The organism is Maricaulis sp. (genome assembly GCF_048270095.1).
GTDB lineage: Bacteria > Pseudomonadota > Alphaproteobacteria > Caulobacterales > Maricaulaceae > Maricaulis.
The window spans coordinates 1-57,257 of the sequence record NZ_JBLWTL010000005.1; the positions used below are offsets into that span (position 1 = coordinate 1).

48 protein-coding genes are annotated in these 57,257 nt (G+C 62.9%); 18 read left to right on the forward strand and 30 right to left on the reverse strand.

What is annotated here, in order from left to right; translation table 11 throughout:
* Positions 1-240: 240 nt before the first annotated feature.
* The 10 genes from ACN0YJ_RS04545 to cysG form a co-directional block, all read right to left on the reverse strand.
* Positions 241-771: a D-glycero-alpha-D-manno-heptose-1,7-bisphosphate 7-phosphatase gene (locus tag ACN0YJ_RS04545; protein ID WP_417495470.1), complete on the reverse strand. Its 531-nt coding sequence runs from the start codon at positions 769-771 to the stop codon at positions 241-243.
* Complete coding sequence (rfaE1, locus tag ACN0YJ_RS04550) at positions 758-2,218, reverse strand: D-glycero-beta-D-manno-heptose-7-phosphate kinase (protein WP_417478284.1); 1,461 nt, start codon at positions 2,216-2,218, stop codon at positions 758-760. The genes ACN0YJ_RS04545 and rfaE1 overlap by 14 nt, the downstream gene beginning before the upstream one ends.
* Positions 2,219-2,302: 84 nt before the next feature.
* Entirely contained in the window at positions 2,303-3,448 is a 1,146-nt protein-coding gene (locus ACN0YJ_RS04555; RefSeq protein WP_417478285.1) for a trans-sulfuration enzyme family protein, read from the reverse strand.
* 1 nt (position 3,449) lies between these two features.
* On the reverse strand, positions 3,450-4,388 hold the full coding sequence (gene metX, locus ACN0YJ_RS04560) for a homoserine O-succinyltransferase MetX (protein WP_417478286.1): 939 nt from the start codon (positions 4,386-4,388) through the stop codon (positions 3,450-3,452).
* 178 nt (positions 4,389-4,566) lie between these two features.
* A complete protein-coding gene (locus tag ACN0YJ_RS04565) occupies positions 4,567-5,409 on the reverse strand; it encodes a ferredoxin--NADP reductase (protein ID WP_417478287.1) in 843 nt (280 codons plus the stop codon).
* 38 nt (positions 5,410-5,447) lie between these two features.
* Positions 5,448-6,470 (reverse strand): cysteine synthase A, encoded by a 1,023-nt coding sequence (locus tag ACN0YJ_RS04570; protein ID WP_417495471.1) that lies wholly within the window; start codon positions 6,468-6,470, stop codon positions 5,448-5,450.
* A gap of 2 nt (positions 6,471-6,472) precedes the next feature.
* Positions 6,473-7,594 carry a phosphoadenylyl-sulfate reductase gene (locus tag ACN0YJ_RS04575; protein ID WP_417478289.1) on the reverse strand — a complete coding sequence of 374 codons (1,122 nt, stop codon included), beginning with the start codon at positions 7,592-7,594 and terminating at the stop codon, positions 6,473-6,475.
* A complete protein-coding gene (locus tag ACN0YJ_RS04580; protein WP_417478290.1) occupies positions 7,581-9,218 on the reverse strand; it encodes a nitrite/sulfite reductase in 1,638 nt (545 codons plus the stop codon). Before ACN0YJ_RS04580 ends, ACN0YJ_RS04575 begins: the two co-directional genes overlap by 14 nt.
* Entirely contained in the window at positions 9,218-9,511 is a 294-nt protein-coding gene (locus ACN0YJ_RS04585) for a DUF2849 domain-containing protein (protein ID WP_417495472.1), read from the reverse strand. The genes ACN0YJ_RS04580 and ACN0YJ_RS04585 overlap by 1 nt, the downstream gene beginning before the upstream one ends.
* Positions 9,508-10,893: a siroheme synthase CysG gene (cysG, locus tag ACN0YJ_RS04590; RefSeq protein ID WP_417478292.1), complete on the reverse strand. Its 1,386-nt coding sequence runs from the start codon at positions 10,891-10,893 to the stop codon at positions 9,508-9,510. The genes ACN0YJ_RS04585 and cysG overlap by 4 nt, the downstream gene beginning before the upstream one ends.
* A 115-nt stretch (positions 10,894-11,008) precedes the next feature.
* Between cysG and gcvA the strand changes: the two genes are divergently transcribed.
* The gene (gene gcvA / locus ACN0YJ_RS04595) at positions 11,009-11,944 is read left to right on the forward strand and encodes a transcriptional regulator GcvA (RefSeq protein WP_417495473.1); all 936 of its coding nucleotides are present in this window, start codon (positions 11,009-11,011) and stop codon (positions 11,942-11,944) included.
* 195 nt (positions 11,945-12,139) lie between these two features.
* Positions 12,140-13,012 carry a hypothetical protein gene (locus ACN0YJ_RS04600; protein WP_417478294.1) on the forward strand — a complete coding sequence of 291 codons (873 nt, stop codon included), beginning with the start codon at positions 12,140-12,142 and terminating at the stop codon, positions 13,010-13,012.
* A 630-nt stretch (positions 13,013-13,642) separates the two neighbouring features.
* Here the strand turns inward: ACN0YJ_RS04600 and ACN0YJ_RS04605 are convergent.
* Both ACN0YJ_RS04605 and ACN0YJ_RS04610 read right to left on the reverse strand, forming a co-directional pair.
* Positions 13,643-14,350 carry a gamma-glutamyl-gamma-aminobutyrate hydrolase family protein gene (locus ACN0YJ_RS04605; protein ID WP_417495474.1) on the reverse strand — a complete coding sequence of 236 codons (708 nt, stop codon included), beginning with the start codon at positions 14,348-14,350 and terminating at the stop codon, positions 13,643-13,645.
* A complete protein-coding gene (locus tag ACN0YJ_RS04610) occupies positions 14,350-15,630 on the reverse strand; it encodes an ATP-grasp domain-containing protein (protein ID WP_417495475.1) in 1,281 nt (426 codons plus the stop codon). Before ACN0YJ_RS04610 ends, ACN0YJ_RS04605 begins: the two co-directional genes overlap by 1 nt.
* A gap of 288 nt (positions 15,631-15,918) precedes the next feature.
* Here ACN0YJ_RS04610 and ACN0YJ_RS04615 point away from each other — a divergent pair, with 288 nt between their 5' ends.
* From ACN0YJ_RS04615 to ACN0YJ_RS04630, 4 genes are read left to right on the forward strand one after another with little or no spacing between them, the layout of a single operon-like run.
* Positions 15,919-17,715: an FAD-dependent oxidoreductase gene (locus tag ACN0YJ_RS04615; RefSeq protein ID WP_417495476.1), complete on the forward strand. Its 1,797-nt coding sequence runs from the start codon at positions 15,919-15,921 to the stop codon at positions 17,713-17,715.
* Complete coding sequence (locus ACN0YJ_RS04620; RefSeq protein ID WP_417495477.1) at positions 17,712-19,541, forward strand: 2-oxoacid:acceptor oxidoreductase subunit alpha; 1,830 nt, start codon at positions 17,712-17,714, stop codon at positions 19,539-19,541. Before ACN0YJ_RS04615 ends, ACN0YJ_RS04620 begins: the two co-directional genes overlap by 4 nt.
* A gap of 1 nt (position 19,542) precedes the next feature.
* Complete coding sequence (locus ACN0YJ_RS04625; protein ID WP_417495478.1) at positions 19,543-20,595, forward strand: 2-oxoacid:ferredoxin oxidoreductase subunit beta; 1,053 nt, start codon at positions 19,543-19,545, stop codon at positions 20,593-20,595.
* A gap of 12 nt (positions 20,596-20,607) precedes the next feature.
* Positions 20,608-20,973 (forward strand): hypothetical protein, encoded by a 366-nt coding sequence (locus ACN0YJ_RS04630; protein ID WP_143024067.1) that lies wholly within the window; start codon positions 20,608-20,610, stop codon positions 20,971-20,973.
* 937 nt (positions 20,974-21,910) lie between these two features.
* On the opposite strand, the gene ACN0YJ_RS04635 is transcribed toward ACN0YJ_RS04630, so the two are convergent.
* Both ACN0YJ_RS04635 and ACN0YJ_RS04640 read right to left on the reverse strand, forming a co-directional pair.
* Positions 21,911-22,546: a peroxiredoxin gene (locus ACN0YJ_RS04635; protein ID WP_417484689.1), complete on the reverse strand. Its 636-nt coding sequence runs from the start codon at positions 22,544-22,546 to the stop codon at positions 21,911-21,913.
* Between the two features lie 156 nt (positions 22,547-22,702).
* Complete coding sequence (locus ACN0YJ_RS04640; protein WP_417495479.1) at positions 22,703-23,602, reverse strand: LysR family transcriptional regulator; 900 nt, start codon at positions 23,600-23,602, stop codon at positions 22,703-22,705.
* A 118-nt stretch (positions 23,603-23,720) separates the two neighbouring features.
* Here ACN0YJ_RS04640 and ACN0YJ_RS04645 point away from each other — a divergent pair, with 118 nt between their 5' ends.
* Both ACN0YJ_RS04645 and ACN0YJ_RS04650 read left to right on the forward strand, forming a co-directional pair.
* A complete protein-coding gene (locus ACN0YJ_RS04645) occupies positions 23,721-24,368 on the forward strand; it encodes a class I SAM-dependent methyltransferase (RefSeq protein WP_417489541.1) in 648 nt (215 codons plus the stop codon).
* A gap of 75 nt (positions 24,369-24,443) precedes the next feature.
* Positions 24,444-26,360, forward strand: a complete 1,917-nt coding sequence (locus ACN0YJ_RS04650; RefSeq protein WP_417495480.1) for an ABC transporter transmembrane domain-containing protein — start codon at positions 24,444-24,446, stop codon at positions 26,358-26,360.
* Here ACN0YJ_RS04650 and ACN0YJ_RS04655 read toward each other — a convergent pair.
* The 7 genes from ACN0YJ_RS04655 to ACN0YJ_RS04685 all read right to left on the reverse strand — a co-directional run bounded on the left by ACN0YJ_RS04655 (position 26,357) and on the right by ACN0YJ_RS04685 (position 34,492).
* Complete coding sequence (locus ACN0YJ_RS04655; RefSeq protein WP_417495481.1) at positions 26,357-28,027, reverse strand: formate--tetrahydrofolate ligase; 1,671 nt, start codon at positions 28,025-28,027, stop codon at positions 26,357-26,359. The two genes, ACN0YJ_RS04650 and ACN0YJ_RS04655, sit on opposite strands and share 4 nt — an antisense overlap.
* 25 nt (positions 28,028-28,052) lie before the next feature.
* On the reverse strand, positions 28,053-28,268 hold the full coding sequence (locus ACN0YJ_RS04660; protein ID WP_417478303.1) for a formate dehydrogenase subunit delta: 216 nt from the start codon (positions 28,266-28,268) through the stop codon (positions 28,053-28,055).
* Complete coding sequence (gene fdhD / locus ACN0YJ_RS04665; RefSeq protein WP_417495482.1) at positions 28,261-29,037, reverse strand: formate dehydrogenase accessory sulfurtransferase FdhD; 777 nt, start codon at positions 29,035-29,037, stop codon at positions 28,261-28,263. The genes ACN0YJ_RS04660 and fdhD overlap by 8 nt, the downstream gene beginning before the upstream one ends.
* Before the next feature lie 30 nt (positions 29,038-29,067).
* Entirely contained in the window at positions 29,068-31,905 is a 2,838-nt protein-coding gene (fdhF, locus tag ACN0YJ_RS04670) for a formate dehydrogenase subunit alpha (RefSeq protein WP_417495483.1), read from the reverse strand.
* Positions 31,906-31,909: 4 nt separating this feature from the next.
* A complete protein-coding gene (locus ACN0YJ_RS04675) occupies positions 31,910-33,475 on the reverse strand; it encodes a formate dehydrogenase beta subunit (RefSeq protein ID WP_417478337.1) in 1,566 nt (521 codons plus the stop codon).
* Positions 33,468-33,902, reverse strand: coding sequence for an NAD(P)H-dependent oxidoreductase subunit E (locus tag ACN0YJ_RS04680; protein WP_417495484.1), 435 nt, complete (start codon positions 33,900-33,902; stop codon positions 33,468-33,470). The genes ACN0YJ_RS04675 and ACN0YJ_RS04680 overlap by 8 nt, the downstream gene beginning before the upstream one ends.
* A 461-nt stretch (positions 33,903-34,363) precedes the next feature.
* Positions 34,364-34,492, reverse strand: coding sequence for a hypothetical protein (locus tag ACN0YJ_RS04685; RefSeq protein ID WP_417478307.1), 129 nt, complete (start codon positions 34,490-34,492; stop codon positions 34,364-34,366).
* 110 nt (positions 34,493-34,602) lie between these two features.
* Here ACN0YJ_RS04685 and ACN0YJ_RS04690 point away from each other — a divergent pair, with 110 nt between their 5' ends.
* A complete protein-coding gene (locus ACN0YJ_RS04690) occupies positions 34,603-35,208 on the forward strand; it encodes a helix-turn-helix domain-containing protein (RefSeq protein ID WP_417478338.1) in 606 nt (201 codons plus the stop codon).
* A gap of 70 nt (positions 35,209-35,278) precedes the next feature.
* On the opposite strand, the gene ACN0YJ_RS04695 is transcribed toward ACN0YJ_RS04690, so the two are convergent.
* A complete protein-coding gene (locus tag ACN0YJ_RS04695; RefSeq protein WP_417495485.1) occupies positions 35,279-36,970 on the reverse strand; it encodes a M28 family metallopeptidase in 1,692 nt (563 codons plus the stop codon).
* 262 nt (positions 36,971-37,232) lie between these two features.
* Here ACN0YJ_RS04695 and ACN0YJ_RS04700 point away from each other — a divergent pair, with 262 nt between their 5' ends.
* The 3 genes from ACN0YJ_RS04700 (at position 37,233) to ACN0YJ_RS04710 (ending at position 40,237) form a co-directional block, all read left to right on the forward strand.
* Positions 37,233-38,885, forward strand: a complete 1,653-nt coding sequence (locus tag ACN0YJ_RS04700) for a spinster family MFS transporter (protein WP_417495486.1) — start codon at positions 37,233-37,235, stop codon at positions 38,883-38,885.
* On the forward strand, positions 38,885-39,754 hold the full coding sequence (locus ACN0YJ_RS04705) for an alpha/beta fold hydrolase (protein WP_417495487.1): 870 nt from the start codon (positions 38,885-38,887) through the stop codon (positions 39,752-39,754). Before ACN0YJ_RS04700 ends, ACN0YJ_RS04705 begins: the two co-directional genes overlap by 1 nt.
* A 120-nt stretch (positions 39,755-39,874) precedes the next feature.
* A complete protein-coding gene (locus ACN0YJ_RS04710; protein WP_417495488.1) occupies positions 39,875-40,237 on the forward strand; it encodes a hypothetical protein in 363 nt (120 codons plus the stop codon).
* An 88-nt stretch (positions 40,238-40,325) separates the two neighbouring features.
* Here ACN0YJ_RS04710 and ACN0YJ_RS04715 read toward each other — a convergent pair whose 3' ends face one another.
* Together ACN0YJ_RS04715 and kdsB are read right to left on the reverse strand one after the other, a co-directional pair.
* Positions 40,326-40,973, reverse strand: coding sequence for a histidine phosphatase family protein (locus tag ACN0YJ_RS04715; RefSeq protein WP_417495489.1), 648 nt, complete (start codon positions 40,971-40,973; stop codon positions 40,326-40,328).
* The gene (gene kdsB, locus ACN0YJ_RS04720) at positions 40,970-41,752 is read right to left on the reverse strand and encodes a 3-deoxy-manno-octulosonate cytidylyltransferase (protein ID WP_417495490.1); all 783 of its coding nucleotides are present in this window, start codon (positions 41,750-41,752) and stop codon (positions 40,970-40,972) included. The genes ACN0YJ_RS04715 and kdsB overlap by 4 nt, the downstream gene beginning before the upstream one ends.
* Positions 41,753-41,995: 243 nt before the next feature.
* On the opposite strand from kdsB, the gene ACN0YJ_RS04725 reads away from it, so the two are divergent.
* From ACN0YJ_RS04725 to argC, 3 genes are read left to right on the forward strand one after another with little or no spacing between them, the layout of a single operon-like run.
* Positions 41,996-43,006 (forward strand): N-acetylornithine carbamoyltransferase, encoded by a 1,011-nt coding sequence (locus tag ACN0YJ_RS04725; protein ID WP_417489551.1) that lies wholly within the window; start codon positions 41,996-41,998, stop codon positions 43,004-43,006.
* The gene (locus ACN0YJ_RS04730; RefSeq protein ID WP_417478315.1) at positions 43,003-44,331 is read left to right on the forward strand and encodes an acetylglutamate kinase; all 1,329 of its coding nucleotides are present in this window, start codon (positions 43,003-43,005) and stop codon (positions 44,329-44,331) included. Before ACN0YJ_RS04725 ends, ACN0YJ_RS04730 begins: the two co-directional genes overlap by 4 nt.
* On the forward strand, positions 44,328-45,257 hold the full coding sequence (argC, locus tag ACN0YJ_RS04735) for an N-acetyl-gamma-glutamyl-phosphate reductase (RefSeq protein WP_417495491.1): 930 nt from the start codon (positions 44,328-44,330) through the stop codon (positions 45,255-45,257). The genes ACN0YJ_RS04730 and argC overlap by 4 nt, the downstream gene beginning before the upstream one ends.
* On the opposite strand, the gene ACN0YJ_RS04740 is transcribed toward argC, so the two are convergent.
* A complete protein-coding gene (locus ACN0YJ_RS04740) occupies positions 45,258-46,814 on the reverse strand; it encodes an ArnT family glycosyltransferase (RefSeq protein ID WP_417495492.1) in 1,557 nt (518 codons plus the stop codon).
* Between the two features lie 326 nt (positions 46,815-47,140).
* On the opposite strand from ACN0YJ_RS04740, the gene ACN0YJ_RS04745 reads away from it, so the two are divergent.
* The 3 genes from ACN0YJ_RS04745 (at position 47,141) to aguB (ending at position 52,370) form a co-directional block, all read left to right on the forward strand.
* The gene (locus ACN0YJ_RS04745) at positions 47,141-50,344 is read left to right on the forward strand and encodes a TonB-dependent receptor (protein WP_417495493.1); all 3,204 of its coding nucleotides are present in this window, start codon (positions 47,141-47,143) and stop codon (positions 50,342-50,344) included.
* A 140-nt stretch (positions 50,345-50,484) separates the two neighbouring features.
* Positions 50,485-51,501, forward strand: coding sequence for an agmatine deiminase family protein (locus tag ACN0YJ_RS04750; protein WP_417478319.1), 1,017 nt, complete (start codon positions 50,485-50,487; stop codon positions 51,499-51,501).
* Positions 51,502-51,506: 5 nt separating this feature from the next.
* Complete coding sequence (gene aguB / locus ACN0YJ_RS04755) at positions 51,507-52,370, forward strand: N-carbamoylputrescine amidase (RefSeq protein WP_417495494.1); 864 nt, start codon at positions 51,507-51,509, stop codon at positions 52,368-52,370.
* Here the strand turns inward: aguB and ACN0YJ_RS04760 are convergent.
* From ACN0YJ_RS04760 to ACN0YJ_RS04780, 5 genes are all read right to left on the reverse strand, one after another.
* Positions 52,331-52,555 (reverse strand): hypothetical protein, encoded by a 225-nt coding sequence (locus ACN0YJ_RS04760; protein ID WP_417478321.1) that lies wholly within the window; start codon positions 52,553-52,555, stop codon positions 52,331-52,333. The two genes, aguB and ACN0YJ_RS04760, sit on opposite strands and share 40 nt — an antisense overlap.
* A gap of 83 nt (positions 52,556-52,638) precedes the next feature.
* A complete protein-coding gene (locus ACN0YJ_RS04765) occupies positions 52,639-53,280 on the reverse strand; it encodes a MarC family protein (protein ID WP_417478322.1) in 642 nt (213 codons plus the stop codon).
* Positions 53,281-53,411: 131 nt separating this feature from the next.
* Complete coding sequence (locus ACN0YJ_RS04770; RefSeq protein WP_417495495.1) at positions 53,412-53,876, reverse strand: hypothetical protein; 465 nt, start codon at positions 53,874-53,876, stop codon at positions 53,412-53,414.
* Positions 53,877-54,663: 787 nt separating this feature from the next.
* Positions 54,664-55,257: a hypothetical protein gene (locus ACN0YJ_RS04775; protein WP_417478324.1), complete on the reverse strand. Its 594-nt coding sequence runs from the start codon at positions 55,255-55,257 to the stop codon at positions 54,664-54,666.
* A 754-nt stretch (positions 55,258-56,011) separates the two neighbouring features.
* Positions 56,012-57,007, reverse strand: coding sequence for a hypothetical protein (locus ACN0YJ_RS04780; protein ID WP_417478325.1), 996 nt, complete (start codon positions 57,005-57,007; stop codon positions 56,012-56,014).
* Positions 57,008-57,257: the final 250 nt, after the last annotated feature.

The following is a 57,257-nucleotide window of genomic DNA, read 5'->3' on the forward strand; positions in this document are numbered from 1 at the left end:
CGTGGCCACCGGAGCGGAAGGCGGCATAAAGCTCGACCGTTACTCCACTCCGGTTTCGAGGCGGGGGCCGCAAGGCGGCCGAGTAAATCTCCACGTGTGGGACGTCACGGATGCCCCCCAAAATTACTCAAAACCCGGCATTCGCCGGCGTCCCACACACCTCCCACCAAGAGGTGACCTGCTCAAACCTCCAGCCGCTCGCGGCGTGGAGATTTTCGTGCGGGCGGTGACGGAGATGCGCTATCTTTCGGCGAGAATAATCGCCGCCGCCTCGACCAGATCCCGCGCTGTGAAATGTTCCGCCGGTGAGGCCAGCCGGTCCGCCGTGATCAGGATGCCGCGTGCGCCGACCGCGTCGGCCAGGCCGGTATCGCTGGTCTTGTCGCCGATCACCCAGGCCTGGTCGAGCGGCAGGCCGGTGGCTGCTGCGACTTCCCGCGCCAGACCCGGCGCGGGCTTGCGGCAATCGCAACCCTCATCGGGAGTATGCGGGCACAGGGCGATATGGGCGATCGCGATCCCATGGGCGCCGAGCATTGCGAGGAGATGGTCATTGACGGTGTCGGCCTGCTCACGATCAAACATGCCGCGTCCAATGCCCGACTGGTTGGTGACGATGGCGAGAACGGCGCCGGCATCGCGCAATGCGATCAAGCCGTCGAGGGCGCCGGGCAGGAATTCCAGGCCGGCCGGGTCGCCGAGATAATGCCGGTCGATATTGATGGTGCCGTCGCGGTCGAGCAGGACGAGAAAGGGCTCAGGCATCGGCATGGCGGCCGGCGCGGCCGATCGCGGCGGTCGTCGAATGACCGTCGAGCAAGGGGGCCAGGACGACATTGCCGCCGCGTGCTGTCACGACATCGCCGCCCACCACCGCGTCGACGCTGTAATCGGCGCCCTTGACCAGCACGTCGGGCTGGATCGCGGTGATCGCTTCAAGCGGCGTGTCCTCGTCAAACACCACGACCAGATCGACATCGCGCAGCGCCGCCATCACGACAGCGCGGGCATGTTCATTCTGGACCGGGCGATCAGGGCCTTTGAGGCGTTTGACCGAGGCGTCCGAATTGATCGCCACGATCAGCTTGTCGCCCTGGGCCCGGGCAAAGGCGAGCAGGCTGACATGGCCGGGATGGAGAAGGTCGAAACAACCATTGGTGAAGACGCAGCGCTGGCCGCTCGCCTGCCAGTCACGGCAGGCCTTGGCGGCGCCAGTGAGGTCGGCGATCTTGCCGCTTGCGGTATTGCCGGCATGCAGGCTGCGATGGAGTTCGGCGGCGCTGACCGTGGCCGTGCCGACCTTGCCGACGACAATCCCGGCCGCGCGATTGGCCAGTTCGGCGGCGATCTCGATTGGCGCCTTGCAGGCCAGCGCCAGCGCCAGCGCCGCAACGACGGTATCGCCGGCGCCGGAGACATCGAACACTTCGCGCGCCGCGGTCGGCATGTGATGGATGACACCATCGGCGGCGCGCACCGTCATGCCCTGCGGACCGCGCGTGATAACGACGACGGGGCATCCGGTCTGCCCGGCGATCAGGGCGGCGGCCTCGCCCGCGCCGGCATCGCTCTGGCAGGACAGGCCGGTTGCTTCCTCGGCTTCCTTGGCATTGGGGGTGAGGACGGTGGCACCGCGATAACGCGCGAGATCGCGCGATTTCGGATCGGTGATCACCGGCAGGCCACGGGCGTGGGCCAGGGCGGCGGCACGTGCGATCGTGGCGCGCGACAGGACACCCTTGCCATAATCGGACAGGATCAGCGCGGCCGCGTCCTCCAGTTCGCGCTCGAGATGCGCAAACAGGGCTTCAGTGCTGGCCTCGGGCAGATCGACAATATCCTCCTCATCGACCCGCAACATTTGCTGGTTCTTGGCGATGAACCGGTTCTTGACCGCGGTGCGGGCGATATCGGTTCTGGCCAGGTGCGCGGTGAGCCCGGCTGTATCGTCAGCGGCGGCGATCAGGGCCAGGCCGGCGCTGTCATCACCGATGGCACCGATCAGGGCCGCACGGCCACCGAGGCTGGCGATATTGCGCGCCACATTGCCGGCCCCACCGACCATTTCCTCGACCCGTTGGGCGAGAAAGACCGGGGCCGGGGCTTCAGGCGAGATGCGATTGCAATCACCGAAGGTATAGCGGTCGAGCATGACATCGCCGAACACGACCAGCTTCACACCGGCAAAGGCATCAATCCATTCATTGCGTCTCGACATCAGGACCCCATGCCCGCATTGCGGATCGTCAAACTCGTTGGAGTCCAAGGTATAAGGCGAGGCGTGACCGAGTGAAAGGCCCGGCTACGGGACGAGTGCGGCGTCGAGATCGGCGATCAGCTCGGCCGGCGCTTCCAGGCCGATCGAGAGCCGGATCAGGCTGTCGGAAATACCGGCGTCCTGGCGGGCCTGAGGTGTCATCGCGGCATGGGTCATCAGGGCCGGGATATTGGCCAGGCTCTCCACCCCGCCCAGCGACTGGGCCAGGGTAAAGAGTTTGAGCCGTTGCACGACATCGCGTGCGTCGGCGACCGAGCCTGCCAGCTGGATCGAGATCAATTGCCCGAACCCGTCCTGCTGCCGCCGGGCCAGTTCATGGCCGGGATGGCCGGGCAGTCCGGGGAAGTCGACCGCGGCGATGCGCGGATCAGCCTCAAGCCAGGTGGCAATCACGGTAGCGGTCTCGCACTGGGCTTTCGCCCGCAGGGCCAGGGTGCGCAAACCGCGCAGGGCCAGATAGCTGTCAAAGGCGGCGGCGCCCACCCCGGCGCAATTGCTCCACCAGACGAGATTGGCCAGCTTGTCGGCATCGGCGACACAGACGACGCCGCCAACCATGTCGGAATGGCCATTGAGCAGCTTGGTCACCGATTGCACGGAATAATCGGCGCCCCAGTCCAGCGGCCGCTGCAAGGCCGGCGACAGCACGGTATTATCGACCGCCAGTTCGGCGCCAGCCTCATGGGCAAGGTCGGCCAGGGCGCGCAGATCGGAGATCCGCAGGCGCGGATTGGACGGCGTTTCCACCAGCAGCAGGGCTGCCGGCTCGGTCAGGGCATGGGCGACGGCCTCGAGGTCTGTTGTGTCGGTATAGACCGGGATCAGCCGCCCGCCGCGGCCGCGTGCATCGAGCAGACGGCGGGTGCCGCCATAGGCGTCATGCGAGCAGATGACGCGGGCACCGAAAGGCAGATCGTGTAGCAGGAGGTCAATGGCCGCCATGCCGGAACAGGTGACGACGCCGCCGGCGGCGTGTTCCAGCTCGGCGATGGCGGCGGCCAGGGTTGAGCGTCCCGGATTGCCGGTGCGGGCATAATCAAACGCCGGCTGCACGGCCGGGTCCTCGCGCCGATAGGCGGTCGAGAGCGAGAGGGGCGGGATGACCGCATTCCATGTGGCGTCGGTATTGAGGCCGGCGCGTATGGCGGCGGTGCGTGGGTCACGGGCCATGTCAGCCTCCGAGAAAGCGGGTGATGGCAGCCGAGATCGCGGCGTCTTCCTTCAGGAAGGCGTCATGGCCGTAGAGCGAGTGAATGCGCTGCAGCGTGCCCATCGGCGTCGCACGCGCCGCTTCGGCGATTTGCTCGGGCGGTACCAGCTGGTCCTCGACTACAGCGAGATAGGTGACCGGACATTCCAGCCGGCCGGGGTCGACGCAGTGCTCGTCCATCGAACGCGACAGGGCGAGGAAGCGTTGCGGTGTCACCCGGGCCGCGAATTCACAGCCGCGGGCCTCAAGATAGGCGACCACGCCATTGGCGTCGCGGCAATCGGGCTCGGGGTCGTAGAAACGGGATTCCAGCTCGATCGGCGTGCGGTAGGTGGTCATGGCCAGGCGGCGGGCCAGGTCGAGACCGGCGCGGCCATCGCCATATTGCAGGGCCAGCTCGACCGTGTCGCGCTGGATCGAACGCCACGCCCTGGCCATCGCCGAAGCCCGGTGGCAGGCGCTGATGACCAGAAGCCTTTCGATCCGTTCCGGTGCCCGCACCGCCAGCGCCAGTCCGATCATGCCGCCATAGGAGGCGCCGACAATGGAGAAGGTCTTTATCCCTGCGGCGTCGGCCAATGCGAGAATGGCAACTGCCTGGTCGTGCGTGGTCGGGAAGGGGGCGAGCTGGTCAGCGATAAAGTCGAAGGAGAGGATGCGAAGTTGATCAGTGTCGAGCGCACAGCCCGGACCTGCCTGGGCCGCCCACCAGCCGGTCTCATGCCCGTTCGAGGCTACGGTCTGGTCCGAGGAGATCCCGCCGAGGACGAGACAGACGGGCGCGCTGTCGGGTCCGGTCAGGCGGCCGCTGACACGCACGGGCGCGCCATCGGCGCCACGAATTGTGGCGGAGATATCGTGGACGGGCGTGTCCACAGGGCGTTCAAGGGTGATCGGCATGCTGGATTCCGCTGGCGGAATAAAGCGGGCGCCGAATGGGGGTCGAACGGGCGCGAGGAAGATCCGGGGGGAGAAACCCCAACGCCCATTCGATCCGCTTTAGCCGCATTTATTCCGCGCCCGCAAGCTGAACATCAAATCGGCGCGACTTCACATATAAAGATATGTTTATGTGATGTCAATCCGCGGAGACAAACGCCTTCTCGATCACGAAATCGGCCGGAGCGGCATTCGAACCTTCGATGAAACTGGCGTCGAGGCAGATCTGTTTGACGTCCTTCAAGAGCCCTTCCGAGCCACAGATCATCACGCGGTCCACGGCGGGATCCAGGGCAGGCACGCCGAGGCGGGTCGCCAGTTCACCGGAGCGGATCATGTCGGTGACGCGGCCTTTGACCGGGCCGTCATCGCGGGTCACCGAGGTGAAGTGGACGAGTTTCTCGCGCGCCATCTCGCCGATCAGCTCGTCCTGCCGGGTTGCTGCAACCAGTTCCTCGCCATAGGTGAGCTCGTCGAGCTGGCGGCAGGTGTGCGTGAGGATGACCTCGTCGAACTTCTCATAGGTTTCCGGATCGCGGATCAGGCTGGCAAAGGGGGCGATGCCGGTGCCGGTCGAGATCATGTAGAGGCGTTTGCCGGGCTTGAGCGCGTCGAGCACCAGAGTGCCGGTCGGCTTGCGGCCGAGCAGGACTTCATCGCCCGGCTGGATATGCTGAAGGCGTGAGGTCAGCGGACCGTCGGCGACCTTGATCGAATAGAAGTCGAGCGCTTCATCCCAGAACGGGCTGGCGATGGAATAGGCGCGCAGCAGCGGTTTGCCATCTGCCTTGGGCAGGCCGATCATGACGAATTCACCGGAGCGGAAACGAAAGGCGGCCGGCCGCGTCAGGCGGAAGGAAAACAGCCGGTCGGTGTAATGCTTGACCTCCAGCACCGTCTCGACCGTGAAGGGGCCGGGCTTGGCGGAGATGGCATTCTTTGCCGGAGCGGGTGTGGCAGGCACGGGTGCGGTCATCGTCATCGTCTTTATCGCAATTTCATGTCGGGGGCGTGCCGGCGTCAGGCCGTGGCAGGCGAGGTTTCGGTATCGGTCCAGGGCGGAATCGGCAAGCCCCGGCTGGCGAGGAATTCCGGGTTGAACAGTTTGCCGGCATAGCGCGCACCGACATCGCACAACATGGTGACGATGGTCTTGCCCGGGCCGAGATCACGCGCCAGGCGCATCGCACCGGCGATGTTTACCCCGGCCGAACCGCCCAGTGACAGGCCTTCATGGCGCACCAGGTCATAGAGGATGGGCAGCATTTCCGCGTCCTCGATCCGGTAGGCATGGTCGATTTTCAAGCCTTCCAGATTGCCGGTGATGCGGTTGACGCCAATACCCTCGGTGATCGAGGAGCCTTCGCCGCGCAGCTCGCCTTGAGTGTAATAGCTGTACAGCGCTGCGCCGGCCGGATCGGCCACGCCGATCGCGATCTCCGGCTTGAAGGCCCGCAGGCTGGCGGCGGTGCCAGCCAGCGTGCCGCCGGTACCGGCCGCGCAGATGAAGCCGTCAATGCCGCCGCCGGTCTGTTGCCAGATCTCTGGTCCCGTCGATTTCTCGTGGGCCCGGCGATTGGCGAGATTGTCGAACTGGTTGGCCCAGATCGCGCCGGCCGGATTGCTCGCATTGAGCTCTTCGGCGAGGCGGCGGGAATAGTGGACGAAATGATTGGGGCTCGAGAACGGTGCGGCATCGACCTCGATCAGGCGGGCGCCGAAGGACCGGATCGCCTGCTTCTTCTCATCGCTCTGGGTGCGCGGCATCACGATGATCACCGGATAGCCGAGCGCACCGCCAACCAGGGCCAGGCCGATACCGGTATTGCCGGCCGTACCTTCGACAATTGTGCCGCCGGGCTTGAGCGTGCCGTCAGCCTCGGCTTCACGCACGATATTGAAGGCGGCGCGATCCTTCACTGAACCACCGGGATTGAGAAACTCGGCCTTGCCGAGAATCTCGCAGCCGGTGGCGTCCGATGGACCGTCCAGCCGGATCAGCGGTGTCGAGCCAATCAGATCGAGGATATGCGAATAGGCCATGGTTATTTTCTCTCTGGTCGAACCGCAGCGCCCTGCGCCGGTGCGTGGATGCCGCATTCTGTCTTGTCCTGGCCGGGCCAGCGCCCAGCGCGCAATCCGCCGCCGCCATAGGCCGGAGCCGTGCAGGTCCAGCATCCAATCGAGCTATACCCCATATCGGCCAATGGGTGACGCGGCAAATCATGCGTCTGGAAATAGGCCTGGATCTGCTCTGCCGACCAATTGGCCAGCGGGTTTACCCGAAGGCCGTCGGCGACCCGTTCGACCACGGGCAGCGCCGTCCGCGCGCCGCCATGAAACCGCTTGCGGCCGGTCACAAGGGCGTCAAAACCATCCAGCGCTCGCGATAATGGCCGCACTTTTCTCAAGGCACAGCATGCGTCGGCATCGCGCTGCCACAGATAGCCATCGCCATCCTCATCGCGCGCTTCGTCGACATCGGGTTTCAGGACACGCAGACCGGTCAGTTTCAGGCGCTCGGTCATGGTGCGCAGATATTGTTCGGTCTGGGCAAAGTGACGGCCGGTATCGAGGAAGAAGACCGGGGTTGCCGGGTCGACCCGGGAGATCAGGTGCAGGCTGACCGCCGCCTCGGTCCCGAAGGAGGAGAGCAGGGCAATCCGGCCGCGCCAGGTCGTCTCGATCGCATCGCGCAGAATCTCCAGCGCATCGCTCTGGCGGTAGCGCGCATTGAGACGCTCAAGCTCATCGCCTTCGGAATTGCGCAAGTCTGTGATGGTGGCGACGGCGTCATGGGCCGGCTGGTAGACGACCGAATAGCGTTGCTCCGCCCTGGCCCAGTCAGCGGCGAGATCGCTGCGGTCCGGGGTGATGGCATCAAAGCCGACGCGTTTGAGATAACGGGCCTGGTCCGGGATCAGATCGCCGGTCGCGCGCAGCCGTCCCTGATAGTGCAGCCGGGTGCGTAATTGCGTCGCCAGCGTGAAGCCGCGCCCGTCCTTGAAGCTGGCAAAGTGGATATCGACCTGCACGGCGCCCTTGATCTGTTCACCGACTGCGCGCCAGTCGGCCTCGCCCGGCAGTTCCACCACGACACCGCCGCCCGAAGCCAGTTGCGCCATCGCATTGCGGTCGGACTCGGGCGCGAAATCATTGCCCAACATAGATGGCCTCCTTGAACGCCTCGGCACCGGTGCGGCGCAGCGTGTCGATAAAAGTCTCACTGCCGCGTCGAGTTTGAAGATAGGTTTCAAGGATCCGCGCAATAGCCGCAGGCACATCGTCACCTGCCAGACCCTTGCCGACGATGCCGCCGATTGCCGCATCCTTGCCGAAGGCGCCGCCCAGCGTGATCTGGTAGTATTCCTCGCCGCGCTTATCGAGGCCGAGCACGCCGATATTGGCGACATGGTGATGCCCGCAGGCATTGATGCAGCCATCGACCTTGATTGTGACCTGGCCGGCCGCCTCGCTGAGCCCGGCGGCTTCGAGCTGCTTGCTGATCGCCTGGGCAATCGGTATGGAACGCGCCGTGGCGAGGCTGCAATAATCCATGCCGGGGCAGGAGACGATATCGGTTGCCAGCCCGGCATTGGGTGTCGCCAGGCCAGCGGACTTGAGCGCCAGCCAGAGCGGGTGAAGATCTTCGTTCCGGACATGCGGCAACAGCAGATTTTGGTCCGGCGTGACGCGGATTTCGTCGAGGCCATAGCGCTGTGTCAGCCCGGCGATGATGTCGAGCTGGTCGGCGGTGGCATCGCCGGGCGTGCCGCCGATCGGTTTCAGCGAGATGACCGTGCTGGACAGGCCTTCAACCCGGTGGGCGCGGCGATTGCGCTTGAGCCAATGGCGAAAGCCCGGCTCGCCGGCCTCGGGCAGGGGGGCCGGATTGTCGATCGAGGGCGTGCCGAAGAAGCCGCGAATGCGGGCGATCTCTGCGTCGGGCAGCCGCAATTCACTCTCGCGAATGACCTCGAATTCGTTTTCGACCTCGGCGATGAAGGCCTCGGCCCCGAGCGCCTCGACCAGGATCTTGATCCGCGCCTTGTACATATTATCGCGGCGGCCATGCTGGTTATAGACGCGCAAGGCCGCGGTCAGATAGCTCAACAGGTCGCGCGGTTCCAGGAAGTCACGAGTCTTGACGGCCAGCCGCGGCGTGCGGCCCTGACCACCACCAACCCAGACTTCAAACCCGGTCCGGCCGGTCTCATCGCGCACGATCTGCAGGCCGATATCATGGACGCGCAGACCGGCGCGGTCCTCGGCAGCGCCATTGACGGCGATCTTGAACTTGCGCGGCAGGAAGGTGAATTCCGGGTGCAGGCTCGACCATTGGCGGATGATCTCGGCCCAGGGGCGGCCATCCTCAATCTCGTCGGCGGCGGCACCGGAATAGGGGTCAGCCGTCGTGTTGCGAATGCAATTGCCCGAGGTCTGGATCGCATGCATCTCGACGGCGGCGAGTTCTTCCAGAATGGCGGGTACATCGGTCAGGGCCGGCCAGTTGAACTGGATATTGGTGCGCGTGGTGAAATGGCCATAGCCCCGATCATACTTGCGGGCGATATGGGCCAGGGTGCGCAACTGCGCGCTATTGAGCGTGCCATAAGGAATGGCGACGCGCAGCATATAGGCGTGCAGCTGGAGATAGACGCCATTCATCAGCCGCAGCGGCTTGAACTCGTCCTCGCTCAGCCGGCCATCGAGACGGCGCTCGATCTGGTCGCGAAACTCCGCGATGCGTTCACGCACCAGGGTCGCGTCGTATTCATCATAGCGATACATCAGGCGGCCCGATCATTGAGTGCGGGTGCGATCTGGCGGGTCGTGCCCGATGTCGGCCCGTCAATGCGGATGCCTTCGCGGCGCCATTTCTGGCCGGCGGGGGCATGCTCGCCCAGCTCGATCAGATAGGGGCCGACGGCAATGGCGGATTCGCGCCCGGCCAGGGCGAGCCCCGCCTCGGCCTCGTCCTCGGTGAGGGGGTGGGCGTCCTCGAACCGGGTCGACCATTGAGCGGCAGCGGTGCGATAGATGACGCGGCCATCGGTGAGGCGATTGGCGGTGATGGCTTTCATGCGAATTGCTCCTGGCGCTGGGGCAGGCGGGCGGAGAAGGCCGCCGTCTCGCCGATAATGATGATGGTTGGGCCATTGATGTTTTCGCGCACCACCAGGTCAGCCAGGCTGGCCAGCGTGCCGGTGAAACGCCGTTCGCCATCGCTCGATCCGTTCTCGATCAGGGCAATCGGTGTTTGTGGCGCGCGGCCATGGGCGAGCATTTTGGCCTGGATCTCAGGCGCCGCACCGACGCCCATATAGAAAACTGCCGTGCTGTTGGGCGCGGAGAGGGCGCGATAATCGGCGTCTGGCCCGTCCTGTTTGACGACGCCGGAGGCGAAGGTGACCGACTGGGCATGATCGCGATGCGTCAGGGGAATGCCCGCGGACGCGGCGCAGGCCATGGCGGCCGTGATGCCGGGCGTGACCTGGACTTCGATCCCGGCGGCGCGCACGGCTTCCAGTTCTTCGCCGCCGCGACCGAAGATGAACGGGTCGCCGCCCTTGAGACGCACCACGCGCAGGCCCTGGGAGGCCTGCTCGATCAGGATTTCGGCTATTGAGTCCTGCGGCACCGGGTGGTGACCCTTGGTCTTGCCAACATCGATACGGATCGCGTCGCGGCGGGCCAGATCGAGCACGCCGGCGCTGACGAGACGGTCATGCACAATCACGTCGGCCTCGCGCAGCAGACGTGCCGCCTTCAGGGTCAATAGATCGGGATCGCCGGGGCCTGCACCGACCAGATGCACGATGCCCGTGGCCGGCTCGGCCTTGCCATTGAGGGCGCGCAGCATTTCGCGGCGGGCACCGGCCTTGTCGCCGGAAAGAGCCAGATCGCGGGCCTTGCCGCGCAGGGCGCTCTCCCAGAAGGCGCGGCGGTCATCGAAGCGCCTGATGACTGACTTCACCGTGCCGCGCAGCTCGCGGGCCAGGTCGGCGAGCACGCCGATGCGGGCCGGAACCAGGGTCTCGATGGCGGCGCGGATATCGACTGAGAGGACCGGTGCGGCGCCGCCCGAAGCGATAGAGATCACGATGCCGTCGCGGTCGACAATCGCCGGAGTCTGGAAATCAGAGGCGGCGGGGGAATCGACGATATTGACCAGCACGCCCAATTCGCGGGCAGTGGCGGCCAGGTCGGCAATCGCCGCATCCTCGCCGCCGGCAATGAAAAGCAACATCGCGCCATGAAGGTCAGACCGGATCGGCTCCCGGTCTATAACCGTTGCATACTGGGCAATATCCGCAGGTACAGGATCGGCCCCATGGCCGGTGAACCACTTCAACCGGGCGGGGGAGGTTGCGAAGAGGCGTGCCTTGGCTTGCGCCATCGGGCCATGGCCCGTGACAATCACCGTTCGACCGTCCAAGGGCATGGAGGCTGGGAAAACACGCATCTGACAAATCCAATCCTGCGCCTTCATGGCGCGACACCTGCAATATTTCTATTGGGTGGGCTGAATTCAAACGATGATAATTGCCATTTCAGGTTAGAAAAACTAAACAGTGATCATGGCCCAGACCTCTCGCCTTCCCCCGCTCAATGCCCTGCGCGCCTTCGAGGCCGCCGCCCGGCTTGAAAGCTTCTCGCGGGCGGCCGACGAACTGGCCGTCACCCCCGGTGCGATCAGCCAGCAGATCCGCTTGCTGGAGGACCATGTCGGCACGCCGCTCTTCACCCGTCAGGGACGCGGCCTGGCCCTCACCGAGGCCGGCCGCGCCGCCGCCAATACGGCCAGCGATGCCTTCGACATGCTCGAGCGCGCCGTCTCCCTGATGCGGCGTCCGACGATGAAACGCTCCCTGACCGTCTCGGTCTCGCCCTCTTTCGCCGGCAAATGGCTCGCCCCGCGCCTGCACCGTTTCCAGGACGCGCACCCGGGCATCGAGGTCTGGATTTCAGCGGCCAGCGAGAAGGTCGACCTTGCCGCCGGCGCGGCCGATCTGGCGATCCGCTATGGCCCGGGCGGGGATATGACATTGAATGAGGAGCGCCTCCTGACCGAGGAAGTCCTGCCCGTTTGCTCGCCCGACCTGCTCCAGGACGGCAAACCGCTGGTGCGTCCGCGCGATCTGGCCGGCCATACCCTGCTCCACGACGCCTCACCGGAAAGCGATGTCGACGGCGCCGACTGGGCCTCCTGGCTTAAGGCCCGCCGCGTGCGCGGCGTCGATGTCTCCGGCGGGGTGCGTTTCAACCAGTCCGCGCTGGTGATTGACAGCGCGGTGGCCGGCCGCGGCGTCGCGCTCGCCAAGCGCACCCTGGTCCAGAATGATCTCGCGGCGGGAAGATTGGTCGCCCTCTTCTCCGACGGCGCCTCACCGGTCCGCTCGGCCTATCAGGTCGTGACAGCGAAGAACCGCCCGCTCAGCCCCGACGCGCAGAGCTTCATCGCCTGGCTGAAAGCCGAGGCGCGGCATCACGAGCATTCGGTGGATGAGTTGTGAGTTGGGGCAGGAGTATTCACTGTCAGTCCCCAGGTAGGGCACCCCTTTACCGGCGACGCGTATTCGAGGTGCTTGCCCCTCGAAGATTGAGCCCCTGGGTTGGCATAAATTGTACCTGTCCGGAGCATATCCGGACTACATCCGTCCGTGAGTGCTGGAAATGGGAAAATTCTCAACTGTTCCCGGCTTGATTGCATGAGGTTCGCCGATAAATTCGACCCCGACGTAAATATTGAGGCCCATGTGAGCAAGCTCCGTACAATTTTCAGCTCAAGCATACTGGCAATAACTGCTTGCTCTGTGTCGCAAGGCCAAACTCGGGCCGCCTGGCCTGAGACGGGCCTGTACTATGTAGAGACAGATTTGGTATTCGAGGCGCTTGACGAGCCCCTGACGAGTGGTTTTGCCGCGTACGGTGCGCCTATCCTGACCCGCTATGCCCACCCCGTCTCAACCGTGGTGTTGAGCTTGGATGTCGAGGATGAGGGCGGGATTGCCCGGGTGGGCGCGGGCATGGTGCTGCTGCAATCAAGCGGCGGTGGGGTCCCTGGGATCGTCTATTGCGGGCGTGCGCTCCAGAACGCGCCATCGGGCGTAGCCCTCCATGGGTGCCTCGTGGATAGTGACGCCGATGGATATTTTGACCATCGAATGGGGCGAGCATCACCGATTGCGCCTCCCGGGCCGCTGGTTGTCGCCGCAGCGTCACCAGTGCCACTCAACGAGCCGGTCCCGTACGTGATTAGTCATGACGTTGATCAATACCGCTTCGGCTTTGAGCTGTTTAACGCCGATGGCAGCTTTCCTTCCGTCGAGCACCCCGAGGAAGTCATAGTCCGGATGCGGCACTTTGACGGCGCAATAAATCGTGGTGCCGAAGGGCAGGGTATCCAAATTCTGCCAGAAGACGCAGGGACGACATACAATCTTTGGGGCGTCTGCCTCCGCGTTATCGAAATCAAGAACCAACAGATCCACTACGAACTTCTGTCGGTCGATGACGACGTGTTGAGCTGGGCAGAGCGATCTATCATCGATTGGAATTCGGCGTTCAAATGCCGGAACTAGCCAGCGTGGTGTCACTCCAACAGGCGGACAGGCTTGATGTCCCGCGGCGACTGACAATGAGCGAGGGAGCCTGTCCTTGATCCCGTATCCATCATCCCGGGGGCGCACCAATTCCGCTCGCCCCTTTACACCATCCAGGCATGGTCTCGGGCCAGGTTGAGGCCCCAGGGACCCGCCTCCTCACGCGGGCCTGTGTAGCCGCAGCTCTGGCTCGGCACTGCCCGTTCGATTAGCCTGCGCCAGGATCGGGAAAGCAAGATGATCGGTTACCTAACCCTCGGCACCAATCGCTATGATGAGGCGGCGGTCTTTTATGATGCCTTACTGGCGGAGATTGGCGCGAAGCGTCTGATGAGGGGGATGGCTTCATCGCCTGGGGCACCGGCATGGGCGCGCCGGCGATCTCGATCATCAAGCCGAATGATAGCCAGCCGGCGACAGCAGGTAATGGCTCGATGGTGGCCATGCCGCTCGACGCCCATGACAAGGTCGACGCGCTGCACGCACGGGCGCTGGCGCTCGGTGGTAGCAATGAGGGTGATCCCGGTCTGCGCGGCGGCTCCTTCTACGCGGCCTATTTCCGCGATCTCGACGGCAATAAATTCGCCCTCTACTGCACGGGGTTAAGGGCTAGCCAGGCTGGCGGCACCGACCCACGAAATAGCGAAACAGCGATCTTGCGGCGCGGTCATGCAGCAGGAGTTCGGGGTGGTATTGCACGCCCATGCGCAGGGCGGGCGCGTCGGCCTCGATGGCCTGGATGCCTTCGCTGGCGCGTTCATGCGCGACGACGGTGAAGCCGGGGGCCGGATTGCGGACGGCCTGGCGGTGCAGGCTGTTGACCTCAAGCTCTGTGGCGCCGGTAGCGGCTTCGAGATGTGAGCCGGGTTTGATGCGGATCGGCTTGCGGAAAATCATGTATTCGATGGCGGTGGTGGGCCAGGTTGCGATCAGGTCCGGGTCGAGGGTCTGGTGCAAATCCCCACCGGCATGGACGTTGAGCATCTGCAGGCCGCGGCAAATGCCGAAGGCCGGCACGCCGGCATGGTCGGCCCAGTCCATCCAGGAAAACTCCAGATGGTCGCGGTCATGATCGAACTCCGATTCAAGGCTCTCATCGCCGTCATAGCGGGTCGGGTGGATATCGAGCCCGCCGCTGAGCAACAGGCCGTCGGGCCGCTCGCCATGCCAGTCCTCGAACGGTGCCGTGATCCGGGTCGAGCGGCCGCCGCCGAGAAAGATCGCCAGACGCAATAGCCAGGCGACGCCGTGATCGCCGCGCGTGGCGGCGGTGAAGCCGATCAGCGGCTTTCGCGAGCGCGCCCGGCCGTCGCTCATTATTTGACCTCGGCCGGCAGGCGGCCATGGCGCAGGAGGTGGGAGAGGATGAAGAGCGTGCCCAGGGCGACGCTGCCAGCTTCACCGGCGCGGATGTCGGCCTGGGCGTGCTTGCCGCGCTCACCGCGCTCCAGTGCGGCGTGGATATCGTCCTTCAGGGTCTCGAAATCGGTCATGTTTTCCCAGAGCTCGCCGATCCGGGCATGCAGCTTGGTGTCGGAGCGCGTCATGGCGTGCCAGCTCTCCTCGATCTGGGCGAAATACTCGGCCTCATCCAGGCTGGTCCCTGTGAGACCGGCCAGCCAGACGAGGGGGAGTTTGGAGCGATAGCCGATTTGCGGCTTGCCGGGCTCGGGCAGGGGCTCGCCGAGTGTTTGCAGGGCGAGCAGGAGCGGGTAGTCGATCCCGGAATGGACCGAATGGGTGATGCCCGCCCAGAGGCGCGGATTGATCTCGATCAGCTCCGGTGCGTGATCGTCTTCCCCGGTCCAGCGGAAATCGGCCTGCAGTGTGCCGGTCCAGCCGGAGCATTCGACGAGGCGCTGCATTGCGGCCTCGAACGGGGTGGCGAGCACGGTTTCGCGCAGGGCACCGGCGCCATTATGCGGCGGGTATTGCTCCAGATTGCGATAGGCGGAGAGGGCGAAGACACGTTTCCCGTCGGCCATCGCGGTGACGCAGTAATCCTCGCCGGGCACGAGGGATTGCAGCAATTGCGTACCGGTGCGGTGGGTCAGTTCGTGTTCGAGGGCCTTGGCCGTTTCCACCATCAACACGCCGCGTCCGCCATTGCCCTGCGCCGGCTTGATGATCAGCGGCGGGGTGTTGCGGAAATCGCGTTCGCCGGGCTGGATCGGGGCTTCGAACACATCGGTGACCGGTGCCGGCACGTCCCAGGTCTCGAGCGAATGCGCCAGCCGGTCCTTGGGGTCGACCTGGTCGATCGCTTCGGCCGGCGAGGCCGCGATGACGACACCGTCGGCAAAGCGGTCGCGATTCTGGGCCAGCAGCGATGCGTCCTCAAAGACCGGCATGATCAGGACCGGGCCTTCATCGATAAATTCCCGGCTCAGTTTCGCCAGCGCCTCGACATACGCCTCCGGAGCCTCACCCGGATCCGGCACGCGGCGGATATCGTCGCAGAGTTTGGAAAAGCCCAGCACCGTCCATTCGACACTGTCGACGCCGATCAGCTTGCCGGCGATGGGCCGCAGCGACTGGCCAACGGTCAGCGCCATCAGGGAGCGGGCATAGGTGAGGATGATGGTCGGTTTCGACATGCGGGGCCCTTATGTATGTCCGGGTGACGCGGAAAACTAACATGGATTCGGCTGGCGAAAAGAGGAGCGCGTCCGGCCATTTCCGCCTTGTGTCGCCACCCGTCCGGCGGGCTCGTGCGTGCGAACGCGTCGCAGCCGCATACATACTGCGCGTTGCAGGGCTGTTTTCGGGCGAAACTGCTTGACCCCAATAGCTAAGACAATGTGAGAATGTCTCCCAATAAGGGGCGGATGCCAGACATCGGGCCTCAGTCATGAACGGGGCAATGCCCCGGGGGGAAGCTCGCAATGAAGCCGACCAATACCGGCGATCCCGACTATTTCCACAAGGTTGTCGATTGTCAGTGGGCCTGTCCGGCCCATACACCGGTCCCGGAATATATCCGGTTGATCGCGCAAGGAGAGTTCACCGAGGCCTATATGGTCAATCGGCGCTCCAATGTGTTTCCCGGCATTCTTGGCCGCGTCTGTGACCGGCCCTGCGAGCCGGCCTGCCGCCGCGGGCGCGTCGAGGAAGAACCCGTCGCGATCTGTCGCCTCAAGCGCGTCGCCGCCGATCATCGCGACGAGGTCTCTCACCTCGTACCGCAAAAGCCCGAGAACTCGAACGGCAAGAAGATCGCGCTGATCGGAGCGGGCCCCGCCTCGCTGACCGTCGCCAATGATCTGGCGCCGCTGGGTTATGAATGCACCATCTTTGAGGGCATGCACCGTCCCGGCGGGCTGATGATCTCCAACATCCCCTCCTTCCGCCTGCCCGAGGAAGTGCTCGATGAGGAGATCGGCTATATCCTCAATATGGGCGTCGACCTGAAGCTCAACCACCGCATCGAGAGCATGAAAGCCATGCTCGAGGCGGACTACGACGCCATTTTCATCGGCTCCGGCGCGCCCAAGGGCAAGGACCTCAAGATCGAGGGCCGCGAGGAGGCCGACGCCAATATCCATATCGGCATTGACTGGCTGGAAAGCGTCGCCTTCGAGCATATCGAGAAGATCGGCAAAAACGTGCTGATTATCGGCGTTGGCAATACGGCGATGGATTGCTGCCGCTCCTCGCTCCGCCTCGGCGCTGATGACGTCAAGGTGATGGCGCGCAAGCCGCGGCAATTCTTCAAGGCCTCGCCCTGGGAGCTGGAAGACGCCGAGGACGAGAATGTCGAAATCCTCGTCAATCACTCGCCCAAGCGGTTCGTGACCGAGAATGGCAAGCTGGTCGGTATGGAATTCGAGCTGATGGAGTATGATCTCGATCCGCGCGGCGAAATCACCGCCACCCGCATGACCGGCACCACCATCATTCCCTGCGATGATGTCATCCTGGCGATCGGCCAGGAGAACGCCTTCCCCTGGATCGAGCGCGATATCGGGCTGGAATTCGACAAATGGGGCGTGCCCATTGTCGACACCACCACCTATCAATCGACCATTCCCGGCGTCTTCTTTGGCGGCGACAGTGCCTTTGGTCCCAAGAATATCATCTGGGCCGTCGAGCATGGCCATCAGGCGGCGATCTCGATCCACAAGCATTGCGAGAAAACGGATCTGAGCGAGCGCATGCCACGCGGCGTCAATCTCGCCTCGGCCAAGATGGGCGTGAATGAGTGGATGTATTCCAATGATTACGAGCGCGGCCATCGCGGTGTGATGCCGCTGGTCGAACTCAAGGCCCGGCTCGGCAATCGCAAGATTGAAGTGGAAATGGGCTACACCGCCGAGCAGATTCACACCGAGGTGCAGCGCTGTCTCAATTGCGATGTCCAGACCGTGTTCGATCCGCCCTTGTGCAAGGAATGCGATGCCTGCATCGATATCTGCCCGGTTGATTGCCTCTCTATCGTCGAGAATGGCGATGAGGGCGATCTGCGCACGCGGCTCAAGGCCCCGGCGGACAATCTCGACCAGGCGCTCTATGTCTCGGCGCCGCTGAAGGATACCGGCCGCGTGATGGTCAAGGATGAGGATCTCTGCCTGCATTGCGGCCTGTGCGCCGAGCGCTGCCCGACCGCCGCCTGGGACATGCAGGACGGCGATATCCTCATCCCGCATGTCGATGATGAAGCGCGACGGGTGGCGGCAGAATGAAGGACATCGTGGACACCATGGCGGATCTCCGCATCAATGATTTTGTCATCAAGATCGGCAATGTGAACGGCACCGGTTCGGCCAGCGCCAATGGCCTGTTGATGAAGGCGATCTTCCGCATGGGCGTGCCCGTGGTCGGCAAGAATCTCTTCCCTTCCAATATTCAGGGCCTGCCGACCTGGTTCGAGATCCGTGTCACCAAGGACGCCTATATGGCGCGTTCGGGCGCGGCCGATCTGGTCGTCGCGATGAATGCCGAGACCTATAAGCGCGATCTCGCCGAAGTCTCGCCGGGGGGATATCTCCTGTATGACGACACCTGGCCGCGGCCGGAACTGCATGCGCGCACCGACATCACGGCGATCGGCGTGCCGCTGGCGCGCCTGTGCAATGCCAAATTCGACAATGCCCGTACCCGCGTGCTGATGAAGAATATGGCCTATGTCGGCGCCGTCGCCGGTCTGACGGGGATGGACGTCGGCATCATCAAGGGCCTGGTCGAGGAAATGTTCGGCGCCAAGCCCAAGCTGATCGACTCCAATATGACGGCGATCAATCTCGGCCTTGATTATGTCCGGCAGACTTATTCCGAGCCTCTGCCGCTGCGCGTGCAGGCGATGGATGCGACCAAGGGCAATGTCCTGATCGATGGCAATACGGCCGCCGCCCTGGGCTGCGTCTATGCCGGCGCGACTTTCGGCGCCTGGTATCCGATCACGCCGTCGACCTCGCTGATGGATGGCTATAAATCCTTCTGCGAGAAATTCCGTGTCGACGCGGAAACCGGCGAGAAGAAATTCTGCATCATCCAGGCCGAGGACGAGCTCGCCTCGATCGGCATGGCCGTCGGTGCCGGCTGGAATGGCGCCCGCGCCTTCACGCCAACCTCCGGACCGGGCATTTCGCTGATGAGCGAGTTCATCGGCTTTGCCTATTATTCCGAAGTGCCGGTCGTGTTGTTCAACGTCCAGCGCGCCGGTCCCTCAACCGGCCTGCCGACGCGCACCCAGCAATGCGATCTCACCCTGTGTGCCTATGCCAGCCATGGTGATACCAAGCATATCATGCTCTTCCCCGCCAATCCGGCCGAATGCTTCGAGATGGCGGTGCAGTCCTTCGACATCGCCGAGCGCTTCCAGACCCCCGTCTTCTTCATGACTGATCTCGATATCGGCATGAATGACTGGATGATCCCCGAGCTCGACTGGGATGACAGCTACACCCCCGATCGCGGCAAGATCCTCTCCGCCGAAGAGCTGGAGGCCCTGCCGAAATATTATCGCTATGAAGACCGCGACGGCGACAATATCGCCTACCGCACCGTGCCGGGCGTGCATCCCAAGGGCGCCTATTTTACCCGCGGTTCGGGCCATAACTGGAAGGGCGGCTATACCGAGGACGCGACCGAATACAAGGAAGTCCTCGATCGTCTGACCCGCAAATGGGAAGATTCCGCTGACGCCGTGCCCGGCCCGATTATCATCGAGGCGGAAAAGCCGACCAGTCGCGCCATCATCTCGCTCGGCGGCTGTGACGGTGCCGTGCGCGAAGCGCTCGACCGCCTGGCGGAGCAGGGCATCCAGCTCAATTATCTGCGCGTGCGTGGCTTCCCCTTCTCCGCCGAGGTCGAAGCCTTCATGGACAGTCATGACGAGATTTTCGTTGTCGAGCAGAATCGTGATGCCCAGCTGCGCGGCCTGCTGATCAACGAGACTGCGGTCGACAAGACCAAGCTCATCCCCGTGCTTGATTATGCCGGCATGGCCGCCAACCCCGCTTTCATCATCGAGGGCGTCACCGCACACCTCGTGGCCGAGGAGGCCTGACATGACCTCAATGTCCAAACCCCTGATCGACAAGCATCTGCCGCGCAACAAGCTCGGCCTCACGGTGCGCGATTATGAAGGCTCGATGTCGACCCTGTGTGCCGGTTGCGGTCATGACAGCGTCACCGCCGCCCTGGTCCAGGCCTTCTGGCAACTCGATCTGCCGCCGCACAGCGCCGCCAAGATCTCCGGCATTGGATGTTCGTCCAAGACCACAGCCTATTTCATGGGTCAGTCGCACGGCATCAATTGCGTCCATGGGCGCATGCCCTCGGTCGCGACCGGGGCCAATGCGGTCAATGGCGACCTCCATTATATCGGCATCTCCGGCGATGGAGACAGTCTCTCCATTGGCTTCGGCCAGTTCGCCCACGCCATCCGCCGCAATCTCAACATGCTCTATGTGCTGGAGAATAATGGCGTCTACGGCCTCACCAAAGGCCAGTTCTCGGCCTCGGCCGATATCGGCACCAAGTCGAAGAAGGGCATCGCCAACGAGCAATCGCCGATCGACCCCTGCGTCCAGGCCCTGACGCTTGGCGCCGGCTTCGTGGCGCGCGCCTTCTCCGGCGACAAGTCGCAACTGGTGCCGCTGATTCAGGCCGGCCTGATGCACAAGGGCTTCGCCCTGATCGACGTCATCTCGCCCTGCGTCACCTTCAATGACCATGCCGGCTCGACCAAGAGCTATGCCCACACCTTCAAATACTACCATCCGCTGGTGCACACCGATTTCGTCGCCCATCACGAGGAAATCACCGCCGACACCAGTGAGGGCGGCGCCATCACCGTCACCATGCATGATGGCGGCATCCTCAAACTGCGCAAAACCGACGACGACTACGACCCGCGCGACCGCGCCCAGGCCATCGAAACCCTCCTGCTCGGCGACCGCTCCGGCGAAATCCGCACCGGCCTGCTCTATGTCAACGAGGACATGGCCGACATGCACGCCGCCAACCATTTGCCGAAGACGCCGCTGAATGCGCTGCCGTATGAGGCGTTGACGCCGGGGCGGGCGGCGCTGGCGAAATTGCAGGGGCGGTGGAAGTAGGGGGGGGGGTCAGTGTCGAGCGCGACGTCGATCTCGGTCCAGCTATTGGGTCTCGCGACCGTGATGGTAATGATCTACATCTTGGCGCTCAATTTTGTCATCGGAGAAGACCTGTCAATCGGGAAAATTGCGCTGCTGGCGCTTTTCGTGTTTGCCGACATATCGATTTCCTGGGCTCTGCTGTGGCTCACCAAAAGTTGGCGCAAAGTCCTGCCGTATTGTCTGTTGGTGGCGATGGTTCTCGCCGTGTCAGTGACCCTCGCGCTGGCCCTGGTTCTCGGGATGAATTTGGCATTCCTACATGTCACATTTTCGGTTCTTCCGGTTGTGGCGGCGGCGCAACTCATGATCCGGCTCGGAATGGCATGGATGGTGTGACGGCGCTCCGGACGCCTTCTTTCGTAACACATTTCCAAATCAGTCTTTGTCAGAGTGAAGAGGTAGTGTGTTGCGGGCGCAGAAAGTCTGCCTCCCGCCAACACCACCCCATAAACCTCTTGCCTGCGAGTGGGCCAGCCGGGCTCAACGGCGTCAAGGCCGCCTTTGGTGCTGGCGGGCATGCGCCTTGACGCCGTCGAGCCCGGCTGGCGAAATCTCGGCATGAGGTCTATGGCGGGGACCGGGCGCCGCCGCCCGTCTTGCACGTGAGGGTGTTTCGGCGCTCCGCATTTCCCAAATCACCAAACCTCTTCCCCCGGACATGCCTGCACCCGCGCATGCGGGTGTTCCGGGGCCTACCAGAGCCTGGAGATTGCTCGCCACTCTCCGGTAGGCCCCGGAATTCGCTGCGCTCCTCCGGGGGAAAATGGTGTGTTGCTTGGAGGCGGGGAGTTTCAATCATGACGGGCACGGGCTCGCACCCAACTAATCCACCCCCACCCGGCCCGCGTTATAATCGGGCGAATTTCGCTCTTTGACATGGTTGGCTTCGTCAGAATATCCGTGCAGCCGGAACCCGGCGCCCGGAAACCTTTCCCTTTCAAAATTTCAAAATCTACCCTCTCCAGGACTGGTTCCGGGGACGGAAATCGCCTTGCAACAGGACGTGATGGACGGGAGAGCGCAATGCTCCGCCATGGCAGACTCTGCCATTCCATGACAGGCCCTGTCAGTCCGGAAAACGGCCGGATCGCAAGGCCTCACGCGGCCGGGCGCTCCGCAATGGCAGAGTGACAGACTGGCAGACAAGGAATTTGATTAGTGCCGGTGGAGCGGAAGACGGCGCGTTCGGCGGTCAATTCCGGTCGTTTATGGCATAAGTATCATCAGGCACCGGGGCGGAGGCCTTGCGACCTCCGTCCCGGCTTGTGCTTGATCAGCCCTTGGGCACATCAGTCAGGCGCAGATAGGGGCGCACTGTGGTCCAGCCCTGGGGGAAGATGTCCTTGGCCGCATCATCAGTGATCGAAGGCGGGATGATGACCTGGTCGCCCGGTGTCCAGTCGGCCGGGGTGGCGATCTTGTATTTGTCACCGGTCTGCAGCGCATCGATGACGCGCAGGATCTCATCGAAATTGCGGCCGACGCTCATCGGATAGGTCATCATCAGGCGGATTTTCTTGGCCGGATCGATGATGAAGACCGAACGCACGGCGGCCGTGGTGCTCTCGCCGGGATGGATCATGTCAAAGGTCTGGGCGACCTTGTGATCGGCGTCGGCGACGATCGGGAATTGCAGATCGGTGTGCTGGGTGTCGTTGACGTCATCAATCCATTTGACGTGTTCGGCGACAGTGTCGGTCGACAGGCCCAGCGGCTTGGTATTGCGCTTCTTGAACTCATCGGCGAGCTGGGAGGTGCGGCCCATTTCGGTGGTGCAGACCGGGGTGAAATCGGCCGGATGGCTGAAGAAGAAGACCCAGCTATCGCCGGCCCATTCATGCAGGCTGATCTCGCCCTTGGTGGTGGCAATGGTAAAATCGGGGGCGGTATCGCCAATCCTGAGTGACATGTCTGTCTCCTGTGCGGGCGCCAATGGTTTGGCGGCGGGTGAATTTGCCGGCTCAGCGCCTCATGCCGCTGGCCATGATCTCTAGATAGGGTTGGGGGCCGGACTTATCAAATTGATTGTGCCCGCCACACCGGTAATCGGGCAATTTCGCGTGGATTATGCAGGTTCTGGTCGGGCCAGTTCCTGCGCCAGGAGATCGAAAACCAGCCGGATCCGGCGGCTGGTATGCAATTCGCGGTGAGTGACCAGCCAGACCGGGACCTCGATCACCGGCAGGCCTGGCAGCACACGCTCGAGGCCCGGATTGAGAGCCGCGAATCCTTCGGTCAGGACGCCGATACCCAGCCCGTTGCGGATCAGTTCGTTCATCACCGGACCGCTGGCGGTATGGAGTTTGAAATTGCGCTCGGTGAGTGGCAGGCCGATCCCCTGGAGGGCGGCGAGGAAGCGCTCATCGCGGTCAAAGCCGATAAAGTCATAGCGGGCGAGGTCAGCAGCGGATTTCGGGCGGCCATGGCGGTCGAGGAAGTCCGGGCTGGCATAAAGACAGGCGCGGGTCTGGCACAGCAGCCTGCCGATCAGCTCACCCTGTTCCGGGCGGGCATGGCGGATCGAGATATCGGCCTCGCGCCGGGTCAGGTCGCGGACATCATTGGAGGCGATGATGTCGAGTTCGATCTCCGGTGCCAGTTGCCGCAGCTTGAGCAGCACTGGCGGCAGGACATGCATCGCCATGGAGTCGGTGGCAGTGAGGGTGACGCGGCCGGCGATCTGCGAGGACTGGCCGGACGCCGTCAGCGAAATGCGGGTCGCCGCCTCGGCCATGGACCGCACCGGCTCGAGCAGGGCGCGGCCCGGCTCGGTCAAGACCATGGCGCGATGGCCGCGCTCGAACAGGGTGATGCCGAGCGCGTCCTCGAGGGCGGAAATCTGGCGGCTCAGGGTTGGCTGGGTCTGACCCAGCGCACGGGCGGCAGCCGAAAACGACCCTTCCTCAACGGTGGCGAGAAAGGCGCGGATCTGATTCCAGTCGAAGGCAATGGCGGGCCAGTTCATCTATTTACGTATACCAAAGCCGCAGTATTCGACAATATACCTTCTGTTTGTGTATGGGTAAACAGGTTGCCCAAAGGATCCGGCCATACCGTTCCGGCGGCTTCAGAGAGGAAATTCCATGCCCACCGATGCAAGCAAACCGGACAATGACCGGCGTTTCTGGGACCGTCTGGCGCAGAAATATGCCACTGACCCGATCAGCGATGAGGCGGCCTATCAGAAAAAGCTCGAGATCACGCGCCAGCATTTCACGCCGGACTCGGACGTACTCGAATTTGGCTGCGGCACCGGCATGACGGCGGTCAGCCATGCGCCCCATGTCAAACATATCCACGCCACCGACCTGTCCGGCGAAATGCTGGAGATTGCCCGGGGCCGCGCGGTTGAGGCCGGGGTCGGGAATATCAGTTTTGAACGCGTTGGCTTCGAGGATATCGATGCGGCGCCCGGGCGTTTCGACGTCGTGCTCGGACTGAGCATTCTGCACTTGCTGGAGGACCGCGATGCCGCGATTGCCCGCGTCCATTCCCTGCTCAAGCCGGGGGGCGTGTTTATCTCCAGCACCGCCTGTCTGGGCGAGAAAATGTGGTTTTTCAGTCTGATCGCACCGATCGGACGCGCCTTGGGCCTGTTGCCTATGCTGCGCGTCTTCACCCAGGTCCAGCTGGCGGAGAGCCTGCGTCAGGCCGGATTTGAGCTTGAGCATCAATGGCGCCCGGACAAGGCGGTCGCGGTTTTCATCGTCGCCCGCAAGCCGGCCAACTGATCCCGCACGGTATCGCCCGGTGCAAGCGGGCGCCGAACATCCTATATGCAGGGACCAGATTGATACGCCCCCGCCATGACCCCGGAGATCCCCTTGGCCGAGACATCGCAAACCGCCGAACATCGCGCCGATACCGACCGGGGCTCCAGCTTTGCTTCCGAGCTTGAGCGCGATGCGGCGCATCGGGAAAAGGCCCGCAGTGCCCAGCCACTGCGCCGGCTCTTGCCCTATGTGCTCGCCTATCCCGGTCTGCTGGCGGCCTTCACCCTGTTTCTTGTCCTCGCCTCGACCCTCACCCTGATCCTGCCCGGCGCCTTTCGCCTCGTCGTCGATTGCGGTTTTGCCGGCGCCTCGGATTCGGCGATCTGCGGCGCCTTCTCGATTGGCGACGGCCTGTCGGCCTATTTCCTCGCCGGGATTGCCGTCGCCGCCCTGCTCGGCCTCGCCAGCGCCATGCGCTTCTATTTCATCAGCCGGCTCGGTGAGCGCGTTGTCGCTGACCTGCGCCGCAATGTGTTCGATCACCTCCTCTCCCTGAGCCCCACTTTTTACGCCAGCACGCGCACCGGCGAAGTGCTCTCGCGCCTGACTACGGACACGACGCTGATCCAGACCGTGGTCGGCTCCTCGGTCTCCGTCGCGCTGCGCACCGTGGCGACCACGACCGGGGCGCTGATCCTGATGGTCGTGGTCAACTGGCAGCTCGCCCTGATGGTGCTGGCGCTCGGGCCGGTTATCCTCGGTCCGATCATGTTGTTTGGCCGCCGGGTACAGCGCCTGTCGCGCTCCAGCCAGGACAATCTCGCCGATGCCTCGGCCCGCGCCAGCGAAAGCCTGCAGGCGATCGAGACCGTGCAGGCCTTCACCCGCGAACCCGAGGAAAGGTCGCGCTTTGCTGAGGCCGTCGAGACCACTTTCAAGGTCTCGCTCGCCCGCATTGAAGTGCGCGCCTGGATGACGGCGATCATCTTCACGGTGATCCTGTCGGGCCTGATCGCGGTCTTGTGGTTTGGTGCCGTCCAGGTCCAGGCCGGCAGCATCACGCCCGGCGCGATGACCCAGTTTGTGATGTATGCCTTCGTCGCCGTTTCGGGCGTCGGCATGCTCACCGAGACCTATACCGAAGTGATGCGGGCCGCCGGTGCGACCGAGCGCCTGATGGAATTGCTCGCGGCCAAACCCGATATCGATGTGCCGGAAATGCCGGAGCATTTCGCGACACCGGTACGCGGGGAGATCGCGTTCGACAATGTTTCCTTCGCCTATCCGACGCGCCCCGACGCGCTGGCGCTTGAGGGGATCAGCCTGAAGGTGGAGCCGGGCCAGACCGTCGCCCTGGTCGGGCCGTCGGGTGCCGGCAAGAGCACCATGTTCCAGCTCCTGCTGCGCCTCTATGACCCGGCCTCCGGAGGGTTGAGCGTCGACGGTGTCGATATCAGCCAGCTCGATCCGACTGAACTGCGCAATGCGCTCTCGATCGTGCAACAGAATGCGCCGCTATTTGGCGGTTCGGTCGCCGACAATATCCGCTTCGGGCGCGCCGGAGCCTCGCTTGAGGACGTGATCGAGGCGGCCAGGGCTGCCAATGCCGATGACTTCATCATGGCGCTGCCGGACGGCTATCAAACCCAGCTTGGCGAAAATGCCCGCACGCTTTCGGGCGGCCAGCGCCAACGCTTGGCGATTGCCCGGGCCATCCTGCGCGACGCCCCGATCCTCCTGCTTGATGAGGCGACCAGCGCGCTGGATTCCGAAAGCGAGGCGGTGATCCAGACCGCGTTCGAGACCCTGTCACGCAATCGCACCACCCTGGTCATCGCCCACCGTCTGGCCACCGTGCGCAAGGCCGATTTCATCGTCGTGCTCGAGGGCGGCCGTATTGTCGACCAGGGCACGCACACCGAATTGCTCGCCCGCGGCGGGCTCTATGCGCGCTATATCGAACTGCAGTTCACCGTCCCGGACGAGGATGAGGCTTCCGCCTCCGCCTAGAAAAGCCCAACGACATTGCCGGCATCATCCAGCCCGATATTCTCGGCCGAGGGCACACGCGGAAGGCCAGGCATGGTCATGATCTGACCACAGATCACGACGATGAAACCGGCCCCGGCAGCGAGTCGGACTTCACGGACCTCCAGCGTGTGTCCATCGGGCGCGCCGCGCCGTGTCGGGTCCGTCGTGAAGCTGTATTGCGTCTTGGCCATGCAGACCGGCAAATCCCCGAACCCGGCTTTCTCCCAGGCCGCCAATTGATCGCGCACGGCCTTGTCTGCGGTGACGCCGTCAGCGCGGTAAATCTCGCGGGCAATCGTCTCGATTTTATCGAACAGGGGCATTGAGTCCGGATAAAGCGGTTTGAAATCTGCCTTGCCCGTATCAATCAAGGCCACCAGCTTGCCGGCCAATTCTTCTGCCCCGGCACCGCCGTCTGCCCAGTGCCGGCAAATCACGGCCTCGCCGCCGCGCTCCGCCACATAAGCCTTCACCGCCTCGATTTCGGCGTCGGTATCGACCGTGAAGTGATTGATCGCAACGATTGCCGGCACGCCGAATTTGGCGAGATTTTCCATATGGCGCCCGAGATTGGCGCAGCCTTCCTGGACGGCCTCGAGGTTCTCGGCTCCGAGATCCTCCTTCGCGACGCCGCCATTCATCTTCAGCGCCCGGATCGTCGCCACAAGCACGACGGCTTTCGGCTTCAGCCCGGCCTTGCGGCATTTGACGTTGAAGAACTTCTCGGCCCCGAGATCGGCGCCGAACCCGGCTTCCGTGACAACATAATCGGCCAGCTTGAGCGCCGACCTTGTCGCGATCACGGAATTACAGCCATGGGCGATATTGGCGAAGGGGCCGCCATGGATAAAGGCCGGGTTATTCTCCAGCGTCTGAACCAGATTGGGCTGCATCGCCGTTTTCAACAATACGGTCATGGCGCCGTCAGCCTTGATATCGCGGCAGGTAATCGCACTTTTGTCGCGCCGGTAGGCGACGATGATATCACCCAGCCGACGTTGCAGATCGTCCAGGTCAGTCGCAAGGCAGAGGATGGCCATCACTTCGGAGGCGACGGTGATGTCGAAACCGGATTCGCCCGGGAATCCATTGCTGACACCGCCGAGCGAGGTGGTGATCTGGCGCAGGGCGCGATCATTCATGTCCACGACGCGGCGCCAGACGATGCGGCGCTGGTCGATCTCGAGCGCATTGCCCCAATAGATATGATTGTCGATCATCGCCGAGAGCAGACTATGCGCCGAGGTGATGGCGTGAAAATCGCCGGTGAAGTGGAGATTGATATCTTCCATCGGCACGACCTGGGCATGGCCGCCGCCCGCCGCGCCGCCTTTCATCCCGAAACAGGGGCCCAGCGAGGGTTCGCGAATGCAGATCGCGGCCTTTTTGCCGATCCGGTTGAGGGCATCGCCGAGCCCGACCGTGGTCGTGGTCTTGCCCTCGCCGGCCGGGGTCGGATTGATCGCGGTGACCAGGATGAGGTGCCCGTCCGGTTTGTCCTCCAGACTGGCCAGGAAGGGTGCCGTCAGCTTGGCCTTGTCGGTGCCATACTGGGCAATGGCATCGGCCGGGATGTCGAGCCGGCCGGCGACTTCGGTGATTGGCCGCAGGGTTGCGGCGCGGGCGATTTCGATGTCGGTTGTCATGAGGGCAGTCCGATCCAGTCTGGTGTCAGCTGAGGGCGATGAGCCGGGTGATCGCGGCGGTTATGGTCGGGCGCAGCCCGGCATCGGGAGATTGCGAGAGCGCGATCAGGCGATCACGCATGCCAGGATCCCAGAATTTGCGAATATGGACGGCCACACCCTCGATCGCTTCGGCCTCGGTATAGGGGGCGTAAAAATCGGCAATCTGATGGGCCATCCGGATGAGACTGGCATCATTCATCGGCAGACTCCGGGCTGAAGAAGACAATGGCGCCATCCGGACCGGCCGCCGCAACCCGCAGCGCGAGCCGGGTGGCCAGGTTCAGGGCGAGGCCGGTCGGGGCCGACTGGCCGGCGAGCAGGGCCGCGCGCATCCGTGCCGCCTTGAAGACAAGTTCGAAACTGCAGCGGCTGCTCATCACGACAAAGCCCGCATCGTCCGGCTCGCCGCCTCGCAGGCGGGCGCCGGCCAGTTTGTCGAGGGCATTGTGCCGGCCAACATCTTCACGCACGAGGATGATCTCGCCATCCAGGCGGCACCAGGCGGCAGCGTGAACGCTGCGGGTCTCGCGGTTGAGATGCTGGTGACCGGGCAGGGAGTCGAGCGCGGCGCGGATGGCCGCCGCTTCGACCCTCGGCCCGGGCGGCAGGGCGCTCGGCGGTGCGTGCAGATCAGCAAGCTGCTCCACACCGCACAGGCCGCAACCGGTCCGGCCATCCAGCGCGCGGCGATGTATCCGGTCGCTGCGCACCAAATCCGGCGCAATGCGGATATCGGCCGTGAGGCCCTCGGGCCATTGGCGGATTGCGACGGTCTTGATATCGCGGCCGCTCGCCACCGCCCCCTCAGTCAGGGCCAGGCCGATGGCGAGATCCTCGACATCGGTCGGGCTGGCCATCATCACGGTCCAGGCGGTGCCGTTGAAGCCGATCTCGACCGGAACCTCTTCGGCAATGCCCCACTCGTGCGCCCCCTCGGCCGAGGAATGGACATTCGCGCGCCGGCTCACGGGGAAAGAAGGACTCGCCACCTCTGCGCCCTATTCTGCAGCCGGGATGACGCGAACGGCGCGGTGGGCGCGGCGCTCGCGTTCGGCCTGCCAGTCTGACGGCATGTTGGAGGGCGAGACCTGGACGGCGGTCACCTTGTATTCCGGGCAGCTGGTGGCCCAGTCAGAGAGCTCGGTCGTAACGACATTGGCGCCCGTCTCCGGGTGGTGGAACGTCGTGTAGACGATGCCCGGCGGCACCCGGTCTGTGATCGTGGCGCGCACCGTGATCGCGCCCTTGCGGCTGGACAGCGAGACCATATCGCCATCGGCGACGCCGCGCATTTGCGCATCGGCCGGATGGATTTCCAGCAAATCCTCGTCATGCCAGGAAGAATTGGCCGTGCGCCGTGTCTGGGCGCCGACATTATACTGGCTCAGGATGCGGCCGGTGGTCAGCAAGAGCGGGAAGTGCCGGTTGGAGCGTTCCTCGGTCGGCACGTATTGCGTCATCATGAAATGACCCTTGCCGCGCACGAAACCGCCGACATGCATGACCGGCGTGCCGTCCGGCGCGGCCTCATTGCACGGCCACTGGATCGAGGGACCATTGTCGAGACGGTCGAAACTGACCCCGGCGAAGGTAGGCGTCAGGGTCGCGATCTCGTCCATGATGGCGGCGGCATTGTCATACTGCATCGGGAAGCCCATCGCCGTGGAGAGGCGGCAGACCGTCTCCCATTCCGACAGGCCCTGTTTTTCCGGCATGGCCGGGCGGACGCGATTGATGCGGCGTTCGGCATTGATGAAGGTGCCGTCTTTTTCCAGGAAGGAGGTGCCGGGCAGGAAGACGTGCGCATAGGCTGCCGTTTCGTTGACGAAGAGGTCTTGCACGATGACGCAATCCATCGCCCGCAGCGCCGCCAGTACATGATGACTGTCCGGATCGGACTGGGCGATATCCTCGCCCTGGACATAGAGGCCACGGAAAGACCCATCGAGGGCGGCGGAGAACATGTTGGGGATGCGCAGGCCGGGCTCGGCCAGCAAATCGCGGCCCCAGGACTGCTCGAAGGCACCGCGCACAATGTCGTCGGAGACATGGCGATAGCCTGGGAATTCATGCGGGAAGGAGCCCATATCGCAGGAGCCCTGGACATTGTTCTGACCGCGCAGCGGGCTGATGCCGACGCCCTCGCGTCCGAAATTACCGGTCGCCATCGCCAGATTGGCCATGCCCATGACCATGGATGAGCCTTGGGAATGCTCCGTCACACCCAGCCCGTAATAGATCGCGCCATTGCCGCCAGTGGCATAGAGCCGGGCAGCATCGCGCAAGTCCTGCGCCGGCACGCCGCTGACGGCCTCGACAGCTTCCGGTGAATTACTGGCATCGCTGATGAAATCGGCCCAGCGTTTGAAACTGTCATCCTCGCAACGCTCGGCGATGAAGGCGCTATCGGCCAGACCCTCGGTGATGATGACATGGGCGAGGGCATTGATCACGGCGACATTGGTGCCAGGACGCAGCTGGAGATGATGTGCAGCGCTGATATGCGGCGAGCGCACCAGATCAATGCGGCGCGGATCGATCACGATCAGCTTTGCGCCGGCCCGCAGGCGCTTCTTCATGCGAGAGGCAAAGACCGGGTGCGCATCGGTTGGGTTGGCGCCGATCACCAGGATGACATCGGCCTGCTCGACCGATTTGAAGTCTTGTGTGCCGGCGGACGTGCCCAGCGTAACGCTTAGCCCGTAGCCGGTCGGCGAATGACAGACGCGGGCGCAGGTGTCGACATTATTATTGCCAAAGGCAGCGCGAACCATTTTCTGGACGACATAAACCTCTTCATTGGTACAGCGCGATGATGTGATGCCACCGATTGCGCCTCTGCCATGTTCGGCCTGGATGCGGCGCAGGCGGGTGGCGGCGAAATCGATCGCCTCGTCCCAGCTGCATTCGCGCCATGGATCGGTGATATTCTCACGCACCATCGGCGAGAGCATGCGCTCCTGATGCGTCGCATAACCCCAGGCGAAACGCCCCTTGACGCAGGAATGGCCTTCATTGGCACCGCCCTCGCGGTCCGGCGTCATGCGCACCACTTCATCGCCCTGCAGCTCGGCGATGAAGGAACAGCCGACGCCGCAATAGGCACAGGTGGTTTTCACTTCGCGCCGTGGCTGGCCGTGTTCGACGATGGTCTTTTCCATCAGTGTCGCGGTCGGGCAAGCCTGGACGCAGGCGCCGCAGGAGACGCATTCACTGTCGAAGAACGTCTCGCCGAGACTGGCGGTGACCTTTGAATCGAAGCCGCGGCCTTCAATGGTCAGCGCCAGCGTGCCTTGAACTTCGTCGCAAGCCCGTACGCAGCGCGAACAGACAATGCATTTCGAGCCGTCGAACTGGAAATAGGGATTGGAGGCGTCAACGCCTTCATCGAGATGGTTCTCACCATCAAAGCCATAACGCACCTCGCGCAGGCCAACTTCGCCGGCCGTGTCCTGCAACTCGCAATCGCCATTGGCCGAACAGGTCAGGCAGTCGAGCGGATGGTCGGAGATATAAAGCTCCATAATGCCGCGGCGCAGGGCTTCCAGGCGCGGCGACTGGGTGGTGACCTTCAGGCCTTCCGCGACCGGCGTGGTGCAGGAAGCCGGCGTGCCCTTGCGGCCTTCAATTTCGACCAGGCACATGCGGCAAGAGCCGAAGGGCTGAAGGCTGTCGGTGGCGCAGAGCTTGGGGATCCGGGCCTCGGTCTGGGCTGCAGCCCGCATGATCGATGTGCCGGCGGGAACCTGCACGCGCTTGCCGTCGATCTCGAGGCTGACGCTCGCTTCGCCGGCCTTCGCCGGGGTTCCAAAATCTGATGCTTTGCGGCTACCCATGGCGCTATCCTACCACCGTTTCATCGGCCTGTAGCGGCTCGGCCTGGAAGTCTTCTCGGAAATGGCGCAGCGCGCTCATCACCGGCATCGGCGTCAGCCCGCCCATGGCGCAGAGCGAGCCGTCTGTGAGCACGGTACACAATTCCTCGACGAGGACGAGATTGGCTTCGACATCCTCGCCGCGGCGGACCTTGGCCAGTGTCTCGGCGCCGCGCACCGAGCCGATCCGGCAAGGCGTGCATTTGCCGCAACTCTCCTCGGCGCAGAACTCCATCGCAAACTCGGCCTGGCGTGCCATGTCGACGGTGTCGTCAAACACGACAATCCCGCCATGGCCCAGCATCGCCCCGGCAGCGGCGAAGGCTTCATACTCCATTGGCAAGTCGAGCATGGACGCGGGCAGATAAGCACCGAGCGGCCCGCCGACTTGCACAGCGCGCACGGGGCGGCCCGACAGCGTGCCGCCGCCATGAGTTTCAATCAGTTCGCGCAGGGAGAGCCCGAAGGGTGCCTCGAACAGGCCGCCGCGTTTGATATTGCCGGCCAGCTGGAAAGCCTGTGTGCCGCGGGAACGTTCATTGCCGAGTGCCTGATAGGCGGCAGCGCCCTTGGCAAGAATGTCCGGCACGCTGGCCAGGGTGAGGACGTTGTTGACGATGGTGGGCTTGCCAAACAGGCCGGAGATCGCCGGGATGGGTGGTTTGACCCGCACCTGGCCGCGCTTGCCCTCAAGGCTTTCGAGCATCGCGCTCTCTTCGCCGCAGACATAGGAGCCGGCCCCGCGTCGCAGGGTGAGGTGAAAGCTGCGGCCTGATCCGAGTACGTCCTCGCCGAGCCATCCACGCGCTTCCCAGGCCGATATGGCGGCGCGCATCGTCCGGATAGCGTCGGGGTATTCCGAGCGCAGATAGATAAAGCCCTGGGTCGCGCCGACAGCGAGGCCGGCGATGATCATGCCTTCGATCAATTGGCCCGGATCACCTTCGATCAACATCCGGTCGGCGAATGTGCCGCTATCGCCCTCATCGGCATTGCAGCAAATATATTTCTCTTCGCCGGGCGCATCGGCAGCGGTTTTCCATTTGATGCCGGCGGGGAAGCCGGCGCCGCCGCGGCCTCGCAGACCCGAGGCCGTGACGGTTTCGATCGTGTCGGTGGCGCTTTGCGCGATCGCGGCCCGTAAACCGTCAAGGCCGCCCATCCGTTCAAAGCCGTCCAGGTCGAGCGGGTCGAGAACGCCGCAGCGCCGGTAAAGAAGCCGCGTCTGCGCCTGCATCCAGCTCAGCGCCTCGACGGGGCCCAGCGCGAGCGGGTGTCCGTCGCGGAAGTCTTGCTCGAACAGGGCTTCGAGATCGTCCTCGCAGAGCGGCCCGAAGCCGTGGCGTACGCCATCGCGCTCAATCTCCAGCATGGGTTCCAGCCAGAGCATGCCGCGCGAACCGGTGCGAACCAGATTGAGGACAATGCCGCGTTGCTGCGCGATCTCCTGCAGGCGTTCGGCGACCGCGTCCGCACCGACTGAACGGGCCGCGGCATCGCGTGGCAGGAAGAGGGTGAGGGGATCAGTCATCATCACCGCTCCCGGCGCTGGCCGCGGCAAGGCGGTCAGGGGTTGCCCGCCCGACCAGGCGCTCACCGATCAGTGCCGCGGGACCGAGCGCGCAATTGCCCAGGCAATAGACCGCTTCATGCGGCGTGCCGGCACGGTCCAGCTCTGCGGCAAGCTGGTCTGCCCCGACCGCCTGACAGGCCTCGGCCCGGCACAGACGGATGCGGCGCTCTGCACGCGGGGCGGTCGAGAAGTCGGCGTAGAAACTGCGCACGCCCTGGATTTCGGCACGGGAAATATTGAGGCTTGCGGCGATGGTCCGGGCGGCTTCATCGCTGACGCACGCGTGTGCTCGCTGGACGTCATGGAGAATTTCGATCAGGGCGTCGGCACGGTGACCATACCACGCACAGACCTGTTCCACCGTTTCCCTATCTTTCTTCGACACGCCAGTCTCCCCATGCGTGATCAGTGTTTTCCCGGCATAGATGTTCGGCCAGAACGGCACGTGTCCTGCGCGGCGTCAGGCCAAAAACCACCTTACACACTGATGATCTCTCCCGTTTGGCTGGTCAGAGCTTTCGGCACCACTGAAACTCGACCCGCACTGCCGCCGGCCGGTTTCCCCGGGGCGTGACATAGTCTTGCCAAGACCATACTGGCTCGGTTGCTTTCGGTACAGACCAGCGGTGAAGTCATGCCCGTTCGCTGCTGCGGGAGTTCATGCAGTCCTTTCGTGCAACCGGGCAATTTTCTGTAACCGACTTGAATATCGCAAGGATTTCGAGCGCTAGTCGGTTTTCCGGGTGCAAGACCCGGCGTGTCGGCGGCGATTGCCCCAAAAACCCTGGCCCAAGGCAGCGGGATTCTTTGACGCGATGCGCGAAACCGTTGAAAGTGCACCAGAGGTTATTGCGTCAGCATGATTGCGAGGCTTCGTGGAGCCCCGGCCGTGACGATCTGGTTGGCCTTCCACGAGGCATAATCGCGGGAAATGCCGTAGATGCCTGTGTCGATACGCGTGTTAGCATCTGACATCGCCCGCAGCCGCAATTTCGGTAGTGGGAAGTCGGACGACCACAACGGGAATCAAGCCCAGGGGGGCTCAATTGGTACAGGACATAAATCTCGCCGGGTCTTCGAGCAAAGTGAACTGGCCGTCGATTATCCGAAACTTCCGGATGTCGAAGCGCCTGAAACAGGCTGCGCTCGCGGCTGATCTCGGGGTCACACAAGCCATGATCTCGCGCTGGGAAAATGGTGAATCGGATCCGCCCGACCGGGTCAAACGCCGTATGGCCGAGCTGGTGCAGGACGCCTTCGTTGTGGCGCCGGCCCCAACCTGGATCGACCTTGTTTCGCTCAATCCCGGGATCGAATTCGTAACCGATTCAATGGGGGTGCTGAAGGCGGTTTCCGCCGGCGCCCTCGAATTATTTGGTGTCACCCGCGAGGCGGTCGAAGGCCGGCCGGCTGATCGTTTCCTGGGAGGGGACTTCACGCAGACTCAGGAGACCTTGCGCAGCAAGGGCATGTTCCGGAGCGATCTGGTGTTTGCCCAGAGCCTCGGCCGGATCGAGCTCAAGAATGGCGCCGCGCCGCGGACAGTGCTGTGCGACTTTATCCACTGGCCCCGCATTTCCGAGGTGCGGGCCGTGTTCTGCGTCCATTCGGGTGCTGTGCTCGATGACGAGAAGTATCAGCGCCGTCTCGACCAGCGCGGCCAGAAGATCGTCACCCGCCAGACATTCTGATCCCGCCAAAGCGGGGTACGAAAAAGGGCGACCCGCCGGGCCGCCCTTTTTGCCGTTCAGGCTAGGATGTCTACGGCGTGCGCTGAGCGTCGCGCAGGGCACGGAATTCATTGCCTTCATACCAATTCGGCCAGGCGTCTGAATTGGCCAAGCGTGCGCCGACATTATAGAGCAGCGTCACATCCTCGACCATGCCATCCATCTGCCAGTCGACCGAATACTCGTCAGCCGGACCGTGATAGCGGTTCGCGCCGTAGTCTGCGCCGATGGCCTCGCCGGCCTCACGGCCACCCTCGATCAGATCAATCCCGCCATCGGCATAGAGCATTGGCAGGCCGTGCTTGGCGAGCGAGATATGGTCGGAGCGGTAGAAATAGCCCGCCTCAGGATTTGGATCCGGAACGATATAGCGGTTCTGGGCGGCGGCTTCTTCGGTGAGGATGTCCTCCAATTCGGAAGCGCCATATCCAACCACAATCACATCGCGCGAGCGGCCCTTTGGCATGATGGCGTCAATATTGATGCCACCGACTGTCTGGCTGTAGGGCACGAGCGGATGTTCGCCATAATAGGCCGAACCCAGCAGGCCGGATTCTTCCGCTGTAACGGCAAGGATCATGACCGAACGCTCGGGTGGATTGGCGATAAAGGCCTGGCCGATTTCCAGAATGGCGGCCGTGCCTGAAGCATTGTCGACCGCACCATTATAGATGCCGTCTTCGTCATCCGGCACGTCCCGGATGCCGATATGGTCCCAATGCCCGGTATAGAGCACGTATTCATCGGGCCGCTCGGTGCCGGGAACGACACCAACGACATTGCGCGAATCCATGGTCTGCGTGGTGTTGTACAGCGTGCCGGCTGAACTCAGGCCGGTCATTGGAACGGCCGTAAAGCCGGGCTGAGCCGCGCTGGCGGTCAGCGTGTTGAAGTCCAGACCGGAGAGCTCGAACAAGTGCCGTGCCACATCCTCGGTGACCCAGCTCTCGACCCCGGCAAATGTGCCTTCGCCAGGTTCGCGGGCGAGGGATAGGCGGGAGCCCGACCAGGAGCCGGTTATGACATTCCAGCCATAGGAGGCTGGCGCGGTCTGGTGGATCAGGATCACGGCCGCAGCACCCTGCCGGGCGGCTTCTTCATACTTATAGGTCCAGCGGCCATAATAGGTCATGGCACTGCCATTGAAGATGCCGCCGTCCGGATTGGTGAAGCCGGGATCATTGATCAGCATCACCACAGTCCGGCCGGTCACGTCGACGCCGGCATAATCATCCCAGCCATATTCCGGGGCGACAACGCCATAGCCCACGAAAACCAGATCGCTGGCATCGACCGAGACTTCGGGCTGGTTGCGTTTGGTCCAGTAGACGACATCATCCCCCATTGCGAGGTCGAGCGGTTCACCATTGAAGAAGACGTCAAACGCGGAGCGTGCCGTGTCGAGGGTTATCTCGAGCAGCGAGACCGGCTGGAAAAAACTGCCCTGATTGCCGGGCTCGAGGCCGATGCGGGCCATTTCGTCGGCAATCCACTGACTGGCTGCAATGCCGCCGGGCGCGGCCGGTGCGCGCCCCTCAAACCCGTCATCGGCGAGGGTTGAAATGCGGTAGCGCAAATCGGCTTCATTGATCTCTGCGCTCGTCGCCATGACGGCGGGTTCGAACGCGGTGGCGGTGGCAATGGTGGCGGTTTCGTCTGCCGGTTGGCTGCAGCCGGCGAGGGCCAGACCGCTGAGCGCAGCGGCAATAACCAGATTTCTCATCCCTGTTTCCCCTATTCGGTTGGGCTTCGATGCAATTGTGTGGCACATCCTGCTCCCGGGCAAGGCTTGCGCAAGCTGCGGCTTGCAGAGGATTGAGGGAATTGGGGTTTGACCAAACATGAATGAGGGTTCAGGTTTGGTGTAAATCGAGATAGCCGGCACAGTGATGTGACCGGATGATATCAGGGGAGAGACAATGACGGATAGTCCAGCCGGGTCGAAAGCGGCCCCATTGCCGAGTGCGGGTTACAGCAAACTGGTCATGTTGCTGCTGTTTCTGGTCTACGCGTTCAATTTTCTCGACCGTCAGATTATTTCCATTCTGGCCATCCCCATCAAGGAAGACCTGGGTCTGACCGATGAGCAACTCGGTCTGCTGGGCGGCATCGCCTTTGCGCTGCTCTATTCAACGCTGGGCGTGCCGATCGCCTGGTTCGCAGACCGGGTCAACCGGACCTGGATCATGACCGGGTCGCTCCTGGTCTGGAGCGGTTTCACGGCTGTCAGCGGTCTGGCGACCAATTTCATGCAACTCTTCCTTGCCCGTGTTGGCGTGGGGATTGGCGAGGCGGGGGGCGTCGCTCCGGCCTACACCATCATCGCCGACTATCATCCTCCAGAGAAGCGTGCCCGGGCCCTGGCGATTTACTCGCTGGGCATCCCCGTGGGCAGCGCCTTCGGCGTGATCGCCGGTTCCCAGATTGCCGGCGGCGGCATCTCCGACAGCCTCGATTGGCGCTCGGCCTTTATTATCGTCGGCCTGGCCGGTGTGCTGTTGGCACCGGTCTTCAAACTTCTGGTGCGCGAGCCCCGGCGTGGCCAGTTTGACGGCGTTCCCGCCAAGCGACCGACAGCCCTGGAGACTGAAGCGGCCTATCCGCCCGCCAAGGCGCGCATCCTGTCGATTGCCGGTTCCGTCTTGTTTGCCTTGCCGAGCCTGTTGGCGATTTTCAGTGTCATGGTGTTTGGCGGCGGGGCGATCCAGTCGGTCGGCCTGCTGGCCCTGGCAGCCGTGGTCGGCGCTGGTTGTGGCTGGCTTGCCGGTCAGTGGGTCAGCCGTTGTGCACACTGGACCGTGCTCGCCATGGGCGCCAGCGCCTTGATGTTGATCCCGGGTCTCGTCGCCTGGGGCGTGCCCGCCCTGATGACCGGTGAGGGCTTTGGGATGGGCGCGATTGCCTGGCTGATCGGACGTGCCGTCGCCGGGGCGCTGATTGGTGTCTTCTTCGTCTTCTTCCGCGAATTCATGAATCTCGCGCTCGAGAAGCCAAGCTTCTGGCTGATGATCATGGGCGCCTCGGCCTCATCGATGATGGGCTATGGCGTCTTCTTCTGGCTGCCATCCTTCTTCGCGCGCAGCTTCCAGCTCTCCCTGACCGAAACCGGCTGGTTGTTCGGTGGCATTCTCTTCTTCGCCGGCAGCCTGGGGATTATCCTTGGCGGTGTGATGGGCGACTGGATCGGCAAGCGCAAACGGGCGGCTTTCGCCTTTGTGCCGGCGATCGCCTTCCTGGTCTCCGCGCCGCTCTACTGGGCCGGGATCATGTCGCCATCGGCCACCATGGCGGTGATCATCCTGTTTGTTCCGACGGCGTTGGGTCTGGCATGGCTCGGGCCCGTTCTCTCGGCCTTCCAGCACCTTTTCCCGCCGCATCTGCGTACCAGCGGGTCTTCGGTCTTCCTGCTGGTCAATAATCTCCTCGGAATTGGCGGCGGCGTCTATGTGCTGGGCCGCTTGTCGACCATTCTGGAGCCAACCTATGGCGAGGGCTCATTGCGGATCTCCATCCTGATCGGCTCATGCCTGTATCTCGTTGCCGCAGGCTTCATGTTCTGGGCCGCGCGCTATCTGGCGCGCGACTGGGTGGAGCATGTAGCGCTTGATCAGACGGATCGGGCCGTCGAGCCGGCTTGATGACACAGGGTTATAGCGATCACTTCTTCTCGACAGTCGACGGGCCACGTCTGCATTATCGTGACTACGCGCCTGTCGGAGCTGCCCGTGGCGTGCCGGTCCTTTGCCTGCATGGATTGACCCGGAATGTTCGCGATTTCGAAGACCTGGCGCCGCGCCTGGCCATGCTGGGGCGGCGGGTCATCGTGGTGTCGCAGCGTGGACGCGGGCGCTCCGACGCTGATCCGCGAGCGGAGCGCTACCAGCCGCTGACCTACGCGGTCGACATGATTGGCTTGCTCGATGCCCTGGGGATCGAACGGGCCGTCTTTGTCGGCACCTCGATGGGGGGGCTGATGACCATGTTGATTGCCGCACAGCAACCACAACGAATTGCAGCCGCCATCATCAATGATATTGGTCCCGAAATCGCCGAGGCGGGGCTCAACCGGATCAAGGCGAATGTGTCGGTGCGCCAACCCGTGACGCGGTGGGACGATGCGGCGGCGCGTTCGCGCGAAGCCAATCTCGCCGCTTTCCCAAAGCGCTCGGAAGACTCCGAATTCTGGCTCGATTTTGCCCACAAGACCTGGGTTGAGGCCAAGGAAGGGCAGATCGAGCTCGCCTATGACGCCCCGATCGTCAGCCAGATTGACTCGAGCGATGTGGCGCCGGATCTGTGGCCATTTTGGCAACCGTTCCAGGCTTTTCCGACTCTGCTCATTCGGGGCGGGATCAGTGATTTGCTGACCCCGGAAACCGTCGCTGAAATGAAGCGGCGCAAGCCAGACCTGGACTATGTCGAAGTGCCTGATGTTGGCCATGCGCCCTTCATGACCGAGCCCGAGGCGTGGACGGCGATCGAGGCCTTCATGCAACGCGTTGCCTGAGCGTTCCCATGTTGGGCGCGGCTGGCCGCTTTATGCCCCGCCGCGCCCTGCCATGAAATTGTTCAGCGCGGCCCTGGGATGGTGTCAGTCGGCGGTGCGCGGTGCGGGAGAGATGTGGTGATGTTCGGAATGTTTCGGATCGCTGCGATCAGCGGGATTGTGCTCCTGGCGGGGCCATCTCTGGGCCAGTCCAGCGATCCGGTCATCCCCTTGCCGGGGGCCAACGACGCGGTCGCGGAACGCCTCTATCTGGAGGCCTTGCGCGAGGCGGCGAATAATCCGGCGAACCCGTCAGAACCGGTGCCGGAGACCGCGGATGGAGACAGGATCTCCGTGACGGCCCGGCGGCCCGACGATGTCGTCTGTAGCTGGCGTCGGCGCAATGGCAGCAATATGCGTGAGCGACGGTGCAGGAGTCGCTTTCAGGCCGAGCGCGAAGAGCGGCAGACCGAATATGCGATCCGTCGATTGCGCGGGTTCTAGATTCTGCATTCCCCAAACTGGCGGATTGGCGCGCGCAAAACCCATTGGCTCAGGGTGGTAGCCGCCTGCCATGGGACGGCGCACTGAATTAAAATCCGGGTCTGGGGGTCGGATTTAAACTCGTCCGCAGCCGCTCGGCGCTGGGAGCTTCATTCCAGAACAGGCGTTGCCCGGCCTTGATATCGACGGCGCAGATATTGCCGGTCTTGACCTTCGCGTCATGAGCGTCCCCGCCAAGCACGCCGTGCATATAGCGCAGGACACCATTGGATGTGATGACCAGCGCAAAGCGGCGGCTCAGCGCAGCCTCCTGCATCACGGCCAGCGCATTGGCCCGCAGTGTCGCTTCGTCAGGTGACCAGTCAACGCCGTCAGGGCGGCGATGCTCTTCGTTCCAGGTGCGATGCGCCCGGGCACCAAACTCCGCGATGATCTCGTCGCAGGACTTGCCACCCCAGGAGCCGTAATCGATCTCGCGCAGGCGTTCATCGATCTCAATCCGTCCGTGAAATCCGCACAGGACCGCAACCAGTTCGGCGGCGCGGCGCGTGCGTAGCAAGGGGCCGGTGATAATGCGCTCCGGCGTCAGGCGCGCTTCGCGCAGGGCATTGCCCAGTGCTGCGGCCTGTTCCTCACCCTTGTGGACCAGCGGCAAGTCTTCCTTGGCGCCAACCCAGACGACCTTGTCGCCGGGACCGAATGTATTGCCGTGACGCGCCAGAAGGACCTTGCTCATGGCACCAGCTCGCCTTCGCGGGCGATAATGCCCTCGACCACGGGCACGTCTTCCGGCGCATCCACAGACCAGGCTGACCGGCCGCGATAATCGGTCGGTACGATGCGGATCGGGATGCCGTTTTCCAAGGCGCGCAATTGCTCCAGGCTCTCCGCCTTTTCCAGCGGCGAGGGATCGAGCGCGACGATCTGTTCCAGCGTCTCGCGGCGATAGCCATACAGGCCAATATGTTGCCAGGTCGGAGTGCCGGCCTCGGGGTGGCGCTGGAAGGGGATGACGCCCTTGGAGAAATACATCGCGTCCATCGCCCGGTTGAAGACGACGGTGGTGCCGCCGACAATCCCCTTGGCCTTCATCTCGCGCATCCGGATGGCGGTCTCCTCGGGCATTTTGACCGCCGGGGTCGCCATGGCCAGATCCGAGTCGGCCCGCATGGCGGTTGCGACATCGCCAATCACCCAGGGCGGGATCAGGGCCGCATCCCCCTGGACATTGATGATGATTTCGGCGTCGCTGCCGAGCCGCTTCACGGCATCAAGGGCCCGTTCAGTGCCATTGCGGCAGGCCGGATCAGTCATCACGGCTTCGCCGCCAAAGGCCTCGGCGGCCGCGACAATGCGTTCATCGTCGGTCGCGACCACAACCCGGTCGACCCCGGGCGCGGCACTGGTCGAACGCCAGACCCGTTCAATCATCATCTGCCCGGCGATCTTCGCGAGCGGTTTACCGGGAAAGCGACCGGATGCGTAGCGGGCGGGAATGATGGCGATGACGGACATTTGACAGGGCTCCTGACAGGCTATCGGCTTGTTCCACATCACCAGCCGGATTTCCACTACCAGTTTGGACGTTATTACCGCATCACAGTGGCGTGTGTGCTGCCTTGTGCAGAAAATCAGCGGGCGCTTCTGTTCTCGCAGGTGTTTTTGCTTTCATTCTCCACGCAAGATGTGGACAGGTGGCCTCACGCGCCCTATGGGCGATGACACCTGTTTACCCGATCATGATTGCCGAGAGAGCTGATGCGCCATTTCCTGTCCACTGCCGATTGGACCCGCCCCGAATTGCAGGGCCTGCTTGACCGCGCCTCCGCCTTCAAATCGGGCACGGTCAGTCGTGCGCTGGAAGGCAAGTCGATTGCCTTGCTGTTTTTCAATCCGTCGCTGCGCACCCGGACTTCTTTCGATATTGGCGCCAACAAGATGGGCGGCCATGCAATCGTGCTTGACGCCAAGGGGGCGACCTGGCCGCTGGAATTCGCCGATGGCGCCGTGATGGACGGAACCGCCGAGGAGCATGTCCGCGAGGCGGCGCGGGTCTTGTCGAGTTATGTCGATCTGATCGCCATCCGCTGTTTCCCTGAATTCAAGGACTGGCCGAGCGAGCGCGAGGACCCGATGATTTCGGCCTTCGCCAAACACTCCACCGTGCCGGTGATCAATATGGAGACCATCGTCCATCCCTGTCAGGAATTGGCGATGATGCTGGCGCTGCAGGAGCGGATCGGTGCGGTTCAGGACAAGACCTTCCTTTTGACCTGGGTGCCACACCCCAAACCCCTCAACACGGCGGTCGCCAATTCGGCCCTGTTGATGGCGGCCAAGTTCGGCATGAATGTGCGCCTCCTGGTGCCCGATGAGCGCTACCGCCTTGATGAGCGCTATATGGGCGCCGCTGAACGCTTCACCGCCGAGGGTGGCGGCTCGGTGACAATGATGACCGATGTCGAGGCAGCCTATTCCGGCGCCGATGCCGTCTATGCCAAGAGCTGGGGTGCGCTGCCCTTCTACGGCCATTGGGACGACGAGGCGCCCTTCCGTGCCAAGGGCCGGGATTTCATGATCACGCCGGAGAAGATGGCTCTCACCAATAACGCCACCGTCAGCCACTGCCTGCCGATGCGGCGTAATGTGAAAATCGCCGATGCAGTTGTCGACAGTCCCGCCTTCCTCGGTATTGAGGAGGCAGCCAACCGCCTGCCCGTGCAACAGGCCGTGATGGAAGCGCTCGCCAATCAGGGAGGCGTCAAGTGACGTCGCAACTCCCCGGCGTTCGCCCGACGATTGTCCGCCTGCTGTCGCATATGCGCGATGGCAAGGAGATCCGCGAATACCTGCAACGCTTTTCGGGTGTGGATCAGGAACGCTTTGCCGTCATCAAGGTTGGCGGAGCGGTGATCCAGGAGGATCTTGACGGCCTCGCAACGGCACTGGCCTTCCTGCAATCGGTGGGTCTGTCACCGGTCGTGGTCCATGGTGGCGGACCGCAACTCGATGCTGCGCTGTCCGAGGCGGGTATCGGGACGGAACGCATTAATGGCCTGCGGGTGACGCGTGAGAATGCGATCCCGATCATTCGCGAGACGCTGACCCAGGCCAATCTTCAACTGGTCGACGCCATCCGCGAAGCGGGCGGCCGCGCTGCGGCTGTGCCGCGCGGCGTGTTCGAGGCCCGGCTGGTCGATGAGGAAAAGCTTGGCCGTGTCGGCGAGCCGACGAAAGTCCATCTTGAGCTGGTTGCTGCTGCCGCGCGGGCCGGCCAGGCGGCAATCCTGGGGTGCCTGGGCGAGACCCATGATGGACGCCTGGTCAATATCAATGCCGATTCCGCTGTGCGCGCCCTCGTGCATGCCTTGCAACCCTATAAGGTTGTCTTCCTGACCGGCACCGGCGGCTTGCTCGATGAGTGGGGTGATGTCCTGTCCTCGATCAATCTGGCGACCGATTATGCGGGCCTGATGCAAGCCGAATGGGTCAATGGCGGCATGCGGCTGAAACTGGAGGAGATCAAGCGTCTGCTCGACGATTTGCCGCTATCCAGTTCGGTCTCGATCACCAGCCCGGCAGAACTGGCGCGTGAACTGTTTACCCATGCCGGTGCGGGCACGCTGATCCGGCGCGGCGAGACCATCCTCTCGACAGCTTCCAAGGCCGATCTCGACCTTGGCCGCCTCAATTCGCTGGTAACGACGGCCTTCGGGCGCGCGCCCATCGCCGGCTATTGGGACAATCTTGTGCTCGACCACGCGTTCGTCACGGACAGTTATCGCGCCGCCGCAATCACGACCCGGCTCGACGACTGGATCTATCTCGACAAATTTGCCGTGCTCGACGATGCGCGCGGTGAGGGGCTGGGCCGGACCGTCTGGAACCGCCTGGTTGATTATGCACCACGCCTGATCTGGCGCTCGCGCACCGCCAACCCGGTCAACGGCTTCTATTTCGACGAATGTGACGGCGCGATCCGGCGCGATGAGTGGACGGTCTTCTGGCGCGGCGAGGACATTCGTCCGGCCGAGATCGATGGCGTCGTCACCCGGGTGTTTGATCTGCCGCCGACGCTGGAGCCTGCGCCATGAGGCAGCGGATCGGTCTGGTCGGGGCCCGTGGCCATACCGGGCGCGAATTGCTGCGCCTGATTGCGGCTCGCGATGGCCTCGAACTCGTCTTTGCCAGCTCACGCGAACTGGCCGGCCAGCCTGTGTGCGATATGGCGCCAGAGATCACGAGCGGCTTGTTGTTCGAGTCGCTCTCGCCCGACGCGGTCGCTGATCGCGGGGCCGATGCGGTCATTCTCGCCCTGCCAAACGGGGCGGCCCATTCATTCGTTGCCGCAATTGATGCGGCGAGGCCGGATACCGTGATTGTCGACCTGTCCGCGGACTACCGCTTCGACGATGACTGGACTTATGGACTGCCGGAAATTCATGGCCGCGACGCCCTGCGGGGGGCGAAACGGATCGCCAATCCGGGTTGTTATGCGACCGCCGGGCAGCTGGCGATTGCGCCGCTGCGCGATCGGCTGGCGGCCCAACCGCATGTGTTCGGTGTTTCCGGATATTCCGGTGCGGGCACCACGCCTTCGCGCAAGAATGACATTGAGGCCCTGCGTGATAATCTCATGCCCTATGCCCTGACCGGGCATTTGCATGAGCGCGAAATGTCTCGGCACATGGGCATCGAGGTTCGTTTTACCCCACACGTTGCCGCCTTCTTTCGCGGCATTGTGGCGACGGTCCATCTGTCTCTTGCCGAACCCGTCACGCGTGATGCCTTGATTGCGCTCTACGAGACGGCCTATCGCGGCGAGCCGCTGGTGCGGGTGACCGGAGAAACGCCGGAGGTGCGTGACGGGGCAGACCTGCCCGGCGCTGTGGTTGGCGGTTTCGGTGTCAGCGCCGACGGGCGCCACGTGGTCATCGTGTCCACCCTCGACAATTTGCTCAAGGGTGCCGCCGTTCAGGCCATGCAAAATCTCTGTCTGGCGCTGGACCTGCCCGAATAATCAGCCGTCCCCGGCCTGTACTGCCGCGTCAACTGCCTGCCAGTACGCCTCATAGGCCTGGTCACGCTCGATGCGGTGATAGCCCTGTGCCCGCCACAGGGTGAATTCTCGCGTCTTGTCACCATCAAGCGCGATCGACACGCTTCCGGCAGCGTCGAACTGGTCGAAATCCTCACGCATTTTCGCGACTTCCAGTGGCCGGTGCGAGACGATCAGGACGGGCGCCAGATGCCCGTCATCCAGTGGCCATTCCTGTTCGGCATGATTGACCGGTCCGGAATAGCGCAACCACATTGCCAGGGACGGATTGGTGTCGCTGCCATAGCGCTGCATCTGGTGGAAGATATTGCGGTCATCGAACACGATGGCGCTGTAGTCAGCGGCGGTGCTGGCCTGGCTGATGGCGTCGGCTGTTTCCTGCCAGGCGCGAATCCGCTTGGTCGAGTTTTCCAGATGGAAGGCTTCGACCAGGGGCGGGTTGACCACGACCACCGTCATGAACAGGCCGAGCGCCGTATGAAAGGCGATCGAGCCATAGAGAACGCCGCGCCGCCAGGCTGGACCTCGCAACAGGAAGGCGGCGATGAGCAAGGTGGCAGCGATATAGGCCGCCCCGGCCCAATTGGCGTGAGCGCGGCTGATAAAGGCCTGGGCGGATACCGTCAGCAGGGCTGGCAGGATGAAAGCGGCGAGCAGGCGCGAGTCTGGCAAGGTCGCGCGGAAGCGCCAGACAATCCCGCCCAGAATCGCCAGCAAGACGATAAAGAATGCCGGTCCGAAAATACCCAGCTGGCCGGCGAGAAATTCAAACAACTCGGCAGGGTGAAACAGGTCGCCACCCCAGTTTGCGTTGGCGGCGGTATGGCTCACGGTGGCGAAGTCATGGGCCGCGTTCCACAGGATATTCGGCGTTAGCAGCGCGGCGGCAATCAGCATCGCCAGGGCGCCGCGAAGATTCAGCAGGGCATGGCGTGTCGGTGCGTCGATCACGAGACAAATGCCGAGGCCCAGCACGAAATAGATCAGCACATATTTCGACAGGAAGCCGAGACCGATCGCCAGGCCCAGTCCAACCGCGCTGCCCCAGCCGCCGCCGTCGCGCAGACGCAGCAGGGCATAAAGGCCTGCAGACCAGGCGCACATGGCCGGCACATCGGTGGAAATGATGGCACCGGAAATCCACATGGACGGGATGGTCAGATAGATCAGCGCGGCCCAGAAACCGGTGCGCGCGTCCCAGAGCTTGCGGGCGCTGAGGAAGAGGAAACTCGCGGTTGCTGAATGCAGCAGGGGCGATGCGAGCCGAACGCCAAACTCGGTATCGCCAAATATTGTCGTCATCAGCCTGATCAGCCAGGCGATCATCGGCGGTTTGGAAAAATAGCCCCAATCAAGTTGTAGCGACCACACCCAATACTGGGATTCGTCGGCGTAGAGCTCAATTGGATTGAGTGCGAGCGCCACAATCCGCGTCAGGGCGATGCCAAGAATCAGGGCCAGGGCCGCCCGTCCCCATGTCCACGACCATTGCGGGTTATTTTGTCTGAACTCAACCATTGAGGGCTCACAGGTCTTAAGAAAGTGTAACATTTTCGCCGCAGGCTATGCCCTTTCCGCTGCGGCCCGTAAAGGGTGCTGTGGACAGGGATTGTCGTGACCTCACCGGCTTCGCCCCCCGTATGTTGAGCAAATACCGCCCTGCAAACACATATCTTGCGCGATTCAGCCATTGAGGCGCGGATTCAGGTTGGGTGCGGGCACGGCGAGTGTCACAAAACCTTCGCGCAGCTGTCTTGGATTCTTCGAACGTCCAGCGTACGAGGCGCTTGCTTCGTTGGGGGACCCGCTCCCTCGTTTGGTCGATCCTAGGGGGACACCTCCAAATGACATTCATGAAAAAACTTTCACTCAGCGCGGCGACTATCGCCTTGCTGGCAGCCGCGCCCGCCGCGGTTTATGCGCAGGAAACTTCTTCCTCGCTTCGCGGTTCGGTCACCGACGGTGCCGGAAATTCGCTGTCCGGTGCCGGTGTCACCATCGTGCACACGCCGAGCGGCTCGGTCTCGAGAACGTCGACCGGCGTCAATGGCGGCTTTTCGTCCTCGGGCCTGCGCGTTGGCGGCCCTTACAATGTGACTGTCACCGCCGATGGCTTCCAGCCACGCCGGGTTGAAGGCGTTTTCCTCGCCCTCGGCGAGAGCATGTCGCTCAATCTCGAAATGTCGGCTGCTGCCGGCTCCAGCGACATCGTCGTTGTGACCGCTTCCGCGATCCAGGCGATGAATACCGCCGTCGGTCCAAACTCGACCTTCACCCTTGCCGACCTTCAGGATACGCCGGCGATCAACCGCGCTCTCGCTGATGTGGTTCGCCAGGATCCGCGCATCTATATCGACGAATCCTTCAACGATTCCATTCAGTGCGCCGGTGCCAACCCACGCTATAACAGCCTCACCGTTGACGGTCTCGGGCTGAATGACGGCTTCGGTCTGAACTCGAACGGTTACCCAACCCAGCGCATGCCATTCTCCTATGACGCGATCGAACAGGTCTCCGTCGAGCTGGCACCTTTTGACGTCGAATACGGTGGCTTCACCGCCTGTAACATCAATGCCGTCACCAAGTCCGGCACCAATGAATTCCACGGCGGCGTCTTCTACGATTACACCGCCGATGGCCTTCAGGGGCACTCGCTGGAAGGTTCGAACTTCACCGTTCCTGAATACGACCAGAAGCGTTATGGCATCACCTTCGGTGGCCCGATCATCCAGGACCGGCTTTTCTTCTTTGCTGCCTATGAGCGCTTTGAAGGCATCGACATCTTCGACCGCGGTCCAGAAGGTTCCGGCGCCCCGACCGAAATCATCGGCTTCAGCCAGGCCGATTATGCCGACATTCTCGATATCGCCCAGAACGTCTACGGCTATGAGCCCGGTGGTGTTCCAGGCAATGCACCGGTCATCGATGAGAGCATCCTGGTTCGCGTCGACTGGAACATTAATGACGACCATCGTTTCGCCCTGACCTACAACCAGTCGGAAGGTGCCAACCGCACCGAGTCTGACGGCGACAACAATGAGTTCGAGTACGAGAACCACCTGTATAATCGTGGTTCCGACCTCACCGCCTACACCGCCCAGCTCTTCTCCAACTGGACGGACAACTTCTCCACCGAGCTGCGCGCTTCCTACCAGGAAGTCGAGATGACCCAGGCCTCGATCAACGGGACCGATTTCGGTGAAGTCCAGATCCGCGTCGGCGGCAACACCGTCTATCTTGGTGCCGATGACTCGCGTCAGTCCAACGCCCTCGATTACTCGACGATGACCCTCAAGGGTGTGGCCCACTATCAGTGGAACGACCACTACTTCACCTTTGGTGCCGAGCGTCTGACCTACGACATCTTCAACCTCTTTGTTCAGCACACCGAGGGTGAGTGGCGTTTCAACTCCATCAATGATTTCCGCAATGGCGATGTGAACCGCATCTATTACGGCAATGCCCGCGGTTCGAATAATCCTGCCGATGCCGGCGCGACCTTCACCTACGACATCAACACCGTCTACGCGCAGGACGAATGGTCTGGGCCAAATGGTCTGACCCTGATCGCCGGTCTGCGTTACGACTGGTACACGACCGATGATGTGCCGAACGAAAATGCGAACTTCATCGCACGCAACGGCTACACCAATGCTGACTCCCTGGACGGACGTGGCTTGGTTCAGCCACGCCTGGCCTTCACCTGGGATGCCCGTCGCGATCTGACGGTTCGTGGTGGCTTCGGTCTCTACTCCGGCGGAAACCCGAACGTCTGGGTGTCGAACAACTTCGCAAATGATGGCCTGACCGCTGTTCAGCTGACGGACTTCGGTCCGGAAAACCTGCTGACCGGCACAGAAACCTATGTCGCAGACGAAGGCGGCGCGGGCCGTCCGATCTTCGGCGTTCCACAAAGCATGTATGACAATGTCGCCGGCGGCGCTGCCAATTCGAGCGTCAATGCCATCGACCCGGATTTCGAAATCCCGGCCGAATGGAAAGCCGCACTGGGCTTCACCTATGATGGCGATCTGCCATTCCTCGGTGAAGGCTATACGGTGATGGGTGACCTGCTGTACTCGCAAAGCCGCGACGCAGCCGGCATCGTCGACGCGACGCTCGAGCAGGTCGATACGGCACCGGACGGTCGTCCGATCTACCGTTCGATCGATCGTAGCGACCCGGATTGTGTCGTCCCGACCGCCGGAGCCTGTTCCAGCCGTATTTTCAACCAGGACTTCATCCTGACCAATTTCGATGGTGGCGAATCGCTCGTCATGTCGCTGGCGGTCAGCCGTGAACATGAAAATCTCGGCCTGAGCTGGACGGCCGCCTATGCCTACACCCAGTCTGAAGATGCCAATCCGATGACCTCTTCGGTGGCCTTCTCGAACTATGCCGGTGTGGCTGTGTCCGACCCGAACAACCCGCAAGCTGCGACATCCAACTATGAGATTCCGCATCGCTTTACGGGCCGGGTCTCCTGGGAGCATGACTTCTTCGACGATCTGACCACCCGGGCAACCCTGTTCGGCCAGGTCAGCCAGTCGCGCGGTTACTCCTTCTCGTTCGACAATGATGACGGCGACATGTTCGGCGATATCATTGACCGTCGTCACCTCCTCTACGTGCCGACCGATGCCAGCGATCCGCTGGTCCGGTTCGCGCCTGGCTTCGATACGGCAGCCTTCTTTGCCTACACCGACGCTCAAGGCCTGGGCCGCGGTGCGATCGACGAACGCAACTCGCATGAAGGCAGCTGGTGGACCAAGATGGATCTGCGTGTCGAGCAGGAATTCCCTGCCTTTGCGCCGGGCCATCGCGCTGCCGGTTACCTGGTGATCGAAAACCTCGGCAACTTCATCAATGATGAATGGGGTATCCTGACCCAGGCGAGCTATCCGCAAATCCGCAGCATCGTTGATGCGGAATATGATGCGGGTACGAACCAGTATGTGTTCGAGAGCTTCAACCCTCTGACCGCAGAGTCCCGCGTCTCCAGCGCGTCGACCTGGCAGGTTCTGTTCGGTGTGAAGTACGACTTCTAAGCACTGGCATAGCATGTGAATACACAGTGGAAGGGCGGCTCTCGGGCCGCCCTTCTTTTTTGCGTGGGAGGCTTGCTTTTTTGCGCTCGCATCACGGTCAAACGCGTGATAGAGGCGCGCTGCACGATAGAGGCGCGCCGATGAGCAATCACACCATTTCCCACGAATCGCAGACCCCCGATCAGATCGTCACCTGCTGGCCCGCCGAGGCGAGTATCTGGCTGGAAAACCTCGCGCCCGCCCGGGTCGAGTTCACGGCCTTCCTGACCGCCGTCACCGAGCCTGTGCCCGGCGGCGCGCGCCTGCCGCTGACGATCCTTGTCTCCAATGACGAGACCGAGGCCTCGGCACGCGCGGCGATGGGCGACAAGGCGGTCCTGGTCCGCCAGAATTACGGTGATGTCTGGACCCGCGATACAGCGCCGGTTTTCCTGCGCCGCGATGGTGAGCTGGTTGCGGCCCGCTTCCCCTTTAATGGCTGGGGCGGCAAATTCCAGATCCCCGGCGACCAGACCGTCGGCACCGCGATCGCCCGCATGGTCGGGGCCCGCATTGTCGATGTCGAGATGATCGCTGAAGGCGGCGCTCTCGAATTCGACGGCGAAGGCACGGTCATCACCACGCGCGATGTCCTGCTCAACAAGAACCGCAATGCCGACCTCACCGAAGCCGTGGTCGAGGCGAGGCTGAAAGCCGCGCTCGGCGTCGAGACGGTGTTGTGGGTCGATAAAGGTCTGGTCGGCGATCACACCGATGGGCATGTCGATAATATCGCCCGCTTCGTCCGTCCCGGCGAAGTCGTGTGTATGGAAGCCTATGGCGAGGATGACCCGCAGGCCGAAATGCTCGAGCAGATCGCGGGTGAGCTGGCGGCCATGACCGATGCCCGTGGCCGCAAGTTGCAGGTGCACCGCATCCCGTCGCCGGGCCGCGTCGTCAACAAGGCGGGCGATGTGCTGCCGGCGAGCTATATGAACTGGGTGATCGGGCCGCGCAATCTTGTGGTCCCGACCTATGGTACCGCCAGTGAAGCCGCGGCGCTCGACGCCTTGCGCGCCCTGTTTACAGGCCATGAGGTTGTCGGCTGCCGTTCCAGCGCTATCCTGAGCGGCGGCGGTGCCTTCCACTGCGTCACGACCCATATTCCCAAGGCCTGACCTCTATGACCAACACCATCACCATTGCCGGCCTGCAGACCGGGTTCGGCGAGGATATCGCCGACAATATCAAACGTGTCTCGGCGATGATCCGCGAGGCTGCGGCCGCTGGCGCGCAAATCATCCTGCCGCCCGAGCTCTTCCAGGGGCCGTATTTCTGCAAGACCCAGGATGAGGCCAATTTCGCCCGTGCCTGGCCGGCGATGGAGCATCCTTGCGTTATCGCCATGTCGGAACTGGCCGCCGAGCTCGGCGTCGTGATTCCGGTCTCGATCTATGAGCGCGACGGGCAGGCCTACTATAACTCACTGGTGATGATTGATGCCGATGGCAGCGCGATGGGTGTCTATCGCAAGAGCCATATTCCCGATGGCCCCGGCTATCAGGAGAAGTATTACTTCCGCCCCGGCAATACCGGTTTCAAGGTCTGGGACACGCGCCATGGCCGGGTCGGTGTCGGGATTTGCTGGGACCAGTGGTTCCCCGAAGCGGCCCGTGCGATGGCGCTGATGGGGGCCGAAGTGCTGATGTATCCGACGGCGATCGGCTCGGAGCCGCATGATGACAGCCTCGATACGTCGGCCCGCTGGCAACGCGCCATGCAGGGTCATGCCGTGGCCAATGTGATGCCTGTGCTGGCTGCCAACCGGATCGGCAATGAAGACGGCCAGGTCTTCTACGGCTCATCCTTTGTCTGCGACCATAGCGGCGAGAAGGTCTCCGAGCTGAACAAGACCGAAGAGGGCATTGTGTCGGCCAGCTTTGACCGCGACTTCCTGCAGACGCATCGCGCCGCCTGGGGTGTGTTCCGCGACCGCCGGCCCGACCTCTACGAGCCGTTTTTCAAACCGCTCTCGAGCAAGTCCTGAATCTGCGCATCTGCCCGTGATTGCGACGGGATGACGATGGCGAAGGCAATGGCGATCGCGATCGCCGGCCAGCCGAAGGCAATCGCCTGATCGGTCTGTCCTTGCGTGAAACTGTAAGCGGCAGCGGTCAGCCCGACCGTGGTCAACAGGGCTGCGGCGACTGTCATGGCGAGACGAAAACCCATCCAATTCTCCATCACCTGCGGGTCTCTTTGACGGACCCTTAGGCGAGCAGACTGACAGATTTTGCCTAATTTTTCGTTGTCGCCTAGCCGGCCATGAAGGCGCCGTGGATCCCGTCGAAGATAAACTGGGTCGCCAGGGCAGCCAGGATGACGCCGAGAATCCGCGTGATCATGGCGGCCATCGAGGCGCCGACGAATTTCATCACCGGTCCGATCACCAGGAAAACCGCAAGGCAGAGCAGGAGGTTGATCCCGACGGCCGCGAAGACGACGCCCTGATGCGCCATGGTCGGCGCTTCGGACATGAAGAGCATGATTGTCGCGATGGCGCCGGGGCCGGCGAGCATCGGGATCGCCATCGGGAAGACGGAGATATCGTCCCAGACTTCCGGATGCGCCTCATGTTCCTCGGTCAGTTTCTCGGCCCGTTCCTCGCGGCGCTCGGTGCGCTTTTCGAAGATCATTTCCAGCGCCATCAGGAAGAGCAAGACCCCGCCGGCGGTGCGAAACGCGTCGAGGCTGATATGCATGGCGTCGAGCAGATAGCGTCCGCCCAGGGCAAAGGCGAGCAAGACGCCGGTCGCGATGATGATCGATTTATACGCCATCGCCCGGCGGTGAGCCTTGGGTGAACCATCGGTCAGCGCAAAGAAGATCGGCGCCACACCGGGCGGATCAATGGCGACGAAGAAGGTCACGAGGGCGGAGAGAAAGAGTTCGGTCATGGCGTCAATCCTGTTCTGCCCCCCGCTTAGCGGGGCTTGGCGCGGGCGTCACGGCTTTTCTTGTGCATGGGTGTGCAGGCTTGTCATGCACAAACGCGGGGAGCGAACACCGCCTTGTTGCCCGCCCCGCTTCACGCGCCGCCGCAACCGCGCCCTTGCCAGCCGTCGGGCATGGTCTCGCCCGCCAGTTCCCAGCTCTCCTCCCAGCGCGGCTCGGGCAGCGGGTCGCCGACGGCCCGCGCGCCGCGCATCGCCTCGGCGTCTTCCTTGATCTGCATGTTGAGTTCGAACGCCGCGGCGCCCAGACCGGGCCGGGCATAAAGGGCCACCAGCGCCTGGCGTTCGGCCGCCTCGGTCTCGGCGGCGAGCCTCAGGCGGTCGCGCGTCAAGGCCATTTCGGCCCGGGTCTGGGCAAAAAAGTCGCGGGCAAAGCCGAGCAATTGCCGCGCCGCGCGGCCATTGCCGGCCCGCATCGCCCCGGCTGCCGCGACCAGCGCCGTATGCCCGGTCTGCCCCGGGTCGGGCGGCGTGGCGTCATCCAGGTGGCTGGCGGGGTGGTAGTGGGTGCGTTGTGCGGATTGCGAGCGTCGGCTCATGGCGTGTCTCCTTGTTCGTGTTTCCGGGGCCCGGCAGGCCGATTGGCGCCACGGTGTCGCCACCTGGCGGGATGAGGAGTGCGGGGTGCCGGCCGGGGCCGGTCGGGTGAGTCTATGTGAGTGGCACCGGAGGCACCCCGCACACGGAGATTTGGTCGGACGCCTTGCGGCCCCCGTCTCGAAACCGGAAAGGATTGTGCGGTCGAGCTTTATGCCGCCTTCCTCTCCAGTGGCCACGCCGGGGTTCGTGCTGCGGTCAACCAGCCAACCCGGACGAGCTCCGTACTCCCTGCGCCCCCGGATAACCGGTCCGGGCCTCGAGTGGCTCAGGAACGGGCCGATTGTGGGGGCAGCGGACAGGGGCGGGGATAAGTTTTTTTCGGGCAGCCCTTCAGCGCCGTCATCCTGACGAAAGTCAGGACCTCGATATCGCAGGCGTCACACGCGATTACGTCGAGGTCCCGGCTTGCGCCGGGATGACGTGGGATTGTTGTTGAGGGCGGGGATAAGTGGCCGCTGGCCAGCTAGCTCAACCGGCCAACCCATCGTCATCCCAGCGCAGGCTGGGACCCAGATTCAGCGATGAGTTGAAGTGTGGAGGCGCCCGCCCGGCCAGCGATGGTGCTCTGTGAACTGGGTTCCAGCCTGCGCTGGAATGACGCTGAAACAGCGGTTGTGAGCAACAAGGCGCCGGGCGCGCCACACCCACCCATTCATCCCTTGCCCGGATACGGCCTGCTGGCTGACAAGGGATCAATGGACGGCCCCGCGCTCACGCGCGAAGCCCCTACGCAGCCGCCGTCCCGCGCGCTGCGAGGTCGAGAATGCGTTCGAGCCTGGCGATATCCAGGTCAGCGCTATCCCGGATCGCCATATTCACGGACCGGATGATGCGCGCCTCGTTGACGGTTTCGAGGGGCAGGGCGTGATGCGTATGCAGCCAGCCGGCGATCTCGACCCAGTCCCACAAGGGGCTGCTCGTCGTCACGCGGGCATGCGGCGGCGGAAAACCGTTGCCGCGTTCCCCGCTGACATAATTGGAGATCGCGGCGCGCGTCAGCCCGGCCCGCACGGCAATCTCCGACTGGTTGACCAGAAAATCCGGCTCAAGCCGCTCAAGGCGGGCGCCGGCCCGGACCAGATCCCGGCAGGCCGACAGCACGGCAGAGGCGAAATCCCCGGCTTCGCGGATGAAACAGATCGCGACAGCGCCGCGCATCAGCATCGCCGTGGCATCGTCGCAGCCCGCCTCGAACAGGCGATCCTCGAAATCATCGGCCGCCGGATCAAGGCCCGACACGATCACTGTGAATTCATATGCCTGCATCATCCGCCTCCCTGTGGTCGCATTGATCGACGCCGCGTCTGATCTGCCGGGCATGATTGGCGCCGCTCCTCGGCGTGCTCCAGACAGAGATCATACACCCGGAACGATCCGCCCAGGGACAGAACAGACGGCCCCAGGCATGGCCTTTGCGTTTCTCGATGCGCCAGCCTCGGGTCTCGGCATATTGAATCGCCGCCTCAACATCCTTGTCCGGGTGTCTGCGGCGGCGGGCCATGATCTGTCCTGAGATTAAGGGGCGTGTGAACAAATGTCAACGGGTGTGCGAGCTCTGTAGCGATGATGCGGGTTTTGGGGAGGCAATACAACTCAAAGATGCAGGATGGAGGGCGACCCGCGACAGCCCGTCCCTCTCCTTGAGGAGAGGGGGCCCCCCGGATCCGGCCTTCGGCCCGTCCGGGGCAGGCTCCGGGCGAGTGAGGTGGGCAACGCCCCCAACTGCCAAGCCACCACCCTCATCCGGCCCTGCAGGCCACCTTCTCCCTGAGGGAGAAGGACGGGGTGTGCGGGCGTCGTGAAAAGGCGGGCGCCAGGCGCGCCACACCCACCCATTCATTCCTTGCCGGGATTTCGCCAGAGGGTCTCAGCGCCGTCAAGGCGCATGCCCGCTACGCGGCGCCGAAGGCGGCCTTGACGGCGCTGAGACCCTCTGGCCCGCTGGCTGGCATGGGTTTATGGGGTGGAGTGCGCCGGGGCGCGGCTTTTTAATTGGGGAAGAGGGGCGGGGCGCTATCGTCGCCGAAATCACGGCGGATAATGGTGTGTCCCCGTTTTTGACTATTTCCTCGTTTTAGCTGTTCGCATTTTTCATCAGTTTTGTGCAGAGACTTTCGATTAAATCCGCAAATTCTAGCACAGCGATCTTTCGGATAATCAGACGTTGGCCGAGGTTGTAGAATTTGTCTCCGCTTCGATCCACGTAGTCGTGGTCCACAATCCCCTGTTGATGAGCCAAAAGGTGACGTTGTTGAAAATAAATCCTCAATTTCCGCAAACTGGATGCATCAACTAGATCGGAGTAGCCCCGTCCTATCTCCGTTCTCCACAATTCGGAGCCAGAATCTAGGTTCTGGAAAACGTTTCGACGCGGTGACCTCCCCGTCCGTCTTTCATATAACTGCTCGCTAAGTCTCTGGAACGACATGACCGCGTCCTGGATCGCCTTTTCAAGAAGGGCTTGGGCAATCACTTCGGCTTCATCGGGGTTGAGAGTCGCTCTGAGCGTTTCACCCAGGCTGGCAGCGGTGCGAATCGTATTCAACGTTTGCTTGAAAGTGTGGTCGGCAGAATTCGCACCACAGCTTGGGCAGAAGTAGGCAGCACCGACATACGAATATCGACATCCGCAAGCCTCACAGATTGTTCTCAAACGCAGTGGTTCCGCAGCTTTCACTGGCACCAGCACTGCATTCCGCCCACCTTTTGCATCAAGCGTAATGCTCAAAAATGACTCTCGGCTTTGCCGTCTTTTAGAAGCTGCAACGTCTGCCCGCATGGCCCGATTCATCGAGTTGGCGATTGTTCCGAGCACGTAGTCGCGAGCTGCCTTGAGCTGAGCGCGAGGGTACCATGACTTGGCTGGCGCGGAGTGCCGACAGGAAGGACAAAAAACTTCCTCGTCACGGACGATCTCCGACCAATCATCGCCATGTATTTTAAAGAGAAAATAGCACTGCTCAGAGGGACACTCTTTATCGTAGAATCCCTCGGGATCTTGTTCTATTGGTACCGAAATCTCTGTTGTGAGTTCGAGTCTTCGCAGCTCTTTTTGGAGATTTTTGAACATTGATGCCGTCCGATGTTGCGCCAGTGAAGCAGATTCTGCCAAATGTTGTGCCCGCTTCTAATTTTCCATGGCCCCGCTTGGCTCGCTCGCGCTGCCTTGGTGCTGAAATAGTGGGGCTCCGTCACCAATAGTTAAAGCTAATTGGGACAATACCTTTTGTGCTAACACAATGGCTAGTGATAGGATTTTACGCAACCATAGAGTTGGGATTGTGATGACGCTGGGAATTGTTTGGGAGCGCATTGTAAAA

What these genes read in the sequence shown, in the direction of transcription:
- ACN0YJ_RS04545 (WP_417495470.1), bottom strand. Translation starts at nt 771, where the DNA reads ATGCCGATGCCTGAGCCCTTTCTCGTCCTGCTCGACCGCGACGGCACC.
- rfaE1 (WP_417478284.1), bottom strand. Translation starts at nt 2,218, where the DNA reads ATGTCGAGACGCAATGAATGGATTGATGCCTTTGCCGGTGTGAAGCTG.
- ACN0YJ_RS04555 (WP_417478285.1), bottom strand. Translation starts at nt 3,448, where the DNA reads ATGGCCCGTGACCCACGCACCGCCGCCATACGCGCCGGCCTCAATACC.
- metX (WP_417478286.1), bottom strand. Translation starts at nt 4,388, where the DNA reads ATGCCGATCACCCTTGAACGCCCTGTGGACACGCCCGTCCACGATATC.
- ACN0YJ_RS04565 (WP_417478287.1), bottom strand. Translation starts at nt 5,409, where the DNA reads ATGACGATGACCGCACCCGTGCCTGCCACACCCGCTCCGGCAAAGAAT.
- ACN0YJ_RS04570 (WP_417495471.1), bottom strand. Translation starts at nt 6,470, where the DNA reads ATGGCCTATTCGCATATCCTCGATCTGATTGGCTCGACACCGCTGATC.
- ACN0YJ_RS04575 (WP_417478289.1), bottom strand. Translation starts at nt 7,594, where the DNA reads ATGTTGGGCAATGATTTCGCGCCCGAGTCCGACCGCAATGCGATGGCG.
- ACN0YJ_RS04580 (WP_417478290.1), bottom strand. Translation starts at nt 9,218, where the DNA reads ATGTATCGCTATGATGAATACGACGCGACCCTGGTGCGTGAACGCATC.
- ACN0YJ_RS04585 (WP_417495472.1), bottom strand. Translation starts at nt 9,511, where the DNA reads ATGAAAGCCATCACCGCCAATCGCCTCACCGATGGCCGCGTCATCTAT.
- cysG (WP_417478292.1), bottom strand. Translation starts at nt 10,893, where the DNA reads ATGCGTGTTTTCCCAGCCTCCATGCCCTTGGACGGTCGAACGGTGATT.
- gcvA (WP_417495473.1), top strand. Translation starts at nt 11,009, where the DNA reads ATGGCCCAGACCTCTCGCCTTCCCCCGCTCAATGCCCTGCGCGCCTTC.
- ACN0YJ_RS04600 (WP_417478294.1), top strand. Translation starts at nt 12,140, where the DNA reads ATGAGGTTCGCCGATAAATTCGACCCCGACGTAAATATTGAGGCCCAT.
- ACN0YJ_RS04605 (WP_417495474.1), bottom strand. Translation starts at nt 14,350, where the DNA reads ATGAGCGACGGCCGGGCGCGCTCGCGAAAGCCGCTGATCGGCTTCACC.
- ACN0YJ_RS04610 (WP_417495475.1), bottom strand. Translation starts at nt 15,630, where the DNA reads ATGTCGAAACCGACCATCATCCTCACCTATGCCCGCTCCCTGATGGCG.
- ACN0YJ_RS04615 (WP_417495476.1), top strand. Translation starts at nt 15,919, where the DNA reads ATGAAGCCGACCAATACCGGCGATCCCGACTATTTCCACAAGGTTGTC.
- ACN0YJ_RS04620 (WP_417495477.1), top strand. Translation starts at nt 17,712, where the DNA reads ATGAAGGACATCGTGGACACCATGGCGGATCTCCGCATCAATGATTTT.
- ACN0YJ_RS04625 (WP_417495478.1), top strand. Translation starts at nt 19,543, where the DNA reads ATGACCTCAATGTCCAAACCCCTGATCGACAAGCATCTGCCGCGCAAC.
- ACN0YJ_RS04635 (WP_417484689.1), bottom strand. Translation starts at nt 22,546, where the DNA reads ATGTCACTCAGGATTGGCGATACCGCCCCCGATTTTACCATTGCCACC.
- ACN0YJ_RS04640 (WP_417495479.1), bottom strand. Translation starts at nt 23,602, where the DNA reads ATGAACTGGCCCGCCATTGCCTTCGACTGGAATCAGATCCGCGCCTTT.
- ACN0YJ_RS04645 (WP_417489541.1), top strand. Translation starts at nt 23,721, where the DNA reads ATGCCCACCGATGCAAGCAAACCGGACAATGACCGGCGTTTCTGGGAC.
- ACN0YJ_RS04650 (WP_417495480.1), top strand. Translation starts at nt 24,444, where the DNA reads ATGACCCCGGAGATCCCCTTGGCCGAGACATCGCAAACCGCCGAACAT.
- ACN0YJ_RS04655 (WP_417495481.1), bottom strand. Translation starts at nt 28,027, where the DNA reads ATGACAACCGACATCGAAATCGCCCGCGCCGCAACCCTGCGGCCAATC.
- ACN0YJ_RS04660 (WP_417478303.1), bottom strand. Translation starts at nt 28,268, where the DNA reads ATGAATGATGCCAGTCTCATCCGGATGGCCCATCAGATTGCCGATTTT.
- fdhF (WP_417495483.1), bottom strand. Translation starts at nt 31,905, where the DNA reads ATGGGTAGCCGCAAAGCATCAGATTTTGGAACCCCGGCGAAGGCCGGC.
- ACN0YJ_RS04675 (WP_417478337.1), bottom strand. Translation starts at nt 33,475, where the DNA reads ATGACTGATCCCCTCACCCTCTTCCTGCCACGCGATGCCGCGGCCCGT.
- ACN0YJ_RS04685 (WP_417478307.1), bottom strand. Translation starts at nt 34,492, where the DNA reads ATGTCAGATGCTAACACGCGTATCGACACAGGCATCTACGGCATTTCC.
- ACN0YJ_RS04695 (WP_417495485.1), bottom strand. Translation starts at nt 36,970, where the DNA reads ATGAGAAATCTGGTTATTGCCGCTGCGCTCAGCGGTCTGGCCCTCGCC.
- ACN0YJ_RS04700 (WP_417495486.1), top strand. Translation starts at nt 37,233, where the DNA reads ATGTTGCTGCTGTTTCTGGTCTACGCGTTCAATTTTCTCGACCGTCAG.
- ACN0YJ_RS04705 (WP_417495487.1), top strand. Translation starts at nt 38,885, where the DNA reads ATGACACAGGGTTATAGCGATCACTTCTTCTCGACAGTCGACGGGCCA.
- ACN0YJ_RS04710 (WP_417495488.1), top strand. Translation starts at nt 39,875, where the DNA reads ATGTTCGGAATGTTTCGGATCGCTGCGATCAGCGGGATTGTGCTCCTG.
- ACN0YJ_RS04715 (WP_417495489.1), bottom strand. Translation starts at nt 40,973, where the DNA reads ATGAGCAAGGTCCTTCTGGCGCGTCACGGCAATACATTCGGTCCCGGC.
- kdsB (WP_417495490.1), bottom strand. Translation starts at nt 41,752, where the DNA reads ATGTCCGTCATCGCCATCATTCCCGCCCGCTACGCATCCGGTCGCTTT.
- ACN0YJ_RS04725 (WP_417489551.1), top strand. Translation starts at nt 41,996, where the DNA reads ATGCGCCATTTCCTGTCCACTGCCGATTGGACCCGCCCCGAATTGCAG.
- argC (WP_417495491.1), top strand. Translation starts at nt 44,328, where the DNA reads ATGAGGCAGCGGATCGGTCTGGTCGGGGCCCGTGGCCATACCGGGCGC.
- ACN0YJ_RS04740 (WP_417495492.1), bottom strand. Translation starts at nt 46,814, where the DNA reads ATGGTTGAGTTCAGACAAAATAACCCGCAATGGTCGTGGACATGGGGA.
- ACN0YJ_RS04745 (WP_417495493.1), top strand. Translation starts at nt 47,141, where the DNA reads ATGACATTCATGAAAAAACTTTCACTCAGCGCGGCGACTATCGCCTTG.
- ACN0YJ_RS04750 (WP_417478319.1), top strand. Translation starts at nt 50,485, where the DNA reads ATGAGCAATCACACCATTTCCCACGAATCGCAGACCCCCGATCAGATC.
- aguB (WP_417495494.1), top strand. Translation starts at nt 51,507, where the DNA reads ATGACCAACACCATCACCATTGCCGGCCTGCAGACCGGGTTCGGCGAG.
- ACN0YJ_RS04760 (WP_417478321.1), bottom strand. Translation starts at nt 52,555, where the DNA reads ATGGGTTTTCGTCTCGCCATGACAGTCGCCGCAGCCCTGTTGACCACG.
- ACN0YJ_RS04765 (WP_417478322.1), bottom strand. Translation starts at nt 53,280, where the DNA reads ATGACCGAACTCTTTCTCTCCGCCCTCGTGACCTTCTTCGTCGCCATT.
- ACN0YJ_RS04770 (WP_417495495.1), bottom strand. Translation starts at nt 53,876, where the DNA reads ATGAGCCGACGCTCGCAATCCGCACAACGCACCCACTACCACCCCGCC.
- ACN0YJ_RS04775 (WP_417478324.1), bottom strand. Translation starts at nt 55,257, where the DNA reads ATGCCCGGCAGATCAGACGCGGCGTCGATCAATGCGACCACAGGGAGG.
- ACN0YJ_RS04780 (WP_417478325.1), bottom strand. Translation starts at nt 57,007, where the DNA reads ATGTTCAAAAATCTCCAAAAAGAGCTGCGAAGACTCGAACTCACAACA.